The organism is Pseudomonas sp. WS 5532, from assembly GCF_012985445.1.
Lineage (GTDB): Bacteria > Pseudomonadota > Gammaproteobacteria > Pseudomonadales > Pseudomonadaceae > Aquipseudomonas > Aquipseudomonas edaphica.
Genome location: NZ_JAAQWK010000004.1, coordinates 1 through 56,584, shown reverse-complemented (window position 1 = coordinate 56,584; position 56,584 = coordinate 1). Strand labels below are relative to the sequence as shown.

Here is a 56,584-nt window from a genome sequence, read left to right as displayed (position 1 = left end):
CAAATCCTCGGGATTGACCCGCAGCAGTTGTTCCTCGACCCCTCCGACACCTTGCGCCTGTGGTTCAGCGATTACCGCCCCGCTACGCGGGTATTTCGCGGCTTTCGCATTCGCCGCGTGCAAACCGACGCCGATTGGCAGGCGGTCAACCAACTCTACCAAGGCCGTGGCATGTTGCCCGTCGACGCCAAGCGCCTGACACCACGCCATCAAGGCGGCCCGGTGTATTGGCTGGCCGAGGATGAAGACAGCGGCGCGGTGATCGGCAGCGTGATGGGCCTGAACCATCAAAAAGCCTTCCACGACCCGGAAAACGGTTGCAGCCTGTGGTGCCTGGCGGTCGACCCGCAGTGCACGCGCCCCGGTGTGGGCGAGGTGCTGGTGCGCCACCTGGTGGAGCATTTTATGAGCCGTGGCCTGAGCTATCTCGACCTGTCGGTGCTGCACGATAACCGTCAGGCCAAAAGCCTCTACGCCAAGCTCGGTTTTCGCGCGCTGACCACCTTTGCGATCAAGCGCAAGAACGGCATCAACCAGCCGCTGTTTCTCGGCCCCGGCCCGCAGGCAGGCTTTAACCCGTATGCGCGCATCATTGTCGAAGAAGCCCATCGACGTGGCATTGATGTGCAAGTGGATGACGCCGACGCCGGCTTGTTCACCCTCAGCCACGGCGGGCGCCGTGTGCGTTGCCGCGAGTCGTTGAGCGACCTGACCAGCGCCATCAGCATGACCCTGTGCCAGGACAAGAGCCTGACCCACAAGACGCTCAGCGCAGCGGGGTTGAAACTGCCGTCGCAACAATTGGCCGGCAGTGCCGACGACAACCTGGAGTTTCTCGACGAGCATCAGCGCATCGTGGTCAAGCCGCTCGATGGCGAACAAGGCCAAGGCGTGGCAGTGGATCTGCAGACCATCGAGGAGGTGCAAAAAGCCATCGAGACGGCGCGTCAATTCGACAGCCGTGTGCTGCTCGAAAGTTTCCACGAAGGCCTCGACCTGCGCATCCTGGTGATCGGCTTTGAGGTAGTTGCCGCTGCAATTCGGCGCCCGGCCGAGGTTACCGGTGATGGTCAGCACTCTATCGGTGCTTTGATCGAAGCCCAGAGCCGTCGCCGCCAGGCGGCCACCGATGGTGAGAGCAAAATCCCGCTGGACGCCGAAACCCAACGCACGTTGCACGCCGCCGGTTACGACTACAGCAGCATCTTGCCCCGTGGCCAAACCCTGGCGGTGCGCCGTACCGCCAACCTGCATACCGGCGGTTGCCTGGAAGACGTCACCGCGATCCTGCACCCGACATTGGTAGACGCCGCCGTGCGCGCCGCCCGTGCATTGGACATTCCCATGGTCGGCCTGGACCTGATGGTGCCCGCCGCCGACCAGCCCGAGTATGTGTTTATCGAAGCCAACGAACGCGCCGGGCTGGCTAATCACGAACCGCAACCGACAGCGGAGAAGTTTGTGGATTTGTTGTTTCCGCACAGTCAGCCGACGGCTTGAGTGATGTGTTGCCTGGACTGGCGCCATCGCGGGCAAGCCCGCTCCCACAGTTTGATCGCGTTCCAATGTGGGAGCCGGGCTTGCCCGCGATGAGGCCGGCACAGCCTATGAACCTCTCAGCACCTCATCGAAACCATCGATGCCCTCAACTCATCAGGAGTTTCCATGACCCGAACCATCCCCGAACCGGATCTCAACTACCTGCAGAAAGTGCTGCTGGAAATGCTTGCCATCCCCAGCCCCACGGGGTTCACCGACACCATCGTGCGCTACGTCGCCGAGCGCCTGGAAGAGCTCGGCATTCCCTTTGAAATGACCCGGCGCGGCACCATCCGCGCCACGCTAAAGGGCCAGAAAAACAGCCCCGACCGCGCTGTTTCCGCGCACTTGGACACCATCGGCGCCGCCGTGCGTGCGATCAAAGACAACGGCCGCTTGACGCTCGCACCGGTGGGCTGCTGGTCGAGCCGTTTTGCCGAAGGCAGCCGTGTCAGCCTGTTTACCGACAACGGCGTGATCCGTGGCAGCGTGCTGCCGTTGATGGCCTCCGGGCACGCGTTCAACACCGCCGTAGATGAAATGCCGGTGAGCTGGGACCACGTGGAATTGCGCCTGGACGCCTACTGCGCCACCCGCGCCGATTGCGACTCGTTAGGCATCAGCATCGGTGACTACGTGGCGTTCGACCCACTGCCGGAATTCACCGAGAGCGGGCATATCAGCGCCCGCCACCTGGACGATAAAGCCGGTGTGGCCGCCCTGCTTGCCGCACTCAAGGCGATTGTCGACAGCGGCGAACCGTTGCTGATCGACTGCCACCCGCTGTTCACCATCACCGAAGAAACCGGCAGTGGCGCCGCCGCCGCCCTGCCCTGGGACGTCAGTGAATTTGTCGGTATCGACATCGCCCCGGTCGCGCCCGGCCAGCACTCCAGCGAACACGCGGTGAGTGTGGCGATGCAGGATTCCGGCGGGCCGTATGACTATCACCTGTCCCGTCACTTGCTGCGCCTGGCATCGGAGAATGAACTGCCGGTGCGCCGCGACCTGTTTCGCTATTACTTCAGCGACGCCCACTCGGCAGTCACCGCCGGCCACGATATTCGCACCGCGCTGCTGGCGTTTGGCTGCGATGCGACCCATGGCTATGAGCGCACACACATTGACAGCCTGGCCGCACTCAGCCGCCTGTTGGGCGCGTACATCCTCAGCCCGCCGGTATTTGCCAGCGACGCACAGCCGGCCCAGGGTTCGCTGGACCGGTTCAGCCATCAGATCGAGCACGAAACGCAAATGGAGAGCGACACCCGCGTGCCGTCGGTGGACAGCCTGGTCGGACAGAAGTCCTGACACTGGCAACTACTGGTAACTGATGGTAACTGCTGGTCACAAAGGCCCCGGCGCAGTAGCATCGCCGGGGTCCTACCTCCGAGGCTTGTATGCTGATTCCCTACGACGCGCTTGAAGTCGACACCCTGACCCGCCTCATCGAAGACTTCGTCACCCGCGACGGTACCGACAATGGCGACGACACGCCCCTGGAAACCCGCGTACTGCGCGTGCGCCAAGCGCTGACCAAGGGCCAGGCCCTGATCGTGTTCGACCCGGAGAGCGAGCAATGCCAGTTGATGCTCAAGCACGACGTGCCCAAGCATCTGTTTGACTGAGCAGGGTTCAGCGGTTGGGTTCGGCATGGGTTTCTGTGGCCTGGCGTTCGAGGATCTTGCGATACACCTCGGCCCGATGGACATTCACACCCACCGGGGCGTCGATGCCGAATTTCACTTGGGTACCGTTGAGTTCGAGGATGTGCAGGGCGATGTCATCGCCGATGGAGATGACTTCGCCCACAGCGCGGCTTAAGACCAGCATGGCGGTTGTCCTTTTGGAGTGACAGGACCTTGACCATGCGCGATTGGATTTGGCGCAGCAATGGCTTGCAGTAAAATCAGGAAAGGCCTACGTAGCCCGGTAATTTTTCTGACAGACAAGCCCCAGTTTCTGATCGTTCCCACGCTCCGCGTGGTAACGCATCCGGTGACGCTCCGCGTCACGCCTTCAAAAGCGGGACGCGGAGCGTCCGGGGCGGCATTCCCACGCGGAGCGTGGGAACGATCATCATCAGCCCTTGGTTGCCTGGGCCTTGGCGCGCATCTTGTCGGCCATCAGCGTCATCTCGTCATACAGCAACTGCGGGTTCTTTTGCTTCAACGCCCACGCCATGCGCCCCTGCTCGTGGGGCAAAATCATGAACTCCCCTTCTGCCACCCGCTGATAAATGTAATCGGCAATATCCGCCGCCGAAATCGGTGAACTCTCCAGCAACTTGCCGACCTGCGCCTTCATCGCAGGCGTTGGCCCACGGAATGAATCCAGCAGGTTGGTCTGGAAAAACGACGGGCATACCACATGCACACCGATTTCCTGCTGCTTGAGTTCCACCAGCAAACTCTCCGACAACGCCACCACACCGGCCTTGGCCACGTTGTAGTTGCTCATTGCCGGCCCCTGCATCAGCGCAGCCATGGACGCGATGTTGATAATCCGCCCTTTGCTCTTTTCCAGCAGCGGCAGGAACGCCTTGCAGCCCTTGACCACGCCCATCAAGTTGATCGCAATCTGCCAGTCCCAATCTTCCAGGGACAATTCGGCAAAAAAACCACCCGAGGCCACGCCAGCGTTATTGACGATCACATCAATGCCGCCCAGCTTCACTTCGCAAGCCTGGGCAAAGGCGGTGAGCTGGCTGTAGTCACGCACGTCGCAGCGCTGGATAAAGCCATCGCCACCGGCCTCGCGCACCAGCTTCAGGGTTTCCTGCAAGCCTGGCTCGCTGACGTCCGACAAGGCCAACTGCCAACCCTCGCGTGCCCAGCGCAGCGCGATTTCGCGACCCAGGCCGGATCCGGCGCCAGTGATCATCATGCGATTTTGCATAGGTAAGTAGCCTTGTAGTTCACGGAAGAAGTGATCGGCAGTGTAGCGAAGGTTTTTCCTGCACCCACGCACCATCCAATTGATGAATGCCTCAGGCAAACCGCCAGCCAGGTAGCAGCCCGGCTTATAGCGTAAGTTCAATCTTTTTCAACTAAGTGCCCATTATTGCGAACGCATTAAAAGAAATAAGCCAGTGTGCGAAATGCTTTAAGAAACTATGGAATTTTCTCCACAACGGCACAGTCGGAGTTGTTAAGGCGTCCGTAAATAAACCCACGGGCCTGTCGTTAAACAACCGGTCTTTTCAGAAGGCCTACAAGGAAAAAAACATGAGCCTGATTCTGATCATAATTCTGATCCTGCTGCTGGTCGGCGGCCTGCCGGTGTTCCCGCACTCTCGTAACTGGGGCTATGGCCCGTCGGGTATTCTGGGTGTGGTGCTGGTGGTACTGTTGGTGCTGTTGCTGCTCGGCCGGATATAAAATCCGGACAAAAAAAAGAGGCCTTCTAGAAGGCCTCTTTTTTTATGCCCGGATTATTAGTCCGGCTTGCCGTCGATCACACCGGCGGTGTTATCCAACAGGCTCTTGGTGGCCGTCTGCAGGAACGACTCAAGTTTCTGTTTCAGCGCGGCTTCGTCCGGCGATTCAGGAATCACCTTACCGGTCGGGTTAGCGCCCAGTTCGTATTCCCACAGTTTCGGTGGCATCTCTTTAGGCAGTACCAGGATGCGGTCAGCAGTGACCAGGGCGACGGTCTGGTCGCTGCCCGACGGTTTGATCACGCCAAAGCCCTTGTCGCCTTCCGGCAGGTTCAACAAGTCGCGGCCCCAGCACTGGTGCAAGGTGTCGCCACCCAGGCGGCCCATGATGGTCGGCACGATGTCGATCTGGGTACCCACGGTGTGGTCACGCTCGCCGAACTTCTCCTGCATGCCCGGTGCAATCATCAGCATCGGTACGTTGAAGCGGCCCAGGTCCATCTCGGTGATCTGCTGTTCATTACCAAAACCGTGGTCACCCACGATCACGAACAGGGTTTCCTTGAAGTACGGCTCTTTACGCGCCTTTTCAAAGAACTGGCCCAAGGCCCAGTCGGAGTAACGCATGGCCGTCAAATGCTCGTTGAGGCTGCCACGGTCGGTGACTTTCTCGACCGGCAAGGGCGTCGGCAACGCATACGGCGTGTGGTTGGACAGGGTTTGCAGCAGGGCGTAGAACGGCTTGCCGCCTTCGCGGGCCTTCAATTCTTCCAGGCCACGGTTGAACATGTCCTGGTCGGACACGCCCCACGTCGGGTCGGAGAACACCGGGTTAACGAAGTCGTTGCGCCCGATGAAGTTGGTCATGCCCTGGTTGCTGAAGAAGCCCGACTGGTTGTCCCAGGCGAAATCGCCGTTGTAGACATACACGTCGTCAAACTTGCGCGCGCTGAGCAACTGCGGCAGGCCCGACAGCTTGTGGCTGCCTTCCGGGGTCTGCATCAGGTATTCGAAACCCGGCAGGTTCGGGAAACACGCCATGGTGGCGAACATACCCTGATGGGTGTGGGTGCCGTTGGAGAAGAAACGGTCGAACAACAGGCCTTCCTTGGAGAGTTTGTCGAAGTACGGCGTGATGTTGCCTGGGCGGCCCAGTGCGCCGACCGAGTGACCGGCGAAGCTTTCCATCAGGATCACCACGACGTTCTTGATCGGCAGGGTTTTCTCGGCCGGTGGCGTGTAGTCACGGCGCACGGCGGCGGTGTCGGTATCCACCAGTTTCTCTTGCGGCAACACCAGCATGTCACGCACGGTCTGGGTAGCCTGCGGCTGGTCCAGCGTGGCTTTCCAGATATTCGAGCGCTCTTCGGAGAAGCGCGACTTGGCTGCGGCGATCAACGACAGGGTGCCGTTCAAGCCCAACTGGTTGGCGAAGTTCGAGTCGGTGGTGTAGACATCACCCCAGCGCAGCGGCGGGCCTTGGCGCAGGGTGCCACGAATGGCGACCACGGCGATCAGCAGGCACACCACGAACACCGCAATGCGGCTGTACCACGGAGCAACCTGGCGAGTGCCGACGGTGCCGCCGCTGAACGGACCACGTGGGCGTGTCGCACGGTCGGCGCCCTTGAAGGCGATGCTCAGGATCAGCGTGCCTACGGCCCAGGCCAGCAGGTAGCGCACCACCGGGAAACCGTACCAGAGCATGCTCATCACGGTTTTCGGGTCTTCCTTCACGTATTGGAAGACCAGGCCGTTGAGGCGCTGGTGAAACTCGCGGTAGAAGTCCATCTCCATCAGGCCCAGGAACAGGGCAATGCTGGACGCGATGGTCAGCCAAAAACGGAAGAACCCGCGCGCCGCCATGGCCCGTACGCTGAACAAGGCCAGCAGCAGCGGAACCAGTGCGTACATCACAAAGCGGATGTCGAAGCGCGTGCCGTTGACGAAGGCCTCGAGGAAGGTCGAGGCCGGCGTGTCGAGGATCATCTCGCGGTTGTAGACCAGCAGCGCCAGGCGCAGCAGGGAGAACATCACCATCATGACCAGCGCGCAAAGCAGCGTGTATGCCAGATGGGATTTGACGGTCGGTTGCAGCAAGCGATTAGAAGCTCGCTGCTGACTCAGGGCGTCCGGGTTTGCCATGTCGTTCTAGGACCCATTGGAAGTTTAAGTTTCGAAATTATGCAGTGGCGTCCGTCCCTCGCCCAGGCTGGCTGGGGTAGGCGGTTAACGCGGTGGCGCAAATGGTGCCCGATCAATGGCATCAACGCTATTAATTACTGAACGTGCGCCGTGGCCCGGCCTTTAATGGCACGTGAGTTAGAGCCTTGGGAGAGCCGTAAAACCGCCGAATTGTCTTGGAAAAGATGTGAAAATTGTGTGCAGCGAATAGTTTCGACACACAAAATCCTGAGTACGTTGGAAACCACTGTGGGAGCGGGCTTGCCCGCGATTGCAGTGTGTCAGTCAAAACATCTGATACTGATACACCGCTATCGCGGGCAAGCCCGCTCCCACATTGACTGTGCCCACTCTAGATGGAGTGGGCGAACGATCAGATCCGCACGTTACCGCGCGGCCCGGCAATCGCCCAGATAATCAGGCCCAGTACCGGCAGCAACAGGATCAGCAGGATCCACAGCACTTTGGCGCCGGTGCTGGCGCCACTTTTGAACACGTTGATGATCGCCCAGATATCCAGCGCCAGGATGATCAGGCCGATAAGACCGTTGAAAGTGGAACCCATGGTGTCGCTCCTAAGTGAGGGCATGCACTTGTAGGATAGTCAGCGTTTGCCTGGGTTCCGTTTTATTTCAGACGTGCACAGCGACTTTCAAGGCTTCCAGTGACGGCTCGGCCTTGATCCCCACTTCGGCGCACAGTTGCAACACGCGCGGCAGGTCATTGCCGTACACCAGCACCGCCTGGATCTCGTCATCGAGCAATTGGCTGAAGTTAAGCAACACATAGCCGCCATCTTCGGGGCTCAACGCGCTCATCTGGATCTGGATGCGGTTCAGCGCGGTGAGGTCTTCGGTCTTGGCCAACTGCTTGGGCTTGAGGTTGAACGCCACGCCCGGGCCGAATGAGGCGACGATCTGCGCGAACAGATCGCCATAGGTGTCGGCCTGGAACAGCACCGTGTCCGGCAGGCTGCCAACCACTACCCACTCACCCAGAGGGATAGGGAACGTGTCGTCGTAGTTGATATCCGGGTTCGCCGCCAGAAACGCCACCGGGTCCGCGTAGGCTTGGGCGGCTTCTGTGGCGATGCGCGCCACCTCGTCCTCGCCCATGACGCCGGCGCTGATTTTGCTGATAAGTTCGACGAGGGCGGTTTGCATGGGAAGGTCCTGTGGCGGGCTGGTTTTTGAGGGCGGGTAGCCTACACCAGTTTCTGCAACCGTGCCGCCGTATCCGCCGCGCCCATGGTTTGCGCGGCAGCCAGCGCGGTCGCGCCCTGGGCATCGACGGCCTTGGGGTTGGCGCCCTGGCCGAGCAGGTAGTCGACCATTTCAACGCGGTTGAACATAGCGGCCAGCATCAGCGCTGTGCGCCCGTCCGGGGAGGTTGCATCCACCGGCGCGCCGCCGTCGATCAACGCCTTCACCACCGGCAGGTTGCCTTTGAACGCTGCACCGGCGATCGGCAGCTGATTTTTGTCGTTGGCAATCAGTGGGTCGGCTTTGAACTCGAGCAACACTTTTACCGCTTCGACATGGCCGTGGTAGGCAGCGAGCATCAATAAGGTGTCGCCGTTGTGATTACGAAAATTGGCCGGCAAGCCTTTGGCCAGCAGCGCAGCCAGCATCGCTGCATCGCCTTTGCGGGCCACATCAAAAACCTGCTCGGCGAATTCGGCGGCTTCATCGTCGGTCATTTGTTTGGGCTGGTCTGACATGCGGGGGCTCCTTGTCTGCGAATGTGTATAAGGCGCTCAGTGTCGCGAGGGAGTTCCCCGCTGTCATGGCTTTTTTGTCAAAAGCATTCATAGCCAGAATCAATAACGGAACTGCCCGCCCTGGATCTGCGCCAGTAATAGCCCGGTGACCGGTACATAACTGTCGGAGCCGGGCAGCCACGCGTACACCGGGTCGTTACCGGCCTTGTCCGGGTCGAAGGCTTCCTCCTTGAGCTTGACCTTCTGGTATTTGAAGGTGCCAGTGGTTTCCATCTTGACCTTGATGCGCAAAAACAACGGCACCGCATAGTGCGGCAACTGGCCGTGGGCAAACTGCAACAGCTCACGCATGTCCAGGGCCGCCAAGGACTCGCTTGGCGTGATGGCGACCATGCCTGCGCGGCCATTGGTGTTCTCGATCTCGACGCCATAGGCCACCACTTCGGCGATCTGCGGGTGCTGCAGCAACACGTTTTCCACTTCGGTGGTGGAGACGTTTTCGCCCTTCCAACGGTACGTATCGCCCAGTCGGTCGACAAATTGCGCATGGCCAAAGCCAATACTGCGTAGCAAGTCGCCAGTATTGAAGTAGCGGTCACCCTTCTCGAACACGTCCGTGAGCACCACCTTGCGGTTCTTTTCCGGGTCGGTGTAGCCGTCGAACGGCGACTTTTCATCGATCCTGGCCAGCAGCAAGCCCTGCCCGCCAGTTTGCACCTTACGCAGGAAACCATCGCTGCCACGCAGCGGCTCACCGGTTTCGTGGGAGTACTCCACCAGCGCCCAATGCTGCAGGCAAAAGCCGATGGTGTTATCGAAATTCAGCACATTGGTAAAACCGATGTTGCCGTCGCTGGCGGCATACAGCTCGCAGATGTGCTCGACGCCATAACGCTGCTTGAACTGCGCCCAGACCCCGGGACGCAAGCCATTGCCGACCATCTTGGTGACTTTATTGTCGCGATCCTGCGCACTAGGCGGTTGGTCCAGCAGGTAGCGGCACAGTTCACCGACATACCCCAGGGTGGTTGCGTTGAATTTGCGCGCATCGTCCCAGAACTGGCTGGCGCTGAATTTACGCCGGATGGCGAAACCCGATGCGCCGATAATCGCCGAACCCCAGCACACGCACAGGCCCGTGGCGTGGTACAGCGGCAAAGTGCAATACAGAACGTCGTGCGGCCCCATGTCGAGGGCGATGCTGCCGAAACTCACCGCCGTCTTGGTCCAGCGCCCGTGCTTCATGATGCCGGCCTTGGGCAAACCGGTAGTGCCGGAGGTGTAGATATAGAAGCAGGGGTCGTTGAAGAAGATTTGTCCGCTGCTGGCAGGGTTGTCCACCGGGCTGTCAGCGCTGGCGGCCATCAGGTCGGTGTAGCCCTGCGGCACCGCGTTTGAGGACTGATCCGCCACAAACCAGCTGCGTTCGGCCGCAATCGACACTTGCTCGCGCACCGCCGCATAGGCGTCTACCAATTCTGCACCTGCCACGATCGCCGCCGGGTTCACCAGGTTCAGGCTGTGCACCAGCGCCGCCTGGGTTTGCGCGGTGTTGAGCATGGCGCAGATACCGCCCAGCTTGGCCACGGCCAGTACGCTGAGGAGCAGTTCCGGGCGATTTTCAATAAACAGCGCGACCACATCACCCTTGCCGATGCCCTGCGCTTGAAGGTAATGAGCCATGCGATTGGCGCGCTGGTTGGCTTCGCGGTAGCTGAGCACGCTGTCGCCGTACAACAACGCCGCGCCGTCGGGGTTGCGCAACGCAGCCTGTTCAAAGTGCCAACCGAGGCCGCAAGGCTGCGCGGGGTCGGTGACATTCGCGGCGCGCATGCCACGCACTACGCGTGGCAAAGCTCGAACAATCGCAGGCACCTTACGTAAGAGCTTGCCCCACGTGATCATGTCGTCTTGCTGATGGCTCATGGCGGAACGTCCTTTTTCTTATTCTTCGTATGATCCAGACATAGCGGCAGCCCTGTAGGCAGATGCCGAATGCCATGCGGGAAAATACGCCTGCCATTCTTTGACTGTACATGCGGGATTTGAAAAGTTTTGTATCCCGAGTCGGCTTCCACCGAAAAGGAATTTTGCCCAACCGAGGCGGTCTTTATCTTCGAGGCTGACCTGAAACAGCTGGCGCGAATAACGCAAAATGCAGGATGCACGATGGCCATTCATGCAAATTGCACGAAACCGAAAATCTGTAAAATTTTTAACTAATTGATTTATAACGACTTTTTCAGATATCCAATACTGGCACAATCACTGCACCTATCTCTCCATGCTTGCCAACTTGAGCCAACGGAGCTGATAGACATGAGCCTGATCCAAGATAAATTCGCTTCTGTATTCTCCCAATACGACGTCACCACTCAGCCACGTCCAGACGGCGGTATCCTGCTGACCCTGCGCAACAGCGAAGGCAAACAGGTCAAGCGTTCGATCTCGTATCAACAGCTGCACACCGCTGACCAACTGACCTGGGTGATCAGCGCGATCCGCCGCGACCTGGCCGAACAAGCCAGTGAGCTCCCACAGATTTCGATGCTGCAAAGCCAGAACCGCTTTGCCCTGCCGACCTACCACTCGGCATAAACCACCGATAACCAAAAAGGGCCGCGACGCTTACAGGCGTCGCGGCCCTTTTTTGTGTGGCTTCAGCACAAGCCTTGTCGGCTGGCCTCATTCATCGCCTGTACGCGGTTGGTGACTTCCAGCTTGCCGTAGATATTGCGCAGATGGAATTTCACCGTGGCTTCAGAGGTTGCCCGGATCTGACTGATTTCCCAGACGGTCTTGCCTTCCGAGGCCCAGCGCAAAATTTCCAGCTCTGTCGGGGTGAGGGGCTTGCCGCCCAGGCTCAGACGTCTTCTAACGGTCATCGGCGCGTCCACCGGCGTGCGACACGACTGTTCTGGGCCACTCATTGTGCTCTCTCCTTATGTAGTGGATGCCCTATCACCTTTCGGATTCCTGCTATTGACAGGTGATATAAACATCGAGTCTGCAGAGAGTTACATAACGAATGGATTGAAAGCACAGGGCGCAGCAGAAACAGCTACGCCTTACAGATAATCAGGCTTATTCCCACAACAACTTCCAACTTGCCTGGGTTGAACATTTAAATATCTGTGCTTAGTCGTCCAAGCCCGGGAAGCCATCGGCAATAGCATCGCCGGTGAGTTGAGGCTCACAGCCTTTAGCTGTGTTGAACAAACGCAAGGTGACAAAGTGCGGGTTCTCGCCCATATCGAACCAATGCGGCACGCCGGCCGGAATCACCAGCAGGTCATTTTTCTCACAACGTACGGCATACACATAGTCGCCCACGTGCACGTTGAACAGGCCTTGGCCTGCGACGAAGAAACGCACTTCGTCTTCGCTGTAGCGGCGTTCACTGAGGAATTGCGCACGCAGTTCAACATTCTGTGCCGGATCGCCCGCCGCCCTAAGCACCTGCACGGCGGCGTAGCCAAGGGCATCGATCTGCGGCTGGTACGCGGCGATCATGTCTGCGTCGCTGGCGCCCTTCTCAATCGGCGCCGGATGCCAGCGCGCAAAACGCACACCGTGGTCGGCCAGCGTCGAGACGATATCGTCGAAATGGGTCAGGACCTTGTTCGGGGTATCCGGTGTGGCGGCAGCGTAAACAGCGACATAACTCATTGCTCGGTTCCTGTAGTCGGTTCTTGCAATCGAAGGCCAATGATAATGGCGGCGGCCAGGGCGGCGACGCTGGCGATGCTGAAGGTCAGGGTCGGCCCCAGCAGGTTCCAGCTGTAGCCGGCGTAAAGGGCGCCCAACGCGCCCCCGGTGCCGGCCAGCGCGGCATACAGCGCCTGGCCCTGGCCTTGTTGTCTGGCGCCGAAACTGCGTTGTACAAAGGCGATGGCGGCCGCATGAAAGCTGGCGAACGTGGCGGCGTGCAGCACTTGCGCCAGCAGCAATACCCAGAAGATTTCAGCGAATGACCCCAGCAGCAACCAGCGGATAGCCGCCAACACGAAACTGGCCAGCAGCACCCGCCGCACCGAAAAACGCGTCAGGATCCGGCTCATGGCCAGGAACATCAGCACCTCCGCGACCACACCCAGCGCCCACAGCATGCCGATCACGCCACGGCTATAACCCAAATGTTCAAGGTGCAGGGTCAGGAAGGTGTAATACGGGCCATGGCTCATTTGCATCAAGGCCACGCAGGCATAAAACGCCAGTACGCCGGGGCTGCGCAATTGCTTGAGGAAACCGTCACCGGCCAGGCGATTGCCCTGGACGGCGGGCTGCGCGTTCGGCACCCACAGGCTGGCGCCAATAATGCCGGCCATGATCACCACGACCACCACCGGGTAAATGTCCAGGCTCAGCCCGTCGAACAGGCGGCCCATGATCACCACGGTGAGGATAAAACCGATGGAGCCCCACAGGCGGATCTGGCTGTAGCGCGCGGTTTGCTTTTGCAGGTGCGCAAGCGTGATCACTTCAAACTGCGGCAACACCGCGTGCCAGAAGAACGCATGCAGTGCCATCACCAGGGCCAGCCAGGCGTAGGTTTTGCTGAAGAAGATCAGCGAGAAACTCGCCAGGGTACACACCGCGCCAAAACGCACGATGGCCAGGCGCCGGCCGGTGTAGTCGCCGAGCCAGCCCCACAGGTTGGGCGCCACGCAGCGCATCAGCATGGGGATGGCCACCAGCTCGCCGATACGCGCGCTGGAGAACCCCAAGTGGTCGAAGTACAGCGCCAGGAACGGCGCCGTCGCCCCGAGCAGGGCGAAGTAGAAGAGGTAGAAGCTGGAGAGGCGCCAGTATGGGAGGCTTTGCGTCATATTGTGAGGGGCTGCTGCGCAGCCCAGCGGGAGCAAGCTCCCTCGCCACAGCAAGCTCCCTCGCCACACGCCGTCACAGCTGGCCCAACACCGGCGTACTCACCTGCACATCGGCGTTTTGCCCACGGTTGCGCAGCAGGTGGTCCATCAACACGATGGCCATCATCGCCTCGGCAATCGGCGTGGCGCGGATGCCCACGCACGGGTCGTGGCGGCCCTTGGTGATCACATCCACCGGGTTGCCGTGCACATCGATCGAACGGCCCGGCGTGGTGATGCTCGACGTGGCCTTGAGCGCCAGGTGCGCAACAATCGGCTGGCCGGAGGAAATACCGCCGAGGATGCCGCCCGCGTTATTGCTGAGGAAACCTTGCGGCGTCATTTCATCGCGATGCTCGGTGCCGCGCTGGGCGACACAGGCAAAACCGGCGCCGATCTCCACGCCCTTGACCGCATTGATGCTCATCAGCGCGTGGGCCAGCTCGGCGTCGAGGCGGTCGAAGATCGGCTCGCCCAGGCCCGGTTTGACGCCTTCGGCGACCACGGTAATCCTGGCACCCACCGAATCCTGATCGCGGCGCAACTGGTCCATATAGGCTTCCAGTTCCGGCACCTTGTCCGGGTCGGGGCTGAAGAAGGCGTTGTCGTCGACGCTGTCCCAGGTCTTGAACGGGATCTCAATCGGGCCCAATTGGCTCATGTAGCCACGGATCACGATGCCCTGGGTGGCCAGGTATTTCTTGGCGATGGCACCGGCGGCCACGCGCATGGCGGTTTCACGCGCCGAGCTGCGGCCACCGCCACGGTAGTCGCGCTCACCGTATTTGTGGTGGTAGGTGTAGTCGGCGTGGGCCGGGCGGAACAGGTCCTTGATCGCCGAGTAGTCCTTGGACTTCTGGTCGGTGTTGCGGATCAACAGGCCAATGGCGCAGCCGGTGGTGCGACCTTCGAACACGCCGGAAAGAATCTCGACTTCGTCGGGCTCCTGGCGCTGGGTAGTATGGCGGCTGGTGCCGGGCTTGCGGCGGTCGAGGTCACGCTGCAGGTCTTCCAGAGACAACTCGAGGCCTGGCGGGCAGCCGTCGACAATGGCGACCAACGCCGGGCCATGGCTTTCGCCCGCGGTGGTGACAGTGAACAGCTTGCCGAAGGTATTGCCGGACATGCAGGGCGCTCCGTGAAATCAGTTGAATCAACTCAACCGTAATAACTTAAGGCAGCCAGTATACGCAGGCTAACCGAGTAGTTCATCCTCGAAACCTTACCGGTAGACGTTGGTCCAACCGGCACCTTCCTGATGATGGCGTGATGATGCTGCGAGTTTTGCTTTTGACCCTTACCCTGTTTTCCAGCCTTGGCTTCGCCGCCTCCCCCGTCGTGCTGCAACGGCCGATCAGCCTGGACACCGGCAGCGGCGAGCTGTTTGGTTCGCTGCTGCTGCCAAAATCCGACAAGCCGGTGCCCGTGGTGCTGATCATCGCCGGCTCCGGCCCCACCGACCGCAACGGCAACAGCGCCGATGGTACGCGCAACGACAGCCTCAAGCGCCTGGCCTGGGTGCTGGCGCGCAATAACATCGCCAGCGTGCGCTACGACAAACGCGGCGTGGCCGCGAGCCTGGCCGCCACCCCCGACGAACGCAACCTCACCCTGGACGCCTATGTGGCCGATGCGGTGGCCTGGGGCAAGCTGCTCAAGGCCGACAGCCGCATGGGCCAGTTGATCGTGCTGGGCCATAGCGAAGGTGCGCTGGTCGCCACCCTCGCCGCGCCGCAACTCGACCCGGCCGGGGTTATTTCGCTGTCCGGCAGCGCCCGGCCGGTGGACCAGGTGATCCGCCAGCAACTGGCCGATCATCTGCCCCCTGCCCTGTTGCTGCGCAGCAATGAAATTCTCGACCACCTTAAGGCCGGCCAGGTGGATGCCGATGTACCGCGCCCGCTGGAAGGCATTTTCCGCCCCAGTGTGCAGCCGTACCTGATCAGCCTGTTTCGTGCCGACCCATCGGCCGCCTTCGCCAAACTGAACATGCCGGCTCTGATCATCCAGGGCACCAACGATATCCAGGTTGGCGTGGCGGATGCCCAGCAGTTGCAAGCGGCCAAGCCCGACGCACAACTGAGCGTGATTCAAGGCATGAACCACGTGATGCGCATCGTGCCCAAGGATGTAAAGGAACAGCTTGAGTCATACAACGACCCCAAACTGCCCCTCGCCGCCGAGCTGGGCCAACGCATCGTGCGCTTTATCGACGGACTTCAACCCCGTTAAGCGATTATTTGCCTCCAGTCCTGAATAAAACGGCCGATAAGCCCAGAGTCGACAGTAAAAAGACTGTCGGCTCGCCGGGCTTGGACAGGATCGCGCCGCATGACTACCACCGAAGCAACACCCGAATCTACCGCCGACACCCCGGCCGAAAAACCCGAGGCTGTCGAGGCCGCGGCCCTGCCGTGGGCGGACGTTCAGGCCGAACACTTCAAGATGCTGCGCCTGGCGCCCCTGGCCACTGATCGTGCCACCGGCGCACGGCCGCTGCGGTTCGTACAGTTTGGCTATACCGAACGCCATGACAAGAAACACAGCCTGTTACGCATGGTGATCCAGTTGCCCGGCCAACGTGTGCGCCGCGAGCAGAACCACCTGGATATCTGGGTCGATCACGAGACGCACCGTGTGCACTTCGGCCCGGGTAACAGCCTGGAAATTGAACCGGCCAACCGTGGCCTGGGACGCTTTCTGGTGGCACAGGCCGCCGCGTGGGCGAAAAAGAAGTGGTCACATTACCGCGTAGACGGCGTGGACCTCGCCAACAAGGATGCACTCAACGAAGCCACGCGCCTGCGTCGCGATCATTTCCTGCGCATCCAGGGTTTTGATGTGGCCTACGCCGATGTGCAGCACCTCAAAGGGAACGTGCAACCCGGCAAAGTCAGCGAAGTGCTGGACAGCTGGAACACCGAGAAGGTGCAGTACGTGGAGATCCTCGAAGCTGCGCAAATGCTGCAGCAGGCCGAGCAGAACCTGGCCGAGCAGGAAGTGAAGCTGCGCAAGGAAGAAGAAAAGGTCACCAAGTTCAAGCGCGAGGACAGTGGGCTGCGCTTTACCATTACGTGCCTGGTGGCGTTTACGGTGTTTCAGGCGGGGCTGTTGATCTGGATTGCCACACACCGCTGAAAGGTTGGAATGCATTCCAAATGTGGGAGCTGGCTTGTCGGCTCCCACACTGACCGCGTTCCTATTGTGGAATGAAGTTAAACCCGCGCCGCGAACACCGCCTGATGCTCCCGGCACTGTTCAGCCGTCAGCATGAACACACCATGCCCGCCGCGCTGGAAGTCCAGCCAGGCAAAGTCGACTTCCGGGTACAGCGCTTCGACGTGCACTTGGCTGTTGCCGACTTCAACAATCAGCAAGCCCTTCTCGGTCAGGTGGTCGGCGGCCTCGGCCAGCATGCGTCGCACCAGGTTCAGACCATCGTCGCCGCAGGCCAGGCCCAGTTCCGGCTCGTGCTGGTACTCATCCGGCATGTCGGCGAAGTCTTCGGCATCCACGTACGGCGGGTTAGACACGATCAAGTCAAAACGCTGGCCCGGCAGGCCATCGAAGCCGTCGCCCTGCACGGTGTAGACGCGTTCATCGACACCATGACGCTCAATGTTCTGGTTAGCCACTTCCAAGGCTTCGAAGGACAAGTCGCCCAGCACCACTTCGGCGTCCTGGAACTCGTAGGCACAGGCGATGCCGATGCAACCGGAGCCGGTGCACAGGTCGAGAATGCGCGCCGGCGGCTGGGCCAGCCATGGCTCGAAGCGGTTTTCGATCAACTCGCCAATCGGTGAACGCGGGATCAACACGCGCTCATCGACAATAAACGACATGCCGCAGAACCAGGCTTCCTTCAACAGGTAGGCGGTAGGGACACGCTCGTGGATACGCTTGTGCAGCAAGCGCTGCACATGGGCGACTTCCTCTTCTTCGAGGTTGCAGTCCAGGTAGCTGTCGGCAATTTCCCAAGGCAGGTGCAAGGCGCCGAGCACCAATTGCCGGGCTTCGTCCCAGGCATTGTCGGTGCCATGCCCGAAAAACAGGTCTTCCCCATGGAAACGGCTGACAGCCCAACGGATGTGGTCGCGCAACGTGCGCAGGCGGGAGGTAATCACGGGGGCAAGCTCCTGGAAAAAACGACTGGCGATTCTAACAGCCTTCGCCTGTACCGACGATGTACGAAAACCCTTCACCATCTGTCGGAAATCATTCAAATTGCCATCATTGCGCTGATCAAGCCCACCTCTTGACATGGCTGCACGTCAACAACGGCGTACCTTACGATGGTAGCGATTCACAGAACCGCTCAGCCAGTGGACAATGTGACAAAAGCCCCCCTCACAGGAGCCCCAGAATGTCCGTTCCAAAGACGATGTTTCAACTCAGCGGTCGCGGTTACGCAGCAGCCAACCTGAACCATGCGACCCTCGTGATCATCGACGCCCAGAAGGAATACCTCAGCGGCCCACTCGCCCTGTCCGGCATGGACGCGGCGGTCGACAACATCAAGCAGCTTGTGACAGCCGCGCGTAATGCCGGGCGCCCGATCGTGCATGTACGTCACCTTGGCACCGTCGGTGGCCTGTTCGACCCGCAGGGCGAGCGCGGCGAGTTCATTCCTGGCCTGGAACCCCAAGGCGATGAAACCATCATCGGCAAACTGCTGCCCAGCGCGTTCCATGGCACCGGCCTGGAGAAACACCTGCAAGACCTCGGCTCCCTGGACTTGATCGTCTGCGGTTTCATGAGCCACTCCAGTGTCAGCACCAGCGTGCGCGCCGCCAAGAACCTGGGCTTTCGCTGCACCCTGGTGGAAGACGCCTGCGCCACCCGTGACCTGCCTTACAAAGGTGGCATCCTGAGCGCCGAGCACGTACAGCAAACTGAAATGGCCATCATGGCCGACAACTTCGCCACCCTCGCGTTGACCAAAGATCTGATCTGATCGCCCTTGAGATGAGCGGCGTATTTATTGCCCCGCTCATCCGCAAAGCCCTCTCATTTGGCGCATTTACCGCTGCTGTCGGAACAACCTGTGTATCTTCCGGTCGAAGGGCCGATACCCTGGAGGAAAGGTCGGAATGAAGATATCCGATGGTTTTGACGCTCGTCGCTTGCGCCCCAAAGGCCCGAGCAATTGGCGTCTGCGCCTGGTAGCCGGCTTTGCCGCGTTGCTGGCCATTGTAGGTTTGCTGTTGGCCGGCGCTGGTGGCGCCGGCCTGTTTGGTCATTCGCCGGCCCTTGGCGAGTTGAATGCCAGCCCCGGCGGTTCGGCTATCCTGTTGGTAATCGGACTGCTGGTGCTGTGGTTGGGTGTGTGGTTATGGCGTCGTAGCCGTCGGAAAATGCGTCAGCCGCTGTCACTGAACATCGCTTCGCACTTGATGAAAAAGCACGACTGATGGCGCTTGGATAGCGTTTCCTGCGCCCTGGCCGCCGCGATTTAGGTAAACTGCCCGCCCTTCGCGGAGGCTGACATGCAAGACGACGATTTTTCCCTGTTCAAAAACGAGCTGCGCGGCGTCAAGCCGATCAAGCATGATCGTGCCGACACCGGTAAACCCAAGGCCGACCGGGCACAGATCGCCAAGTTGCGCCAGGCCGCGACCGTGCGCACCGACGCCACCACGGTGGATGGCCTGTCGGACCAGTTCGTGATCGATGTAGGCCCCGAAGACGAGCTGATGTGGGCTCGCGACGGCGTGCAGGAAAGCCAGATGCGCAAGCTCAAGATCGGCCAGATCCCGTTCGAAGGCAGCCTCGACCTGCACGGCATGAACGTGGAAAAAGCCCGCGAAACCCTTTGGGCCTTCCTGGCCGAAGCGACCAAATTCGAAATCCGCTGCGTGCGCGTCACCCACGGCAAGGCCGTGCGCCTGGACGGCAAGCGTCCCATGATCAAGAGCCACGTCAATACCTGGCTGCGCCAGCATGCCCAGGTACTCGGTTTTACCTCCTGCCAGGCCCGCCACGGCGGCGCCGGTGCGGTGTATGTGATGCTCAAGCGCACCATGATGGAAGGGCGCGACGAGTAACAAGTGCCATCGTCAGGCTTGCAGCGATGTGCCCGCCACCGTAACCTTGCGCTTTGCGAAAATCCCACAGGTAGTTTCATGTCCCTGGAACAGAATTACACCGCGATCCTCGGCCAGCTCGGCGAGGACGTTTCCCGCGAGGGCCTGCTCGACACGCCAAAGCGTGCCGCCAAGGCGATGCAGTACCTTTGCCGCGGCTATGAACAGACGCTGGAAGAAGTCACCAACGGTGCCTTGTTCAGCTCCGACAACAGCGAAATGGTGCTGGTCAAGGACATCGAGTTGTACTCGCTGTGCGAACACCACCTGCTGCCGTTTATCGGCAAGGCGCATGTGGCGTATATCCCAAGCGGCAAAGTGCTGGGCCTGTCGAAGGTTGCGCGGATTGTCGACATGTATGCGCGCCGCCTGCAGATCCAGGAAAACCTCAGCCGCCAGATCGCCGATGCCGTGATGCAAGTGACTGGCGCCCTGGGCGTGGCGGTGGTGATCGAAGCCAAGCACATGTGCATGATGATGCGCGGTGTGGAGAAACAGAATTCGTCGATGATCACTTCGGTGATGCTGGGTGAGTTCCGCGAAAACGCGGCCACCCGCAGCGAATTCCTCAGCCTGATCAAGTAACAGGCTGCGTAAGGAAAAGCCGGCGTTCATCGCCGGTTTTTTTTCGCCCGCGAAATTCAGGTAAGCTGCGGCCCCTTCTTCATGGGCAAGAGGTTTTCAGCCATGTTCGTCAAAGCACTTCGAGTGGGTCTCGGCCAAATCATCATCGCGGGCGACTTCCTGACCCGCCCGCGCAAAAAGCAGCGTTCTGCCGAGCAGCAGGCACAGGTCAACGCGGCGGCCAAGGAACTGACGCTGTATCAGTTTCACGCCTGCCCGTTTTGCGTGAAGACTCGCCGCACCCTGCACCGCCTGAATGTGCCGGTGGCGCTCAAGGACGCGAAAAACAACGAACAGGACCGCCAGACCCTGCTGGAGCAAGGCGGCAAGATCAAAGTGCCGTGCCTGCGTATCGAAGAGAATGGCCAGACCACCTGGATGTATGACTCCAAGGTGATCATTGATTACCTCGACAAGCGGTTTGCCGCCGTCTGACAGCCGCTGAAGAACCCAAGTGGGAGCTGGCTTGTGTGGGAGCTGGCTTGTGTGGGAGCTGGCTTGTGTGGGAGCTGGCTTGCCTGCGATGCAGGCACCTCGGTGATTCAGGTAGACTGAGTTGATGCTATCGCAGGCAAGCCAGCTCCCACATTTGTTTGGCTGTGTAATTAAGTCAGTATTACCAGATCCAATAAGGCCGAGCCCAGGCACTTGCCATGGGCGTCCAGCGCCAGCGAGCGGGTCACGCCGCCGCGCAGGATCCCCGGCAGCACGAAGTTCAGCGCCTGCACGTTGGGCAATTCATAACGCCGCACCGGCGCTGCGCCCGGCTCACGCAAGCCGGCAAAAAACGTGGCGACGCGCTCGGGCGTGAGCTGTTCGCACAGCAACGGATAATCCTCGGCGCGGTAGGCGATGATCGATATGTTCGAAGTGTCGCCCTTATCGCCGGTACGGGAATGGGCCAGTGTGTGCAGTTTCATGCTTCGATCCTCGGGTTGACCGCGCTGCGGGGCAGCAATAACGACGCTACTGCCACCACCTGGCGCACACTTTTACTCGCGCCGCCGCCGCCCGACGGACCATTGGTGTAGAGGGTCTCCACTTCATTGCCAACCCGCACCGCTTCGCTGCGATCTTCACAACGGGCGGCCACGCGCAGACGCACTTCCCAGGGCTCGACGCTGCTGCGTGGGCCGTGCAATGAATCCATGCCAATCAGCTCGGCGCGTAGCTCTTGCATCTTTACGCCCATCAGTTCCAGGCGCTTGAGTACGATATCCCGCGCCAACTCAGCCCGTGCGACCGCGCCTGGGCCGCCGTAGGACATCTGCCCTTCACCGATCCATCCGTCCAGGTAACCCACGCTGACCTTTAACTGTTCAGGCCGAGCGCGACCACTGGCGTTTTGGACACGGACGCGATCCACGCCCTCCTCCACAAAGCTCACTTGAGAAAAGTCTGCCGTCACGTCCGGCGTGAGATAAGCCGCCGGGTCGTGTACTTCGTAGATCATCTGCTCGGTGCACGTCGCACGGCTGACCTGCCCGCCTGAGCCCGCCACCTTGGTGATCACAGCTTCGCCATCGGCATCGATTTCAGCCAACGGGAAACCCAGGCGTGCCAGCTCATCCACATCCTTGAAACCGGGATCGGCAAAATAACCGCCGCTGACCTGGCCCGCGCATTCCAGCAAATGCCCGACCAACGTGCCGCGCCCCAGCCGCTGCCAGTCGTCCGCAGCCCAGCCGAACTCAAACATCTGCGGTGCCAAAAACAGCGACGGGTCGGCCACGCGCCCGGTGATCACCACATCGGCATCGGCGCGCAAGGCTTCGAGGATGCCGTCGACGCCCAGGTAGGCGTTAGCGGATATCAGCCGCTCGCCCAAAGAGCCAACGGTCTGGCCGTTATCCAGCCAAAAACCGGGCTGTAAAACCTCCAACACGTCATCGCCCACCACCGCCACGACCTTGAGGTTCAGGCGCAGTTCGTTGGCAACCCGCCGCACTTCAACGGCCGCCGCCACGGGGTTGGCCGCGCCCATATTGGTAATTACCCGCAGGCGACGGTGGCCCTTCAAGCCAACAAATGGCAACACCCGGCGCATACGCTCGCTCAGCAGTGGGTCGTAACCGCCCTGCGGGTCGCTGATACGCGCCTGTTGCGCCAGGGCAATGGTGCGTTCGGCCAGGCATTCGAACACCAGGTAATCCAGGTCGCCCTGTTCGGCCAGTTCCACGGCAGGCTCGATACGGTCGCCGGAGTAGCCGGCGCCGGAACCGATGCGCAAGGTTTTCATCTCAAATCACTCCCAGGAGCAATGCGGTCAGGGTCATCAACACCGACGCAGCAAACAGAAACGGAATAGTGAAGCGCTGGTGATCGGCCAGTTCGATCTTGCACAGGCCCACCAGCAGGAAGGTCGCAGGCGTCAGCGGGCTGACCGGGAAACCGGTGGTGTGTACGCCCAGCAACGAGGCCTGGGCCACTTGCAGCGGGTCGACGCCCAGGGCTTTGCCGACCTCGGCGATCACCGGCATCACGCCGAAATAGTAGGAATCGGGGTCAAACAACATGCTCAACGGCATGGAAATAAAGCCCACCACCGCCGGGATCAACTTGCCGTGGCCGGCGGGAATCTGTGCGACCGCCACCTCGGCAATCGCCTTGAGCATGCCAGTGCCTTGCATGATGCCGGTGAACACGCCAGCGGCGAGCAGGATACTGGCCATGGTCAGGGCGGTTTTCGCATGGGCATCAATGCGCGCCCGTTGGGCATCCACATTCGGGTAGTTGATGCACAGCGCCACCACGGTGCCGAGCATAAACATCACCACCGGGTCGACCCAGCCGGCAATCATCACCACCATTACCAGCACGGTCAGCAACAGGTTGACCCAGAACAGCCGTGGGCGCCGTAGCTTGATGTCCTCGTCGCTGAGCACCCGTTGCGGTACCGCCTCCACCGAGGAACCGGCGCCCAGGCCCAGACGTTTTTCTTCACGACGGCCCAGCCACCAGGCGCAGGCAAACACGAAGACCAGGCCGACGATCTGCACCGGGATCAGCGGCTGGAACAGGTCGGCCACCGGCACATGCAAGGCCGCCGACGAGCGCAGCACCGGGCCGGTCCACGGCAGGAAATTGACCCCGGCGGCCATGGCACAGACACACGCAAGGATGCGCTTGTCGATGCCCAACCGCGTATACAGCGGCAGCATCGCCGGCACCGTCACCAGAAACGTCACCGCCCCGGAGCCGTCCAGGTGCACCAGCAGCGCGAGGGTCGCGGTGCCGACCACAATCCGTGTAGGACGCGTGCCGACCGTGCGCAGGATGCGATCAATGATCGGGTCGAGCATACCGGCGTCGGTCATGATCCCGAAAAACAGAATCGCGAACACAAACATGCCCACCACTGGGGCGACGTTCTTGATTCCGGTAATGATAAAGGCGCTGGTTTGCAGGCCGAAACCGCCGAGCAGTGCGGCGATGATCGGCAAGGCGATCAGCGCCACCAGTGGCGACAGGCGTTTGCTCATGACGGCAGCGAGCAGGCACAGGATGGTGATGACACCCAGGGTTGCGAGCATGGGTTACTCCAGAGCGGCCTTGGTGGCCGGTTATTGTTTTCCCTGGAGTATTGGAAGCGGGTTAGTCTTTGTAAATTGGAATATTCGGCCTGGCACGTTCGGAAAAACAAAATGAAGAACAGCATCCAACATATACAAGCCTTTCTCGCCGTAGCCCGCACCGGCAGTTTCACCAAGGCCGCCAATGAGTTGCACTTGTCGCCCTCAGCCCTGACGGTACAGGTGCAACAACTCGAAGACTGGCTCGGCGTCGCGCTGCTCGATCGCAGCCCGCGCCACGTAAGCATCACCGCCGCAGGCGAAGACGCGCGCGGCCCCATGGAAAAACTGTTGCTGGACCTGGACAACATCGTCACTGGCTCGCGCGACCTCGCCGCCCTGCGCCGCGGCGTGGTCACCATCGCCGCACTGCCCTCGGTGTGCGCCGGCGCCCTGCCGCCGGCCTTGCGCCTGTTTCGCGAACGCTTTGCCGGCATCGAAGTACGTTTGCATGACCTGGTAGCTCATCGCATTCATGCACAGGTGCGCGAAGGCGTGGTGGACTTTGGCATCGGCGTGCGTGCCCGGCTGAGCCACGGCCTGGAATTTTTGCCGGTGCTCAATGATCGGTTGTGTGCGTTTGTGCCACTGGGCCATCCCCTCGCCCACCATCGCCAACTGACCTTGGAGCAATTGGCGGACCAGCCGATCATCCTCACCGGGCGCGACAGCAGTGTGCGTGAGCAGGTGGACGCGTTGTTTGATCAGACACGGCTGACAATGAATGCCGGCATGGAAGCCAACTACATGTCGACGGTACTGGCGTTGGTGCGCCAGGGGCTGGGCATCAGCGTGTTGCCGGAGTCGGCGGCGGACAGCCTGGAGGGGTTGAAGCGCATCAATATTGACCATCCCGGCGTGAACCGCGAGATCGGGTTGATCAGTCGCAGCGGGATGGGCCTCAGCCCGGCGGCGCAGCGTTGCTTTGAGCTGCTGAGTGATGAGCTGTCTGGCACAACATCGAACTGAAACTGGACACTATCAATGTGGGATATGGCTTGTGTGGGAGCTGGCTTGCCTGCGATGCAGACACCTGGGTTTATCTATTACCCCGAGTTGATGCTATCGCAGGCAAGCCAGCTCCCACACAAGCCAGCTCCCACATTTTTGACCGCGTGAACTCAATCAAGCATCGCTACATGTTTTGGATGGCTCGCCACCCGCGCCAGCCACGCCTGCACACCCGGATAAGCGTCCAGCTCAAACCCACCCTCCTCGGCCACATGGGTATAGGCATACAACGCCACATCGGCGATGGAGAATTGATCGCCCACCAGATACGGGGTCAGTTGCAGTTGGCGCTCCATGACCTTGAGGGCCTTGTAGCCACCTTTGTGCAGCTTCTTGTATTCCTCAAGACGGTCTGCGGGCAAGCCCAGGTAAAACTGGATAAACCGCGCCACCGCAATATACGGTTCGTGGCTGTACTGCTCGAAAAACTGCCACTGCAACACTTGCGTGCGCAGGCGTGGCTCGGACGGCAAAAATTCGCTGCCATCGGCCAGGAAGTTGAGAATCGCGTTGGACTCCCACAGGCAAGTGCCGTCTTCAAGTTCCAGCACCGGGATCTTGCCATTGGGGTTCTTGGCCAGGAACTCGGCAGTCTGGGTGTCGCCCTTGAGGATGTCGATATCGATCCATTGGTACGGGATGCCCAGCAGGTTGAGCATCAATTTGACCTTGTAGCAGTTGCCCGACTTGTAATCGCCATAAACCTTGTACATGGGGCTCCCCTTATGCCGCTTGCGCGTGCTGTGCTTGACGGACCACCGCGGCCAGGCGCTTGAGACCTTCGTCCAGACGGGCCGGGTCGATATGGCTGAAATTGAGGCGCAACGAGCCCAAGTGTTGATCGGGCTCGGAAAAGAACGGTTCACCGGGCATGAACGCCACGTCCTGATCCAATGCTTGCGCCAACAAGGTGCGGGTGTCGAGGGGTTGTTTCAAGGTCAGCCAGAAGAATAATCCACCTTGAGGCACTTGCCAGTCGGCCAGGTCGCCAAAGTGGCGCTCCAGAGCCGACTGAAAGGCATCGCGACGCTCGCGGTAAAAGTCGCGTAACTGCGCCAGGTGTTGCTGGTATTTTTGCGTGCCGATCCACTGCATCGCTTGCCACTGGCCGATGCGGTTGGTGTGCAGGTCGGCCGATTGCTTGAGCTTGAGCAGGTGCGGGAACAAATCCTCGCTGGCGATCAGGTAACCGACGCGCAACCCCGGCAACAGGGTCTTGGATACAGTGCCGGTGTAGATCCAGCTGGCTTTTTTCAACCGCCCGGCGATGGGCTGCGCACTGGCGCCGTCGAATGTCAGCTCGCGGTAGGGCTCGTCTTCGATCAGGGTTACGCCGAATTCATCGAGCAAGGCGGCCACGGCTGCGCGCTTGGCCTCGCTGTAGCGCACGGCCGAGGGGTTCTGGAAGGTCGGGATGAGGTAGATGAACGCCGGGTGATGGCGTTCGAGGCTGGCGCGCAGGGCAGCCAGGTTCGGGCCGTCGGCCTCCAGTTGCACGGTGAGGCAATCGGCGCCGAACAGTTGGAAAATCTGCAAGGCGGCCAGGTAGGTCGGGCCTTCCAGCAAGACTTCAGTGCCCTTGTCGATGTACAGCTTGGCCGCCAGGTCGAGGGTTTGCTGGGAGCCGCTGACCACCAGCACCTGACTGGCCTGGCACGGTAAGCCCAAGGCGCGGGCCTCGGCGGCGAGCAGTTCACGCAATTGCGGCTCGCCTTCGCTCATACCGTATTGGCCGATGTTCAGTGGCAGTTCATCCCAATTCAGTACCGGCAACATGGCTTCGGCGGGCAGGCCACCGGCGAACGACATCACTTGCGGGCGCTGGGCCGCCGCAAGAATTTCACGGATCAAGGAGCTTTTGAGGCGCGTAACACGTTCAGAGAAGGCCATAGGGTCACCGGTAGCGAAGTCGGGGGCAAATACGTCAAACTGGTTGACCGAAATTACGACGACTCGCGTGGATACGTCAATATGCTTGACCTTAAAAACCAGGGCAGCCAACAACAAGCCATGGAAGCCTTTTTCTTCGGCTACCAGGCTTTTACCGCCAAGGCCGACGAAATGCTCGAGCGCCGCGGCCTGAGCCGCGTGCATCAGCGCATCGTATTTTTTATCGCGCGTTACCCCGCCTTGAGCGTGAAGCAGCTGCTGGAGTTGCTTGGGGTGAGCAAGCAGGCGCTGAACATGCCATTGCGCCAATTGCAGGAAATGCACTTGGTCGACAGCGTTGCCTCCGAGGCCGACAAGCGCAAACGCCTGTTGGAACTGACTGAAGAAGGCCAACGTTTTGAGCAGTCACTACGCCGCGAGCAGGTGAAGCTGTTGCAGCGTGCGTTCAGTGAAGCCGGTGAAGACGCCGTGGCAGGCTGGCTAGCCGTGAACCAGGCCCTCGCCGGCCAACTTTAACCCTATGCCGAGCGAGCTTGTTGTGGCGAGCAGGCTTGCCCTGCGTTGGGACGCGAAGCGGCCCTGAGACAGTCATCGCGGGGCTTCAGCGAGAATCCATTGGCAGGTTTGGGGGCCGCTACGCAGCCCAACGCAGGGCAAGCCTGCTCGCCACAACAACTTTGCCCTGCGCAACCCGATAAATCGCGCCGGCATCAGCCTTTCATCCCCTTTCGCAAACAAAATAGAAAACATTATTTGCTTTATTTGTATACAAAAGCATAATTCGCTTCGTGCGAGTTCCTGACCTATTGGTCAACAAAACCCGCCAGTACCTCAAAGCGCTGCTGCCCACCTCTGTGACCGGCGCTGGAAATAACAATAAAACTCTTGAGGAGTACTTGCTGTGGATAGCCAAAAAACCGAAGCCCCTACGCTGGACCTCGCCCCACCGCAAGGCGGCTGGCTGGAACGCCTGTTCAAACTGCGCTTGCATGGCACCACAGTGAGAACCGAACTGATTGCCGGCCTCACCACCTTTATCACCATGGCCTATATCATCTTCGTCAACCCCAACATCATGGCCGACGCCGGTATCGATCACGGTGCGGCGTTCGTCGCCACCTGCATCGCCGCCGCGCTGGGCTGCCTGCTGATGGGGCTGTACGCCAACTGGCCGGTAGGTTTGGCACCGGGTATGGGCCTGAATGCGTTTTTCACCTACACCGTGGTCGGCACCATGGGCTACCACTGGGAAACCGCGCTGGGCGCAGTGTTTATTTCCGGCGTGCTGTTCATGGGCCTGACACTGTCGCGCGTGCGTGAATGGCTGCTCAACAGCATCCCTGTGAGCTTGCGTCATGCCATGGGCGCAGGCGTCGGTTTGTTCCTTGGGGTGATCGGCCTGAAGACCGCCGGCATTATCGTCGACAGCCCGGCCACCTTGATCAAGCTCGGTTCGCTGCACGAGCCTGCGCCATTGCTGGCGGCCGTGTGCTTCCTGTTGATTGCGATCCTCAGCTATCACCGGGTATTCGGCGCGATCCTGATCAGCATCATCGCCGTGACCCTCGCCGGTTGGGGCCTGGGCCTGGTGCACTACAACGGCATTCTCTCAACCCCACCGAGCCTGGCGCCGACATGGATGGCCATGGACATAAAAGGTGTATTCAATGTAAGCATGATAAGTGTGGTATTTGCTTTTCTTTTTGTACACATGTTCGACACCGCAGGTACACTGATGGGCGTCGCGCAACGGGCCGGACTGGTCAACGCCGACGGCAAGATCGATAACCTGTCCCGCGCGCTTAAAGCCGACAGTGCCTCCAGCGTGTTTGGCGCCATGGTCGGTGTGCCGCCGGTGACCAGCTATGTGGAAAGCGCTGCCGGTGTGGCCGCAGGTGGTCGCACCGGGCTGACCGCCGTGACCGTGGGCATCCTGTTTGTGGCCGCGATGTTTTTTGCGCCACTGGCGGGAATGATTCCGGCGTATGCCACCGCCGGCGCGCTGATTTACGTGGCGATGCTGATGATGGCGAGCATGGCCCATATCAACTGGGATGAGGCCACCGACAGCATTCCGGCGATTGTCACCGCGATCATGATGCCGTTGACCTTCTCGGTCGCCGACGGGATTGCCTTGGGCTTTATCACTTACGTGGCGCTCAAGGCAGGCACCGGCAAGTACCGTGAGATTTCTGTCAGCCTGTGGGTGCTGTGCGCGATCTTTATCGCCAAGTTCATCTTCCTGTAGTTCGGGGACGGCTGAAAAACCGCCTCACCTTCGGGTGGGGCTTTTGCATAGAGGGAGAAATGTAGATGAACCTGGATACCTGGCTGTTGTTCAGTGGTGCGGCACTGGTGGTGATCCTGATCCCCGGGCCGTTGTCGCTGTTGATGATCAGCAACAGCCTCAACTACGGCCTGCGCCGTTCGTACCCGGCGTTCCTGGGCGGGGTGTTTGCCTCGATCTGTCTGTTGAGCGCCTCGGCCCTCGGCCTGGGTGCGTTGTTGCTGGCGTCCGAGCAGTTGTTCAGCGCCTTGAAAATCATCGGCGCGCTGTACCTGTTCTATCTGGCCTGGCAGAGCTGGCAGCAATCTCGCCTGCCAACCCATGGCGCCGAGGTACCGCAGGCGCCGGCGGTGCCGCGTTTTCGCGCACTGTTCGGCCGGGCCTTTGTGCTCGGCGCCAGCAACCCCAAGGACATCCTGTTCTTCGCCGCCTTCCTGCCGCAGTTCCTCAGTAGCGAGCAGCCGTTTCTGCCGCAACTGCTGATCATGATCGCGACCTGGACCGTACTCGACTTGCTCTGCAAGCTGGCTTACGGCCTCGGCGCCCACGGTGCCGCGCGTTACCTGCGCAGCGGCGCGGGCCAGAGCTGGTTCAATCGCGTCAGTGCCACGCTATTTGGCGGGGCGGCAACCGCAGCGCTGCTCAAGGGTTAAACGGCGCGACTTTGGCAAAATACACACTGGCGGGCTCTCCATAACGAACTTGCCACTGAATGCCTGCAACGATCCGAACCAGACGGTTTTGTGTCATGGCTTGATCAATGGCGGCAAACTCCGCCGAGAATGGCGACTGCGAACCGATACGCTCGCGAAACCAAGCCTCGGAGAGCTGCGGGGCCACCCTGGAACGCAGGCTGACGTTGCGATTATCGACCCAATTATTCAGCACAAAGTAAACCGAACTCGAATGCGGATGGGTGCAGTAAAAGTCCCTCGTACTGGCCCCGCCATGCCGCCTTGGAATGCTCCTGACGGTGAATCCATATCTTTCGAGTATCTGCCTGACGGCTGTGTGAACAGCTCGCGAACGAAGTACGCCGTTGCCGCGGCTGCGCCTGAGCAACGAGGGATCAAGGTGTAAGGGCGGCGTGAAATCCAGCCGCGTGCCTCCCGGCGCTACCCCATCGATCCCTATGTTAATGGTGAGGGCACCCGGCTCGCCCGCAGGCCGTAGCATTCTCAGCAGATCGGGCAGGCGGTCCGGGTTTCCCGGGGCCGTCCAACGGTCGAGTGTCGCCCTGATATTGAGTAAGTGCGTGGCCGTCACCCTGGGGCCGGTGTCCGCCAACTCAGTGAGCCGGTCGGCGACAAACCGCCTGCTGCCCGGGGTCATAGCAGGAAACGCCCGCCCCACCGTGACGTCCAGACGTTCATTAAACAGCACTTGATGGGGCGTCCACAGCCCATTGGCACCCAGGCTCGCCGGTATCGGCTGCTCAGCAGCAGCCACGCCCAGCCAGCGCTCTATATCCACGGATGCCCTGAACGAAACATCCTGGTTTCTCATTATAAAGACGATGCTCGAAGACGACGCGCTTGTACCCTGGGGCAACAACCGATAGTAATCAGGCCCTAGTCGCAAGAGATCAAAGGCCGCCGCACCCGGCGTTGCAGCCACCCGGTATATATTGCGGCCCAGGGGCGGTACTTCGATCAGTGCGTCACTGCGCCGAAAACCCCACGCCTGCCAGGAACTGGTGGGCACAGGCAACGCGCGCAAGTTCGCTTCCAGGCCCGTACGCGAAGGCGGTGACCAATCCGCTGCGCTTCTGGTGGGTGCCCAAGGTTGCCATACGCCTGAACTCGGCCCGGGCACCGGTGCATCGGCCCCTAACTGCCATTCGTGGGGCTGCTCGATGTGTAAAATCAGTTCATCTTGCCCTTCTCCCTGGCTCTTTTTCAGTCGCAGTCCCCATTCGTTCTCACGCTGATATACCGGGTAAATATCTTTACCCTCACGAATAAACTGCCGGCCATCTTTCGCGTACCGCCCTTTAGCGCCCGGCCCCGCCAACTCAATGGCCCCATCCAGTCCATCAGGGGACTGGAAGTGTTCCAGCAGGTGACGTGGCTTGATCGGTGACGGTTTCAGGCCTGCGCGGGTACCGAGCGTGACCCCTTGATGGCGATGCAAGCGGCCTAAAGCGACACGCGACACGCGCGCGCCTTTCGCGGAAGGGCCAAAGGATGTCAGCACGTCGAAGAACGCAAGCATCGTCAAGAACGCCACATCCACAGCATCATGGGCAGACCCGCTGTAATGATAGCGCCGCGCTGCAAGCAGCATTTCATACAGGCTGATGCCAACACCCAGTACCGGGACAAAGCCCAGCAGCCCGCGAATCGTCGCGTCGTGCTGCTCCCCCAAACGCTGCTCGCGGTATTGCTCCAGCGCCTGGGAAGACTGGGATTGGGCTTGGGTACGCCGTTGCAGATCGAACACCTTAGCGTGGGCCAACAACGCCATGGCATTGCCACAGGTGGTGGGCGCAGCCGCTAACCAATGTTCAGGCTGCGACTCGATTTGCTCCTTGATCAATGCCTCGATGCTTTCATTGTCCACCGCCGGTTTTTTGTGCGGGGCCAAAAAAAACTCCACAAGCATGGCAACAAAACGATATAGACCGGGTTGACCCGGCTCAAGCGAATGAGGCCTGCGGGGTTGCACCCCTGGGTCTTTATCGGGGTAGCCGGCCAGCGCCTGCGCCTCCCAGCCTGGCGCCACCTGGCGCGCCAACGCCTTCTGGTTTTCGGGGAGTGCGCCGATAAGATTCAACGCCTTTTCTGCTTCGTCCAGGCTGGCATACGCAACAATCACCCGGCTTGCCGCAGCCATGGGCCAATACACCACACAGAGCTTTGATAACCTGTCATGAATGAACAATAAGCCAGCAATGTGCCGATCATGTTCTGGGGTTGCGTCCATCAGGCGCAGAACCGCCAACTCTACGTCGAACCCATCTTTTTTCAGGTCACTTGCCGACCCAGCGGCCATCGCCAGGGTAAACAGACGCTGCGCTTTATCACTCAAACCTTGCTGGACCGCAGAATACAGCTGCATCTGAGCGCGTTGTCGCAAAGCCCTATAGACCAAAGCCTGTGAGAGCCCAGGAGACGTGGCCGGAGTAGACGTCGGCGGATAAAATGCCTTGAGGATCCGCTTGTCGTACTCGCCCCCAAGATCGAGCGATGACAGGGTGTTGATCAGGTAACGCACGCTCAAGCGCTCTTTCCAGGCGGGGTCCAGCCAGCGTGCGCGATTTAATCGCCAGCGGGTCCAGGGTGCCTTGGGGTCAAGGTTATGCAACGCTAATTGCAGCAGGCTGAAAGTGGTGCGCTGCGAGCTGACGACCTTTTTTGTATCGCGATCGCCCACTGCGCACTGACTCGACCAGCCACACAATTGGGAGCTGACATCATCGGGCAAATCTATCAGGGGTTTGTCGATATCCAGTCGCGGGTAAAACCCGTCCCGAGTCAATCGCGCAATCAAGCCATTACGGGCGAATGACTCCAAGTCCGGTAAATCCCGCCACAGTTTGTTCTCCACCGCAAAGGCATTCATCAGGTAACGGCGTAACAATCGTTTGTAGTGTCTTCGACTACCGGTTGAGGCAATGCCCAACCACGAGGGGAGTTTTTTCGCCTGAGTGGCTGCCATCTGCAACAGGTTGATATTGGCCAAGGCCAGTGTGCGAGCATCATTGGCGGGTACTTGCAGGCACTCGAACAACTCCTGGGCCAGTAACATTCGGCTCAACTGCGGATCGCTCACCTCACTGAACAACCGAACACCCCTGCCCACACGTTTGTTCAACGCCGCGTAACGTTGCATTAGCTTAATGAACAAGTCTTTGAGCATCGTGCGCTTGATGGCCTCATAACTCACTACCAATGGCGCATCCTTGGGCAACGCCTGGATCCAGCCCCGCGCAGCCACACGGTGATCACGCTCGATGCAGCGCCACAACACGGAGCCATCGCGGCTTTTCAGGCTGGCTTGAAGCCCCTTGGCGAACGCGTTCACGTTGTCAAAGGGCACAAGCCCGCCATACAGACCCGTCACGTATAACAATACTGAGTGTGGGCCACTCGGGTGAGCCAGGGCCTGGTGGGTGGTCACGAGCAGAGCCCCCAGCAGCGGGTACAACTGGCCGGACTCACTGCCGACCGTTACTTGCAATACACAGGTATCAGCAGCACTGTCGCCAGGCACCCAAGACTCACTCAATACCGTATTCAATCGCTCCAGATGCACGGAAGGCATCAGGTTCAACTGTTGCTGCATCTGGGCTTCCAGAAGCAAAGCCCGGCGCAGGGCAGTCCCCACCAATGAGCCGCGATTAGACGTGCCCAAAGGCTGTTCAAGCCAGAACGCCTTTTCAAACATGCGCTCGTGCGGGGCATGGGCCAATTGACTCACGGTGCTCACTTGTTCCTGCCATCGCTGATCGAGGTTCAAAAAGTCTTGATAGGGTGCTGTGCTTTTGCCCACATCCGTCGGATCCAGCAGGGCCATCAAGCCTTTTTCGTAACGTTTGAGTTGCGCTTCACGGGTCTTGAGGGCGAGGTCCGGCGTCAAACTTGCACACACAATCTCACCGCTGCGGCGCTGATGATCCCACTCCGGCAAGGCGTCCAGGCTGTTTCCCAGCAGGAGGCTGCATGCCAGCCGGCGACGGCCTTTTTCGATGAATTTGAGGAAGCGTTTCATCTCAGGAGCGTTGAATTGCCCCACACCTTGAACGCCCACAGCCGCAGGGTTGATTGACAATGCACAGGCCACCTCGTTATCCCACTGCGCCTCCAGCAGCTCGGTCGCACTGGCAAGCAACACGTCTTCCTGGTGTACACCAATAAGCTGAAGGGTAAACGCCTGAGGCGTAACACTGGGTGTGTTACACAGCTCATGCCAACGGCGCAGTGGCAAACACTGCCATAGCACCTGGCTCAAAGGGCCGTTGACCAGCGCAGGCAAATCACATTGCATTCGATACCAGGAACTGAACTCGTAAAACTCCCGAATCAGACCCGGCAGATAAATCACATGGGGCGTGTCCCCCGCGATGCCTTCACGATAAATATGCAAAGCGCCCGGCACAGGAACCAGTGCCCGATTTGTGCCAGGCCACGCCACCCTGCTCACTTGAATATTCGCCCACTCACCTGCGGCGCGACGGCGCGCATCGGCGCCGGGGATCTCCATGACTTTACGGACCATGGCATAGCCGCGGTCCGAGAGCTGGTAAACGCGATGGGCCAGCAGTGCATGCTCGGCGAACAAGGATTTTCGTAACTGGACCCAACGCTGCTTGCGCGTCAGCCAGGAGCCATAGGCCAGTTGCTGCCAATAGTCTCGTTCAGCCTTCTCAACCTGACCGAGCAGCGCCAACCCCTTCACACGTACCAACGCATCCCAAGCGGTAAACGGCAACGTCCGTGCCGGTTCGTCCTTGATACGCAATGTAGTGAACTGGTTAATGTCCAGCGGCACATCCGGATCAATGAGAAGTGCCAAGCCTTTTTCGGTCAGGCTGTAGACCTTCTGGGGCAAAGGCGGCGGCCGGAACTCGGTGAACAACAGCGTATCGGGGTCCAGCGCAAAGGCCTTGCGTAATGCGCCCCGGATAATGCCCAAGACTCTCGGCGCACGCCCAATCAAGTCTTTTAAGAGTTTTACCGCCTCTCTGGCCCTGGCTTGGGCTTCGTACAGGCGATTGATTTCAAGACTGGGCTGCGTGACCGCGTTTAGCCGTCGGGTCAGGAGTGTGCGAATCGCCGCATCACGCTGCGCGTCCGAGGTTTGCGGGTCATCAAAATTAAGCGTTTGCGCCGCAGCAGCCTCAGCGGCCAACCAGGCGGTGGTGTCGGTACTCATGGCGGACTGTTCCATACAGAAAAGCCGAGCCTAGGTACCTCGACCGCCCCAGGTGCGTTACATACTTGGGCGGCCCGTGAGCCATTCAGAATAAAAAAAGCCCGCAGTGTGGGCGGGCAAAAAACCAACGAAGAGCTTTGGGGGTGTGAAGCGAGGTGACGACTCAGCTACCGCGATAGGTGGAGTAGCTGTAAGGCGAAATCAGTAAAGGCACATGGTAGTGATCCTGTTCGGCGCTGATGCCAAAACGCAGCACGACGACGTCGAGAAACGCCGGTTCCGGCAATTGCACACCACGGGCGCGGTAGTAGTCGCCGGCGCTGAATTGCAGTTGGTAAACACCACTGCGGTAGTCGTCACCTTGCAGCAGCGGCGCATCGCAACGGCCGTCGCTGTTGGTGGTGGCAGTGGCAACCCGTTCCAGCTGCGCGCCGTCGACGCGGTACAGCTCGACCTTGATATTGCTGCCGGGGCAGCCGTGTGCGGCGTCCAAAACGTGTGTGGTCAAACGTCCCATGGCGTCTTCGCGCCTCCTGAAGTCAGTAAAAGAGAAACCTGCACTTTTTCAGGGCATCGAAAAAGCCGGCGATGGCTGATTAAGACACTTTTTAAAAAAATTGTACACAATAAAAATCACAAAGCTTTGGATCTTCCCGTCGGTGTTGCTCGATGAGTCAATTCGTAAGTAAACCTTGCTTTTAAACGACCTTTTGTCCATTAACTGACCAGTCAGGCAAGTTTCTTGCTACAGCATCTGAACCCGGCGATACAGAAAAAATGCAGAAATGTAGGCTTACAAAGTGACAGATAAGTTGTATACAATCACTCATCGCTGTGACGCCACCCAGTCTTTTCACTGCCCGGCCGCCACACACACTTGCTATCACGAACAAGAAGGAAGACTGCAGTGAGCGCTGACTACCCACGCGACCTGATCGGTTACGGCAGTAACCCTCCTCACCCCCACTGGCCGGGCAAGGCACGCATTGCGCTGTCGTTCGTACTCAACTACGAAGAAGGCGGTGAGCGCAACATTTTGCACGGTGATAAAGAGTCCGAAGCCTTCCTCTCGGAAATGGTCTCGGCCCAGCCGCTGCAAGGCGCCCGCAACATGAGCATGGAGTCGCTGTACGAGTACGGCAGCCGTGCGGGTGTGTGGCGCATCCTCAAGCTGTTTAAAGAATTCGATATCCCGCTGACCATCTTCGCCGTCGCCATGGCCGCCCAGCGCCACCCGGATGTGATCCGCGCAATGGTCGACGCCGGCCACGAGATCTGCAGCCACGGCTACCGCTGGATCGACTACCAGTACATGGACGAGGCCCAGGAGCGCGAGCACATGCTCGAAGCCATCCGCATCCTCACCGAACTCACCGGCGAGCGCCCACTGGGCTGGTACACCGGCCGCACTGGCCCCAATACGCGTCGGCTGGTGATGGAGGAAGGCGGTTTCCTGTACGACTGCGACACCTATGACGACGACCTGCCCTACTGGGAGCCGAACAACCCGACCGGCAAGCCGCATTTGGTGATCCCTTATACCCTGGACACCAACGACATGCGCTTCACCCAGGTGCAGGGTTTCAACAAGGGCGATGACTTTTTCGAGTACCTCAAGGACGCGTTCGACGTGTTGTATGCCGAAGGGGCCGAGGCGCCGAAGATGCTTTCCATCGGCCTGCACTGCCGCCTGATCGGCCGCCCTGCACGCCTGGCTTCGTTAAAACGGTTTATCGAATACGCCAAAGGCCATGAACAGGTGTGGTTCACCCGTCGCGTTGACATCGCCCGTCACTGGCACGAAACCCACCCGCACACGGGAGCGGCGAAATGACTGCGTTCCAGACCCTGAAGCCATCGACCCTGAGCCGCGATGAATTTGTCGCCGCTTTCGCCGATATCTACGAACACTCGCCATGGGTGGCCGAAAAGGCCTTCGACCTGGGCCAGGACAGCTCGGTCGACCAGATCGAAACCCTGCACCAGCGCATGAGCGATATCCTGTTAAGCGCCGATCATGCCAGCCAGCTGGCGCTGATCAACGCTCACCCGGACCTGGCCGGCAAAGCTGCCGTCCAGGGCCAACTGACCCAAGCCAGCACCGATGAGCAAGCTGGCGCGGGGATTCACCAATGCACGGCCGAAGAGTTCTCGCGCTTCACCGAGCTGAACGATGCCTACAAGGCCAAGTTCAAGTTTCCCTTCATCATGGCGGTAAAAGGCAGCAACCGGCATCAGATCCTCGCTGCGTTCGAAACGCGCATTCACAATTCGGCAGACGCCGAGTTCAAATGCGCGCTGGCCGAGATCAACAAGATCGCGTTGTTCCGTTTACTGACCCTCTAACAGACCATCCCCAGCCACTCTATCTAAGGCAGACAAGAAGAATGAAAGCTTACGCCGTACCTTTCGAAAAGTTCGTCAACCTGGCCGATGCCCGCCTGGGCACCAAGATCATCTCGGTGACCGATGACTGGTTCGCTGACGCCAACCGCCTGTTCCAGCCGACCCCGGCCGTGTGGAAGGAGGGCGTTTTCGATGACAACGGCAAGTGGATGGACGGCTGGGAGTCACGCCGCAAGCGCTTCGAAGGCTACGACAGCGCGGTGATCCGCCTCGGCGTACCCGGCTCGATCAAGGGCGTGGACATCGACACTTCATTCTTCACCGGCAACTTCCCGCCATCGGCCTCCCTGGAAGCCTGCTTCCTGGCCTCGGGCGAGCCGGACGCCAACACCCAGTGGGTGGAAGTGCTGTCGGCCGTGGAGCTGCAAGGCAACAGCCACCACTACCACGAGATCAACAACGACCAGGCGTTCAGCCACCTGCGTTTCAACATCTACCCGGACGGCGGTGTGGCCCGTCTGCGTGTGTACGGCGTGCCGTTCCGCGACTGGTCCTCGGTGGGCGACAACGAACAGGTCGACCTGGCAGCGGCCCTCAACGGCGGTCGCGCCCTGGCGTGCTCCGACGAACACTTCGGCCGCATGAGCAACATCCTCAACCCGGGCCGTGGCATCAACATGGGCGACGGCTGGGAAACCGCCCGTCGTCGCACGCCAGGCAACGACTGGGTGATCGTCGCCCTGGGCCACCCGGGCGAGATCGAGAAAATCGTGGTCGACACCCTGCACTTCAAGGGCAACTACCCGGACACTTGCTCGATCCAGGGCGCGTTCGTGAAGGGCGGCACCGACAGCCAGATCGAAACCCAATCGCTGTTCTGGCGCGAGCTGCTGCCGGCGCAGAAACTGGAAATGCACGCTGAACACACGTTTGCCGAGCAGATCAAGGCACTGGGGCCGATTACCCACATCCGCCTGAACGTGTTCCCGGATGGTGGTGTGAGCCGCCTGCGGGTCCTCGGTAAAGTCGCTAAATAAGCGGTGAGCCCATCGCAGGCAAGCCAGCTCCCACATTTGAATGTATTCACAGATCAAAATGTGGGAGCCGGGCTTGCCCGCGATAGCAATAGAACAAACAACACAGAATCCGGATAAGAAGACAGCCATGCGCACACTAGTGATCGAACCCCTGACCAAAGAAGCCTTCGCCCCTTTCGGAGACGTTATCGAAACCGATGGCAGCGATCACTTCATGATCAATAACGGGTCGACCATGCGCTTTCACAAGCTGGCCACGGTAGAAACCGCCCAGCCTGAAGACAACGCAATCATCAGCATCTTCCGCGCCGATGCGCAGGACATGCCGCTGACCGTGTGTATGCTGGAAAGACACCCGCTGGGCAGCCAGGCCTTCATCCCGCTGCTCGGCAACCCCTTTCTGATCGTGGTCGCGCCACTTGGCGATGAACCTGTATCGGGCTTGGTCCGCGCCTTCGTCACCAACGGCAGGCAGGGCATTAATTACCATCGCGGCGTCTGGCACCACCCGGTGCTGACGATCGAAAAGCGGGATGACTTCCTGGTGGTTGATCGCAGTGGCACAGGCAATAACTGCGATGAGCATTTTTTCAAAGAGGATGAGCGGTTGATCCTCGCCCCCCACCAATAAGAGAAGGTCTGATCACCCGACAACAAGGGTGACAGGCGAGAGGTAAAGACTGTGGAAGCACATTTGATGGAATGGCTGAACCTTAGCGTGCGCTGGGTTCACATGATCACTGGCGTCGCGTGGATCGGCGCTTCCTTCTATTTTGTCTGGCTGGAAAACAACCTTAATCGCGTCAACCCCAAAGACGGCCTGGCCGGTGACTTATGGGCGATTCACGGTGGCGGTATCTACCACCTGGAAAAATACAAACTGGCCCCGCCGACCATGCCGGACAACCTGCATTGGTTCAAATGGGAAGCCTATTTCACCTGGATGTCGGGCATCGCGCTGCTGTGCGTAGTGTTCTACGCCAACCCGACCTTGTACCTGCTGGCCCCGGGCAGCAGCCTCAGTGGTCCCGAAGGCGTACTGCTGGGCATTGGCTCACTGTTCGTCGGCTGGTTCATCTACTCCTTCCTGTGCGATTCGGCGCTGGGCAAACGCCCTGCCCTGCTCGGCTTTATCCTGTTTGTACTGTTGATTGCAGCCGCTTACGGCTTCAGCAAGGTCTTCAGCGGTCGCGGTGCTTACCTGCACGTAGGTGCGGTGATCGGCACCATCATGGTCGGTAACGTATTCCGCATCATCATGCCCGCCCAGCGCGCGCTGGTAGCGGCCATCGCCGAGAACCGCACACCTGACCCGGCGCTGCCGGCCAAGGGTCTGCTGCGTTCGCGTCACAACAACTACTTCACCTTGCCGGTGCTGTTCATCATGATCAGCAACCACTTCCCGAGCACCTACGGCAGCCAATACAACTGGCTGATCCTGGCGGGTATCGCGGTGGCAGCGGTGTTGGTGCGTCACTACTTCAACACACGGCATAACAGCCAGAAGTATGCGTGGACGTTGCCGGTGGGCGCATTGGCGATGATTTGCCTGGCGTATGTGACCGGTCCTAAACCTGTTTCGACTGCACCTGACGTGGCCAAGGCACCCGCGGCCATCGAGTACCAGCCATTGCCGGAAACCGCATTGGGCGGTGGCTTGAAACCTGCTGCGCCAGCCGCACCCGCTGCAGAACCTGCTGCGGCACCGGCCCAGGCGACGATTGATTTCGACAAGGTGCATGGCGTGATCCAGGAACGCTGCGCCGTGTGCCATTCGGCCAAGCCCACCAGCCCGCTGTTCAGCACCGCCCCAGCCGGCGTGATGTTCGATACCCCGGCGCAGATCCAGCAGCAGGCGGCGCGTATTCAAGCGCAGGCCGTGGCCAGCCAGATCATGCCGCTGGGCAACATCACCCAGATGACCCAGCAGGAACGGGATTTGATCGGCACCTGGATCAACCAGGGGGCACGCACTAACTGACAGCCCGAGTAACACAAATCCAAAATGTGGGAGCTGGCTTGCCTGCGATAGCGGTGCATCAGCCACCAGATGAGTTGCTGAGCCACCGCCATCGCAGGCAAGCCAGCTCCCACAGGGATTTTTGGTGATTTACAGAGTGCGTTCCAAACAACACAACAATAAAAAAGATCCGAGGTGTTGCATGACCGAGTTAGTCGAACCGCAGATTCCCGCCGCACCCGCCATGGTGCGGCTGCCCCTCTTGCAACTGATTCTGGTAGGCCTGCAACACGTCTTGCTGATGTACGGCGGCGCCGTCGCCGTACCCCTGATCATTGGCCAGGCCGCAGGCTTGAGCCGTGAAGAAATCGCCTTTCTGATCAACGCCGATCTGCTCGTGGCGGGCATTGCCACCATGGTGCAGTCATTCGGCATCGGCCCGGTGGGCATTCGCATGCCGGTGATGATGGGCGCCAGTTTCGCCGCCGTCGGCAGCATGGTGGCCATGGCTGGCATGCCTGGCATCGGCCTGCAGGGCATCTTCGGCGCGACCATCGCTGCCGGTTTTTTTGGCATGCTGATCGCGCCGTTCATGTCCAAGGTCGTGCGGTTTTTCCCGCCCTTGGTGACCGGCACCGTGATCACTGCCATCGGCCTGTCGCTGTTCCCCGTGGCCGTGAACTGGGCCGGTGGCGGCAGTGCCGCCGCCACCTTCGGCTCGCCGGTTTACCTGGCGATTGCCGCGCTGGTACTGGCCACCATCTTGCTGATCAACCGTTTCATGCGCGGCTTCTGGGTAAATATCTCGGTGCTGATCGGCATGGCGCTCGGCTATGGCTTGTGCGGCCTGCTCGGCATGGTCGACCTCGGCGGCCTGTCCCAGGCACCGTGGGTGCAAGTGGTGACGCCACTGCATTTCGGCATGCCCAAGTTCGAGTTGGCACCGATCCTGTCGATGTGCCTGGTGGTGGTGATCATCTTCGTCGAGTCCACCGGGATGTTTCTTGCGCTGGGCAAAATCACCGGCCAGGAGGTCACGCCAAGGATGCTGCGCCGTGGCCTGTTGTGTGACGCTGGCGCCTCATTTTTCGCCGGTTTCTTCAATACGTTTACTCACTCCTCATTCGCCCAGAATATCGGCCTGGTGCAGATGACCGGCGTGCGTTGCCGCTCGGTGACGATCATGGCCGGGGCGTTCCTGATTGTGCTGAGCCTGCTGCCCAAAGCCGCCTTTTTGGTGGCATCGATTCCACCGGCAGTATTGGGCGGCGCCGCCATTGCCATGTTCGGCATGGTCGCGGCGACCGGCATCAAGATCCTGCAGGAGGCCGACATTGCCGACCGCCGCAACCAGTTGCTGGTGGCAGTCAGCATCGGCATGGGCCTGATCCCGGTGGTGCGCCCGGAATTCTTCGCGCAGTTGCCCCTGTGGATGAGCCCGATTACCCACAGTGGAATCGCCATGGCCACCCTCAGCGCCTTGTCGCTGAACATCCTGTTCAACATCCTCGGCGGTTCGGAACGCCCCGCGGTCGCCCACACGCATTGATTTGGCCTGTTAGCAAAAAACAACAAAAATAATAACCAACAGGAAATACCCACATGCACCCTATTCACCTGGGGCCGGCCACAAGCCGCGCCCCATTCTCGCCCCCTGCGCTCTCTAACAGCGCACTTGAGCCAAGGCCTGGGAGCCAGTATTCTCCGCGCCCGCTCGAATCGACTCAAAAAAAAACAGCGAATGTAAAAGCTGACTGCAGGGCCAACTTATCCTGGCCCAATGTCTGCGGCCAACGTGCAGAAAAAAACCTCCGGATTCGACTGCATCAAGTGCAGCCGAAGGCCTTTTATTGGCTTTTTAAACACCTTGGCGCAGCTCTTGCTAAAAGCATTAAAGCTGACCAAACAGACGATTTTTGCAGCGAACCAAAAGGCGCCACACCAGAGCGCCTGCGTAGAAAAACAACCATAAAACTTTGACTCGGGAGCAACCGAATGAAACCTATGTTCAAAGGCCTGATGCTGGCAGGATCCCTGCTGGCCGGCGGCCAAGCCGTGGCAGGCGATTTGTTGCAGTGGCAGAACAACAGCCTGACGTACCTGTGGGGCAAGAACTTCACCGTTAACCCGCAGATCCAGCAAACCGTCACCTTCGAGCACGCCGATGCGTGGAAGTACGGCGACAACTTCCTGTTCGTCGACCGCATCTTTTACAACGGCAAGGAAGACGGCAACGTCGGCCCAAGCACTTACTACGGCGAGTTCAGCCCACGGTTGTCGTTCGGCAAGATCTTCGACAAAGACCTCTCGTTCGGCCCGATCAAAGATGTGCTGCTGGCCTTCACTTACGAGTTCGGCGAAGGCGATAACGAGTCGTACCTGCTGGGCCCGGGCTTTGACCTGAATATCCCTGGCTTCGACTACTTCCAGTTGAACTTCTACCAGCGCCAGACCGAAGGCAACCGCCCGGGCGATGGCGTGTGGCAGATCACGCCGGTGTGGTCGTACACCATTCCCGTGGGCAACTCCAACGTGCTGATCGACGGCTTCATGGACTGGGTGGTGGACAACGACAGGAACGCCCGTGGCACTTACCACGCCAACCTGCACTTCAACCCACAGGTCAAGTACGACTTGGGCAAGGCGCTGCATTGGGGCGAGAAGCAGCTGTATGTCGGCTTCGAATATGACTACTGGAAGAACAAGTACGGGATCGAAGATTCCGGCGCGTTCAAGACTAACCAGGACACGGCGAGCTTCCTGGTCAAGTATCACTTCTGATTGAGCAACACCAATCCCCTGTGGGAGCTGGCTTGCCTGCGATAGCGATCTGTCAGCCAACATAGTTGGCACAGGAATACCGCTATCGCAGGCAAGCCAGCTCCCACATTTAGTTCACTGTCAGCCCAAGGAATTTGGACAATTCCTCGCGCTTGGCAAGTGCGTCCTTGCGCCCCAGCTCAATCAACTCGCTGCAATACCCCGCCTCGAACAACAAGTAACTCAACACCCCCGCCCCACTGGTCTTGGTCGCCCCCGGACCGCGCAAGAACAGACGCAACGCCGCCGGCAATTCCTGCCGATGCCGCGCCGCGATTTCATCGATCGGCTGGCTGGGCGCAATCACCAGCACCTCTACCGGCGCCAGCCCCGGCGCAACATGGCTGAATTGGTTCAGACGCTCCAACAGCTCAATATCGCTTTCCAGGCTGTCAATAAACGTGCTGTTAAGCATATGCCCACCAATCTGCGCCAAGGTCGGCTCCTGGCCAGTGTAAGTACGTTGCACCGAAGGTTCATTGCCACGCGGGTTGCCGCTCACGCCCACCACCAGCACCCGGCTGGCACCCAGGTGCAAGGCCGGGCTGATGGGCGCGGATTGGCGCACGGCACCGTCACCAAAATATTCCTGGTCGAGTTTGACCGGCGCAAACAGCAAGGGGATCGCGGAGCTGGCCAGCAAGTGCTCAACCGTCAGTTGGGTCGGCACACCGATGCGCCGATGGCGCAGCCAGGCATCGATCTTGCCGCCGCCCTGATAGAAGGTCACCGCTTGCCCGGACTCATAACCAAAGGCCGTGACCGCGACTGCATGCAGATGCTTGTTGCGGATCGCCTCATCAATGCCGTGCAGGTGCAGTTTGTCGTTGAGCAAGTCGCGCAACGGCGCACTGTTGAGCAACGCCACCGGCACCTGGGCACCCAGGCCCAACAGGCTATGGATAAAGAAACGGCTGGCCTGGTGCACCACGCCCGGCCAATCGCTGCGCAGCACCAGATGGCTGCGAAAGCCCTGCCAGAAGGCGGTAAGGCGTTGGATGGCCGCAGTGAAATCCGTGGCGCCACTGGCCAGGCTCACCGCATTGATCGCGCCGGCGGAGGTGCCGACAATCACCGGAAAAGGATTCGGCGCCCCCGGCGGCAGCAACTCGGCAATCGCCGCCAGTACGCCCACCTGATACGCCGCTCGCGCCCCGCCACCGGAAAGAATCAAGCCTGTGACCGGTTCAGTTGGGCGCATTGCGTCACTCCCTAGTAGAAAAGTAGCGGTTACCGGCGGCGCGGTTCGTACAGCTTAGCCTCGCCGGGCGGGCGGCTCTTGAAGCGCCGGTGCGTCCACAGGTACTGCTCGGGGCATTCGCGCACCGAGGCCTCGACCCACTGATTGATGCGCAGGCAGTCAACCTCGTCGCTCTCACCGGGGAAGTCGGTCAGCGGCGGGTGGATCACCAGGCGATAACCGCTGCCATCGGCCAGGCGCTCCTGGGTGAAGGGCATCACCAGCGCCTTGCCCAGCCGCGCAAACTTGCTGGTGGCGGTCACGGTAGCGGCCTGGATGCCGAACAGCGGAACAAAAATGCTTTGCTTGGCGCCGTAGTCCTGATCCGGCGCATACCAGATGGCGCGGCCCGAGCGCAGCAGCTTGAGCATGCCGCGCACGTCGTCGCGCTCTACCGCCAGGGAATCGAGGTTGTGCCGCTCACGGCCACGGCGCTGAATGAAGTCGAACAGCGGGTTGCCGTGCTCGCGGTACATGCCATCAATGGTGTGCTTCTGCCCGAGCAGGGCCGCGCCAATTTCCAGGGTGGTGAAGTGCAACGCCATCAGGATCACACCCTTGCCATCCAGATGCGCCTGCTTCAAATGCTCAAGCCCTTCGACATGGGCCAGGCGTGCCAGGCGCGATTTGGGCCACCACCAGCTCATGGCCATCTCGAAGAAGGCGATGCCGGTGGTCGCGAAGTTTTCCTTGAGCAGCCGTTTACGCTCCTTGGCGGATTTTTCCGGGAAGCACAGCTCGAGGTTGCGCGCGGCGATGCGGCGGCGATCAGCAGCCACGCGGTACATGCCGGCGCCAAGTAATCGACCAATGGTCAGCAAGGCACGGTAGGGCAACTGGGTAATCAGCCACAGCAGGCCGAGTCCCAGCCATAACAGCCAAAAGCGCGGGTGAAAAAATACAGCTCGAAAACGCGGGCGATCCATTACAGATTCCGGTAAAGACAAGGGCCGCGCATTCTACAACGTTCGACTCGGCTTGCGGCCCGTGGTTGTTATCGTTATAAGTCTCGACACTTTTCGTGACAAGCCGCTTTTGCCGACCATGAGCCAAACCGAACCGCTAGACCAAGATCCCGTGTTCCAGCTGAAAGGCAGCATGCTCGCCATCACCGTGCTGGAACTGGCCCGCAACGACCTCGACGCCCTGGACCGCCAGCTCGCCGCCAAGGTCGCGCTGGCGCCGAACTTCTTCAACAATGCCCCGCTGGTACTGGCCCTGGACAAACTCCCGGCCGGCCAAGGCGCGATTGATTTGCCCGGCTTGATGCGCGTCTGCCGCTCCCACGGCTTGCGCACCCTGGCCATACGCGCCAGCCGTATCGAAGACATTGCCGCGGCCATCGCAATTGAACTGCCCGTATTGCCACCCTCCGGTGCCCGCGAGCGCCCGCTCGAACCGCTGGAAGGTGAAGTGAAGAAAAAACCGGAAAAACCGCCGGAACCTGCGGTCAAGCCTACAAAGATCATCACCTCCCCCGTACGCGGCGGGCAGCAGATTTACGCCCAGGGTGGCGATCTGGTGGTGATCTCCTCGGTTAGCCCCGGGGCGGAACTTCTGGCCGATGGCAACATCCATGTATACGGCCCCATGCGCGGACGTGCCCTCGCCGGCATCAAGGGCGATACCAAGGCGCGGATTTTTTGCCAGCAGTTGAGCGCTGAGCTAGTGTCCATCGCAGGCCAGTACAAGGTTTCAGAAGATTTGCGCCGTGATCCGCTGTGGGGGGCCGGGGTGCAGGTCAGCCTGTCGGGCGATGTGTTGAACATCATCCGTCTTTAACGGATACTGCCGCATTTTCCAAGCATCTCTAGACTCTGATAGCAAAGCGAAACCGGCAAGACTTGTGTAGGAATAATTGGAAGTTGGCGTTTCCCTGCGGAAATCACATCTTTTTCCTACAAAGGCTGTCCGCCTGCAGCGAGTTCCAAGAGATGTTTTTCAGGGGCTGAAAAGTCCTTTTTCCTTAGGGGTGAAACACCTTGGCCAAGATTCTCGTGGTTACATCCGGCAAGGGTGGTGTGGGTAAGACCACCACCAGCGCCGCTATCGGTACCGGCCTCGCTCTGCGCGGCCACAAAACAGTCATCGTCGACTTCGACGTCGGTTTGCGTAACCTCGACCTGATCATGGGCTGCGAACGCCGCGTGGTGTACGACTTCGTCAACGTGGTGAACGGCGAAGCCAACCTGCAACAGGCCCTGATCAAGGACAAGCGCCTTGAGAACCTGTACGTACTGGCTGCCAGCCAGACCCGCGACAAAGACGCGCTGACCAAAGAAGGCGTAGGCAAAGTCCTGGCCGAGCTTAAAGAAACCTTCGAATACGTGGTGTGCGACTCCCCGGCCGGTATCGAAACCGGTGCTCACCTGGCGATGTACTTCGCCGATGAAGCCATCGTCGTCACCAACCCGGAAGTCTCCTCGGTACGTGACTCGGACCGCATGCTCGGCCTGCTGGCCAGCAAGTCCCAGCGCGCCGAGAAAGGTGAAGACCCGATCAAGGAGCACTTGCTGCTCACCCGTTACAACCCTGAGCGCGTCAGCAACGGCGAAATGCTCGGCGTTGAAGACGTGAAGGAAATCCTCGCAGTGACCCTGCTGGGCGTGATCCCCGAATCCCAGGCGGTCCTCAAGGCTTCCAACCAAGGTGTTCCGGTGATTCTTGACGACCAGAGCGACGCCGGCCAGGCGTACAGCGATGCAGTTGATCGCTTGCTGGGCAAGACCGTGGAACATCGCTTCCTCGATGTTAAGAAGAAGGGATTCTTCGAGCGTATCTTTGGAGGCAACTAAATAATGAAATTTCTCGACTTCTTTCGCGCCAACAAAAAGCCAAGTACCGCGTCGGTAGCGAAAGAGCGTCTACAGATCATCGTGGCGCACGAACGCGGCCAACGCAGTACCCCGGACTACCTGCCAGCCTTGCAGAAGGAACTGGTCGAGGTGATCCGCAAGTACGTCAATATCGGCAACGATGACGTGCATGTCGCCCTGGAAAACGACGGCAGCTGCTCGATTCTGGAACTCAATATCACCCTGCCTGATCGTTAATCGAAAAGGCGGCCGCCACGGCGGCTCGATCACCTTGATCCCGTTTGGGAACCGGGTGGCCGAGCCGCCGTTGGCGTTTGTTACGAGGCTGTTTAATGCCGCTGTCCACTATTCATATCCTGCATCAGGACGCCGCCGTCCTGGTGGTGAACAAGCCGACCCTGTTGCTCTCGGTGCCTGGCCGCGCCGATGACAACAAAGACTGCCTGATCACCCGCCTGCAGGAAAACGGCTACCCCGAAGCCCGCATCGTGCATCGCCTGGACTGGGAAACCTCGGGGATCATCCTGCTCGCGCGGGACGCCGACAGTCACCGCGAACTGTCGCGGCAGTTTCACGACCGCGAAACCGAAAAAGCCTACACCGCCTTGGCCTGGGGCCAGCCGGCGCTGGACAGCGGCAGCATTGACCTGCCTTTGCGCTACGACCCGCCGACCAAGCCGCGCCACGTAGTCGACTATGAGTTTGGCAAAAACGCACTGACCTTCTGGAAAGTGCTGGAGCGTTGTGGCGATTGGTGCCGCGTGGAACTCACGCCGATCACCGGGCGTTCGCACCAGTTGCGGGTGCATATGCTGTCGATCGGCCATCCGCTGCTCGGTGATGGCTTGTACGCCCATGAACAAGCCCTGGCCGCCTGGCCACGCCTGTGCCTGCATGCGAGCATGTTGAGCTTTACGCACCCGCAAAGCGGCGAGCGGCTGCGCTTTGAGTGCCCTGCACCTTTTTAAGCTGAAAATACAGTCAAATGTGGGAGCTGGCTTGCCTGCGATAGCGATCTGTCTGTGCCAAATATATTGGCTTACACACCGCTATCGCAGGCAAGCCAGCTCCCACATTGGCCTTGCAGGGTTTTCAAGCGAGTAGCTTCACTTCAAATGTGGAGCCAATACGGTAAACTCCGCGCATTGCTGTCTGGAGCTATTTATGCGCGAAGCGTTGAATCAAGGCCTGATCGACTTCCTCAAGGCCTCCCCTACTCCTTTTCATGCCACTGCCGCCCTCGCCCAGCGCCTGGAAGCGGCCGGTTACCAGCGTCTCGACGAGCGCGAAACCTGGGCCACCGAGGCCAACGGGCGCTATTACGTCACCCGTAACGATTCCTCGATCATCGCCTTCAAGCTCGGTAAGCACTCGCCGTTGCAAGACGGCATCCGCATGGTCGGCGCCCACACCGACAGCCCGTGCCTGCGGGTCAAGCCCCAGCCGGAGCTGCAACGCCAGGGCTTCTGGCAGTTGGGCGTGGAAGTCTACGGCGGCGCGCTGCTGGCGCCGTGGTTCGACCGCGACCTGTCGCTGGCCGGCCGCGTGACCTTCCGCCGCGACGGCAAGGTCGAGAGCCAACTGATCGACTTCAAGTTGCCGATTGCCATCATCCCCAACCTGGCTATTCACCTGAACCGTGAAGCCAACCAGGGCTGGGCGATCAATGCACAGACCGAGCTGCCGCCGATCCTTGCGCAGTTTGCCGGTGACGAGCGGGTGGACTTCCGCGCCGTGCTCACTGAGCAACTCGCCCGCGAACACGGCCTGAACGCCGATGTGGTGCTCGACTACGAGCTGAGTTTCTACGACACGCAAAGCGCTGCGGTGATCGGCCTCAATGGCGATTTCATCGCCGGTGCGCGCCTGGACAACCTGCTGTCGTGCTACGCCGGCCTGCAAGCCTTGCTCACCAGCGAAAACGACGAAACCTGCGTGCTGGTGTGCAACGACCACGAAGAAGTCGGCTCCTGTTCGGCCTGCGGCGCGGATGGCCCGATGCTGGAACAGACCCTGCGCCGTCTTCTACCGGAAGGTGAGGAATTCGTACGCACCATTCAGAAATCACTGTTGGTCTCGGCAGACAATGCCCACGGCGTGCACCCTAACTACGCCGAGAAACACGACGCCAACCACGGCCCCAAACTCAACGCCGGCCCGGTGATCAAGGTCAACAGCAACCAGCGCTACGCCACCAACAGCGAAACCGCCGGGTTCTTCCGCCACCTGTGCATGGCCCAGGAAGTGCCGGTGCAGAGCTTCGTGGTACGCAGCGACATGGGCTGCGGCTCGACCATCGGCCCGATCACCGCCAGCCACCTGGGCGTGCGCACCGTGGATATCGGCTTGCCGACGTTTGCCATGCACTCGATCCGTGAGCTGTGTGGCAGCCATGATCTGGCGCACCTGGTGAAGGTGTTGGGCGCGTTTTATGCGAGTCGCGATTTGCCCTGACCTCAGGGGCTGAATGCGGTCAAAACTGTGGGAGCGGGCTTGCTCGCGAAAGCGGAGTGTCAGTCAATTCATCTGTAACTGGCACACCGCATTCGCGAGCAAGCCCGCTCCCACAGTTGGTTTTGCATAAACCTGACCCATATCACTCCAACTTCCCACAATCCGACCTAGACTTGTCAGTATTCCCACTCCGACAAGGCCGTCGCCCCATGATCTCCATGTCTTCGTTCCACGCCATGCTCATTCCCATCATCATCGGCATGATCCTGCTCGCGACCGGCTTCAACTTTCGCGACAAGCCGGTGGGTGTGTTTGGTATGTGGGTCGGTATGCTGTTGATCCTCGGCACTGTGGTTTACAAGATCCTTGCCAAACTGGCGGAATAACAAATGCACTCGCATTGGGCATAGCGGCCTCGTACACTCGGTCAATTCGTCGTTTTCAAGGTTGACCGCCTCGTGCTTTCCCGTCTCTTTGCCCTGCCCTGCTATTTTCTGATCGCCCTGCTCACGCTGCTGCCCCTTGCGCCAGCGCAAGCCGTGAGCCTGCCCGGCCTGCTGGGCAGCACCAACAAGACCCAGCCTCAGGCCGATGTGCCGCTGGGCCAGTCGCTGGACGAGGTGATCAAGACCCTGGAAAACGACCAGCAGCGCACCCAACTGCTGAGCGACCTGAAGAAGCTGCGCGAAGCCACGCAAAAAGCCCAGCCCGCTGCCGAACAAGGCGTGCTCGGCTTGATCGGTAGCACCCTGGCCGAGCTTGAAGCCCAGTTTTCCGGGGCCGACAGCCCGTTGGGGCGCTGGTCCAACGAGATCGACCTGGCCCAGGAAGAACTCACGGCACTGATGCTGCCGGCCACAGAATGGCTGCCGATCATTTTCGGTTTTGCCGTGATCCTGGCAGTGTGGAGCCTGCTGGCCGCCGCGCTGATCTGGCTCAGCCACCGTGTGCGAGAACGTTTCGGCCTGCCCGAAGAACTGCCGCAACACCCGCGTACCTGGGACATGGTGCGCTTCGCCCTGCGTAAACTGGGGCCGTGGCTGATTGCGTTGATCATCACGGTTTACCTCAGCTATGCACTGCCTTCGTCCCTGGGCAAATCCCTGGCGATGGTGCTGGCCTATGCGCTGGTGATCGGCACCTGTTTCTCGGCAATCTGCGTGATTGCCTTCTCGGTTCTCGACGGCCCACACCGTCACCGGGCCTTGTATATCCTGCGCCACCAGGCCTTCCGTCCGCTGTGGTGGATCGGCAGTTTTGCCGCCTTCGGTGAAGCCTTGAGCGACCCAAGGCTGGTTGCGGCGCTTGGCCAGCATCTGGCCCACACCGCCGCGACCGTCGCTAATGTGATGGCCGCGCTGTCCACCGGCGTGTTTATCCTGCGCTTCCGCCGCCCGATCGCGCACCTGATCCGCAACCAACCGCTGTCGCGCCGCCTTACACGCCGTGCCCTCACCGACACGCTCTCGATCATCGGCTCCTTCTGGTACATCCCGGCGTTGTTGCTGGTGGGCATCTCGCTGTTCGCCACCTTCCTGTCGGCCGGCGACACCAGCACCGCGCTGCGCCAGTCGCTGCTGTGCACGGTATTGCTGGTGTTGTGCATGGTGATCAACGGGCTGGTGCGCCGCCATGCGCTCAAGCCGCAACGTGGGCACAAGCGCCACGCGCTGTACTCCGAGCGCCTGAAAAGCTTCGTCTACACCCTGGCCCATCTGGTGGTGTGGCTGGTATTCATCGAGCTGGGCCTGCGCGTGTGGGGCTTGTCGATGATTCGCTTTACCGAAGGTGACGGCCATGAAGTCAGCGTCAAGCTGTTCGGCCTGGGCGGCACGCTGCTGTTTGCCTGGCTGATCTGGATCCTCAGCGACACCGCGATCCACCATGCCCTCACCCGCTCGCGCAAAGGCCTGGCCAATGCGCGTGCGCAGACCATGATGCCGCTGATCCGCAACGTGCTGTTCGTGACCATTTTTATCATCGCCGCCATCGTCGCCCTGGCGAACATGGGCATGAACGTCACGCCGCTGCTGGCCGGTGCCGGTGTGATCGGTATCGCCATCGGTTTTGGCGCACAGTCGCTGGTCGCGGACTTGATCACCGGCCTGTTCATCATCATCGAAGACTCCCTGGCGATTGATGACTACGTGGATGTCGGCGGCCACCTCGGCACTGTCGAAGGCCTGACCATCCGCACCGTGCGCCTGCGCGACATCGACGGCATTGTGCACACCATCCCGTTCAGTGAAATCAAGAGCATCAAGAACTACTCGCGGGAGTTCGGCTACGCGATCTTCCGGGTGGCGATCCCCTTCAACATGGAGATCGACGACGCCATCAAGCTGATGCGCGATGTCGGCCAGAAAATGCGCAACGACCCGCTGCAACGCCGCAATATCTGGTCGCCGCTGGAGATTCAAGGTGTGGAAAGCTTTGAGTCCGGCAGCGCGATCCTGCGGGCGCGCTTCAAGACCGCGCCGATCAAGCAGTGGGAAGTGTCGCGGGCGTTCAACCTGTCACTCAAGCGTCATCTGGATGAAGCCGGGCTGGACCTGGCAACACCGCGCTTGAGCGTGCAGGTGGTGACCGCCGGTACGGTGCAGGAGAAAGATCAACAACAATAAACAAGGAGAGGTCTGTATGCGTTTAAACGGTCTGACACACCAATGGGTTTTCGGCATGCTGTGCGGGCTCGCCAGCAGCGCGGTGATTGCCGCCAGCAGCGGCCAGGATGCTGCCCGGGAAGAAATCGCCGCCCAGGCCAAAATCCTCGAACCGGCGTTGCTGGAAACCCGCCGCGATATTCACGCCCACCCCGAGTTGGGCAATACCGAAACCCGCACCGCCGAACTGGTCGCCAAACAACTGCGCGACCTGGGCCTTGACGTCAAAACCGGCGTGGCCCGCACCGGCGTGGTCGCCATTTTGAAAGGCGGTCTACCCGGCCCGACCGTGGCCCTGCGTGCCGACATGGATGCGCTGCCGGTCAAGGAAGTCGCCGACCTGCCCTTCGCCTCCAAAGCCAAAGGCACTTACCTGGGCAAGGAAGTCGACGTGATGCACGCCTGCGGCCACGATGCTCACACGGCAATCCTACTGAGCACCGCGAAAATCCTCAGCGGCATGCGTGAGCGCCTGCCCGGCACCGTGGTGTTTTATTTCCAGCCGGCCGAAGAAGGCCCGAGCGACTTTATCCCCGACGGCAAAAACACCTGGGGCGCGAAAATGATGGTGCAGGAAGGTGTGATGAAAACGCCCAAGCCGGACGCGGTGTTCGGCCTGCATGTCTGGGCCGGTGTGCCTGCCGGGCAGATCGCCTATCGGCCTGGCCCGACCCTGGCCAGCTCCGATGACCTGCGCATCAAGATCCTCGGCAAACAGACCCACGCCGGCCGCCCGTGGGACGGCATCGACCCGATCACCGTCGGCGCGCAGACCATTGTCGGTTTGCAGACCGTGGTGAGTCGGCGCACCGACATCTCGTCGTTTCCGTCGGTGGTGAGCATCGGCACCATCAACGGCGGCACCCGCTACAACATCATCCCCGAGTCGGTGGACATGAGCGGCACCATCCGTTCCTACGACTACGGTATTCGCCAGAAACTGCACGCGGACGTGCGCCAGACGGTGGAGAAAATCGCCGAAAGCGGTGGCGCCAAGGCCGAAGTCACGATCATCGAAAAATACGACCCGACCATCAACAACCCGGCACTCACCGAAAAAATGCTGCCAAGCCTGCGTTGGGCAGCCAAGGATGATGTGGTGCAAGGCCCACTGGTGGGCGGCGCCGAGGACTTCTCGTTTTACGCCAAGGAAGCGCCGGGGTTGTTTGTGTTTCTGGGGGTGACGCCGAGGGATCAGGACATGAGCAAAGCGGCGCCGAACCATAATCCGGGGTTCTTTGTGGATGAGTCGGCGTTGGTGGTGGGGGTGCGGACGCTGGCGTCGTTGGCGACGGATTATCTGTATACCAACACAAAGCAGTAGCGAAGCGCTTACTGTGGCGAGCGAGCTTGCTCGCGCTGGACCGGGCTGGCGCTCCAGTGCGAAGCGCTCGCGTTTTTTGGGGCTGCTCCGCAGCCCAGCGGGAGCAAGCTCCCTCGCCACAGAAAGCCCGCTCACAGTGCTCCGACGTGTCAGCCAGCCAGCGCAGCGCCATCCATCTTCTGGCGCAGGCTCAACGGGCGCATGTCAGTCCAGACTTCCTCAATGTAAGCCAGGCATTCTTTCTTCAGGCCGCTCTTGCCCACGGTGCGCCAGCCTTCGGGCACCACTTTGTAGTCGGGCCAGATGGAATACTGTTCTTCGTGGTTGACCACTACCTGAAACAGGATGTCGTCGCGGTCAAATACTGAGGTCATTGCTGTTCTCCATCGCTAAAAAACTGGCTGCGCACCACGCGCAGCACTGATATCTGTAGAAACGTACCAGGCCCGCTAAAAATTAGAGGCTGGCGACGGCTGCCACCAGCGCGCGCCCGAAGATCTCGGCCACGCGGTCGACTTCGGCGGCGGTGATCACCAGCGGCGGCAGGAAGCGCACCACGCTGCCGTGCCGGCCGCCCAGCTCCAGGATCAGGCCACGCTTGAGGCATTCGCGCTGCACCAGCGGTGCCAGTTGGCGATGCACCGGCGGGTGGCCCTGGATATCGGGCGTGCCGTTGGGGTCTACCAGCTCAACGCCCAGCATCAGCCCACGCCCACGAATATCGCCCAGGTGCGGGAAGTCGCGCTGCAGGATGCGCAGGTGCTCAGCCAGGCGCTCGCCCATGGCCGCCGCGTGGCCGGCCAGGTCGTGTTCCTTGAGGTAGCGCATCACCGCCGAGCCCGCCGCCATCGCCATTTGATTACCCCGGAACGTTCCGGCATGCGCGCCCGGCAACCAGGTGTCGAGCCAGTCGCGATACACCACCACCGCCAGCGGCAAGCTGCCGCCAATGGCCTTGGACATCACCACAACATCCGGGATGATGCCGGCGTGTTCAAAGGCAAACATCTTGCCGGTACGACCGAAACCGCTCTGGATTTCATCCACGATCAAGGCCACTCCGGCCTGCTCGGTGATGCGTCGCAGGCCGCGCAACCAGTCGAGATCGGCCGGGATCACACCGCCCTCGCCCTGCACCACCTCGACAATCACCGCCGCCGGCAACAGCACGCCGGCTTCCGGGTCGTTGAGCAGGTTTTCCAGGTAATGCAGGTTGACCCGCACGCCTTCTGCGCCGCCCAGCCCGAATGGGCAGCGGTAGTCATAGGGGTACGGCAAGAATTGCACGCCATTACCCAGCAGAGCGCCCAAGGGCTTTTTCGGCCCCAGGCTGCCCATCAGGCTCAGCGCGCCCTGGCTCATGCCGTGGTAACCGCCCTGGAACGACAGCACCGTGCTGCGACCCGTGGCAGTGCGCACCAGCTTCAGCGCGGCTTCCACCGCGTCAGTGCCGGTGGGGCCGCAAAACTGAATTTTCGCTTCTTGCGCAAGCTTTGCCGGCAGCAGGCCGAACAGGTCTTGGACGAACTGGTCCTTGACCGGCGTAGTGAGGTCGAGCGTATGCAGTGGCAGCTCGTCACTCAGCACCTGCTGGATGGCTGCGATCACCACCGGATGGTTGTGACCCAATGCCAAGGTGCCAGCACCGGCCAGGCAGTCGATAAAGCTACGGCCTTCGACGTCTTCCACGTAGATGCCCTTGGCCCGCTTGAGCGCCAGCGGGATACGCCGAGGGTAGCTGCGGGCATTGGATTCCTGCTGACGCTGGCGGGCCAGCAGTGGGGTTTCTTCGAAGTGGTAGAGCGTTTCCACCGGTGCTGCGCCTGCATGCACCGGTGCGTCTTCGATACGGCTGGTAGCGACTGACATCTCTCGATCCCTCAATACGCGGGTAGGGGTGACCAAACGGGCGATCCGCGTATGTGCGGATTTCATGTTCTGGAGACGCACCAGCGCTGGGGGGATTTAGGGGGGTTGTGGTTTTTTGATGGGGGGCATATCCGTTTTTTAGGTAACGGCGGCCTAGGGTTCCGCCCTTACGGCGGGTCACTTTTGCAAGGACCGGAATGCCGGCCCAGTCAAAAGTAACCAAAAGGTCCTCGCCCCAACACTCGGTGCCTCGCTATGGCTCGGCATGCCCGCAATCCGACAGGGATTTGGGGGGCCGCCGCGATGGGCCATCCTTGGCCCAGCGCGGCTAAACCGGCATCCCTGCCGGTTTACCCCCCAAATCCCTGTCAGATTCCGGCCATCGTGTTTGACGGGGCGATTTCAGATCAAGATCAAAAGCGCAGATCAAAAGACCGCTGACTTCGTCATCGAAAAGGATGTAAGGGCCAGAGCAACAGCAACAGCAAAGCCATGCTCGGTCTAATGTGGGAGCTGGCTTGCCTGCGATGGCATCAACTCGGTGTGCCTGATGTACCGAGGTGTCTGAATCGCAGGCAAGCCAGCTCCCACAGAAAAGCAGCTCTTCAGTGTATGCGGACCCGCTTTTGCTTTTGATTCAACCACTCAGGTCGGCTTTCAGGCCGCCGTGCTGTAGATCTTGATCTTGATCTGAGACGCCCCGTTAACCACGATGGCCGAACGCAGGCTTGAATCCGTGGGTAACCCGGCAGGACGCCGGGTTACCCACGGATTCAAGCCGGAGTGAGGGCACACCGAGCCCAAGCGAGGTGCCGAGTGGTGGGGCACAGACCTTTTGGTTACTTTTGGCTGGGCCGGCATTCCGGGCGTTTGCCAAAAGTGACCCGCTGTAAGAGCCATGCCTTTCAAGGTCTATGTTTAAGAGTCCGTTTAACGTCATGTTTAGGCCTGTTTATCCGCCTTGGCAGCCTTAAGCACCCGAGCTGTTGAGACATGCGCCCGTGCCGCCTTACCTTCCAGC

The 56,584-nt window shown here is 60.2% G+C and carries 55 protein-coding genes (1 of these 55 cut by a window edge); 32 read left to right on the top strand and 23 right to left on the bottom strand.

Features of this window, described 5'->3' with window-relative positions; translation table 11 throughout:
• The 3 genes from ngg to HBO23_RS09075 form a co-directional block, all read left to right on the top strand.
• Window positions 1-1,500, top strand: the 3' portion of a protein-coding gene (gene ngg, locus HBO23_RS09085) for an N-acetylglutaminylglutamine synthetase (RefSeq protein ID WP_170037796.1). Its footprint begins 246 nt before the window's first position; 1,500 of the gene's 1,746 nt are visible here — the last part of the coding sequence; the start codon falls outside the window, past its left edge; its stop codon occupies window positions 1,498-1,500.
• A 165-nt stretch (window positions 1,501-1,665) separates the two neighbouring features.
• Window positions 1,666-2,850 (top strand): osmoprotectant NAGGN system M42 family peptidase, encoded by a 1,185-nt coding sequence (locus HBO23_RS09080; RefSeq protein ID WP_017137817.1) that lies wholly within the window; start codon window positions 1,666-1,668, stop codon window positions 2,848-2,850.
• Between the two features lie 89 nt (window positions 2,851-2,939).
• Window positions 2,940-3,167, top strand: a complete 228-nt coding sequence (locus tag HBO23_RS09075; RefSeq protein WP_003192759.1) for a YheU family protein — start codon at window positions 2,940-2,942, stop codon at window positions 3,165-3,167.
• A gap of 7 nt (window positions 3,168-3,174) precedes the next feature.
• On the opposite strand, the gene csrA is transcribed toward HBO23_RS09075, so the two are convergent.
• Together csrA and HBO23_RS09065 are read right to left on the bottom strand one after the other, a co-directional pair.
• Window positions 3,175-3,372, bottom strand: a complete 198-nt coding sequence (csrA, locus tag HBO23_RS09070; protein ID WP_017137818.1) for a carbon storage regulator CsrA — start codon at window positions 3,370-3,372, stop codon at window positions 3,175-3,177.
• Window positions 3,373-3,621: 249 nt separating this feature from the next.
• On the bottom strand, window positions 3,622-4,437 hold the full coding sequence (locus tag HBO23_RS09065) for an SDR family oxidoreductase (RefSeq protein WP_170037794.1): 816 nt from the start codon (window positions 4,435-4,437) through the stop codon (window positions 3,622-3,624).
• A 329-nt stretch (window positions 4,438-4,766) separates the two neighbouring features.
• On the opposite strand from HBO23_RS09065, the gene HBO23_RS09060 reads away from it, so the two are divergent.
• Window positions 4,767-4,919 carry a DUF3309 family protein gene (locus tag HBO23_RS09060; protein ID WP_015885095.1) on the top strand — a complete coding sequence of 51 codons (153 nt, stop codon included), beginning with the start codon at window positions 4,767-4,769 and terminating at the stop codon, window positions 4,917-4,919.
• 56 nt (window positions 4,920-4,975) lie between these two features.
• On the opposite strand, the gene HBO23_RS09055 is transcribed toward HBO23_RS09060, so the two are convergent.
• From HBO23_RS09055 to HBO23_RS09035, 5 genes are all read right to left on the bottom strand, one after another.
• On the bottom strand, window positions 4,976-7,063 hold the full coding sequence (locus tag HBO23_RS09055) for an LTA synthase family protein (protein ID WP_017137820.1): 2,088 nt from the start codon (window positions 7,061-7,063) through the stop codon (window positions 4,976-4,978).
• Between the two features lie 412 nt (window positions 7,064-7,475).
• Window positions 7,476-7,667 carry a PLDc N-terminal domain-containing protein gene (locus HBO23_RS09050; protein ID WP_003172956.1) on the bottom strand — a complete coding sequence of 64 codons (192 nt, stop codon included), beginning with the start codon at window positions 7,665-7,667 and terminating at the stop codon, window positions 7,476-7,478.
• 67 nt (window positions 7,668-7,734) lie between these two features.
• The gene (locus HBO23_RS09045) at window positions 7,735-8,265 is read right to left on the bottom strand and encodes a hypothetical protein (protein WP_017137821.1); all 531 of its coding nucleotides are present in this window, start codon (window positions 8,263-8,265) and stop codon (window positions 7,735-7,737) included.
• Window positions 8,266-8,306: 41 nt separating this feature from the next.
• Window positions 8,307-8,822 carry an ankyrin repeat domain-containing protein gene (locus tag HBO23_RS09040; protein ID WP_017137822.1) on the bottom strand — a complete coding sequence of 172 codons (516 nt, stop codon included), beginning with the start codon at window positions 8,820-8,822 and terminating at the stop codon, window positions 8,307-8,309.
• A gap of 99 nt (window positions 8,823-8,921) precedes the next feature.
• The gene (locus HBO23_RS09035) at window positions 8,922-10,748 is read right to left on the bottom strand and encodes a long-chain-acyl-CoA synthetase (RefSeq protein ID WP_099548924.1); all 1,827 of its coding nucleotides are present in this window, start codon (window positions 10,746-10,748) and stop codon (window positions 8,922-8,924) included.
• A 393-nt stretch (window positions 10,749-11,141) separates the two neighbouring features.
• Here HBO23_RS09035 and HBO23_RS09030 point away from each other — a divergent pair, with 393 nt between their 5' ends.
• On the top strand, window positions 11,142-11,420 hold the full coding sequence (locus HBO23_RS09030; RefSeq protein WP_016970113.1) for a DUF3509 domain-containing protein: 279 nt from the start codon (window positions 11,142-11,144) through the stop codon (window positions 11,418-11,420).
• Between the two features lie 62 nt (window positions 11,421-11,482).
• Here HBO23_RS09030 and HBO23_RS09025 read toward each other — a convergent pair whose 3' ends face one another.
• The 4 genes from HBO23_RS09025 to aroC form a co-directional block, all read right to left on the bottom strand.
• Window positions 11,483-11,752, bottom strand: coding sequence for a helix-turn-helix transcriptional regulator (locus tag HBO23_RS09025; protein WP_017137824.1), 270 nt, complete (start codon window positions 11,750-11,752; stop codon window positions 11,483-11,485).
• Between the two features lie 208 nt (window positions 11,753-11,960).
• On the bottom strand, window positions 11,961-12,491 hold the full coding sequence (locus tag HBO23_RS09020; RefSeq protein WP_170037792.1) for an acireductone dioxygenase: 531 nt from the start codon (window positions 12,489-12,491) through the stop codon (window positions 11,961-11,963).
• A complete protein-coding gene (locus tag HBO23_RS09015) occupies window positions 12,488-13,651 on the bottom strand; it encodes an MFS transporter (protein WP_017137826.1) in 1,164 nt (387 codons plus the stop codon). The genes HBO23_RS09020 and HBO23_RS09015 overlap by 4 nt, the downstream gene beginning before the upstream one ends.
• A 73-nt stretch (window positions 13,652-13,724) precedes the next feature.
• Entirely contained in the window at window positions 13,725-14,816 is a 1,092-nt protein-coding gene (aroC, locus tag HBO23_RS09010; RefSeq protein ID WP_099548922.1) for a chorismate synthase, read from the bottom strand.
• A gap of 143 nt (window positions 14,817-14,959) precedes the next feature.
• Between aroC and HBO23_RS09005 the strand changes: the two genes are divergently transcribed.
• Together HBO23_RS09005 and HBO23_RS09000 are read left to right on the top strand one after the other, a co-directional pair.
• Window positions 14,960-15,922: an alpha/beta fold hydrolase gene (locus HBO23_RS09005; RefSeq protein WP_170037790.1), complete on the top strand. Its 963-nt coding sequence runs from the start codon at window positions 14,960-14,962 to the stop codon at window positions 15,920-15,922.
• Window positions 15,923-16,021: 99 nt separating this feature from the next.
• The gene (locus HBO23_RS09000; RefSeq protein WP_138452752.1) at window positions 16,022-16,828 is read left to right on the top strand and encodes a hypothetical protein; all 807 of its coding nucleotides are present in this window, start codon (window positions 16,022-16,024) and stop codon (window positions 16,826-16,828) included.
• A gap of 77 nt (window positions 16,829-16,905) precedes the next feature.
• On the opposite strand, the gene prmB is transcribed toward HBO23_RS09000, so the two are convergent.
• Window positions 16,906-17,814: a 50S ribosomal protein L3 N(5)-glutamine methyltransferase gene (prmB, locus tag HBO23_RS08995; protein WP_017137830.1), complete on the bottom strand. Its 909-nt coding sequence runs from the start codon at window positions 17,812-17,814 to the stop codon at window positions 16,906-16,908.
• A 239-nt stretch (window positions 17,815-18,053) separates the two neighbouring features.
• Here prmB and HBO23_RS08990 point away from each other — a divergent pair, with 239 nt between their 5' ends.
• From HBO23_RS08990 to HBO23_RS08970, 5 genes are all read left to right on the top strand, one after another.
• A complete protein-coding gene (locus HBO23_RS08990; protein WP_017137831.1) occupies window positions 18,054-18,644 on the top strand; it encodes a cysteine hydrolase family protein in 591 nt (196 codons plus the stop codon).
• Between the two features lie 136 nt (window positions 18,645-18,780).
• The gene (locus HBO23_RS08985; protein WP_056861118.1) at window positions 18,781-19,101 is read left to right on the top strand and encodes a hypothetical protein; all 321 of its coding nucleotides are present in this window, start codon (window positions 18,781-18,783) and stop codon (window positions 19,099-19,101) included.
• Between the two features lie 75 nt (window positions 19,102-19,176).
• The gene (locus HBO23_RS08980) at window positions 19,177-19,734 is read left to right on the top strand and encodes a Smr/MutS family protein (protein WP_017137833.1); all 558 of its coding nucleotides are present in this window, start codon (window positions 19,177-19,179) and stop codon (window positions 19,732-19,734) included.
• A gap of 78 nt (window positions 19,735-19,812) precedes the next feature.
• On the top strand, window positions 19,813-20,358 hold the full coding sequence (gene folE, locus HBO23_RS08975) for a GTP cyclohydrolase I FolE (protein WP_003442011.1): 546 nt from the start codon (window positions 19,813-19,815) through the stop codon (window positions 20,356-20,358).
• Between the two features lie 102 nt (window positions 20,359-20,460).
• Complete coding sequence (locus tag HBO23_RS08970; protein ID WP_017137834.1) at window positions 20,461-20,832, top strand: glutathione S-transferase N-terminal domain-containing protein; 372 nt, start codon at window positions 20,461-20,463, stop codon at window positions 20,830-20,832.
• A 170-nt stretch (window positions 20,833-21,002) separates the two neighbouring features.
• On the opposite strand, the gene HBO23_RS08965 is transcribed toward HBO23_RS08970, so the two are convergent.
• Genes HBO23_RS08965 through HBO23_RS08955 form a run of 3 tightly spaced genes read right to left on the bottom strand, consistent with a single transcriptional unit; the run spans window position 21,003 to window position 23,930 of the window.
• A complete protein-coding gene (locus tag HBO23_RS08965) occupies window positions 21,003-21,317 on the bottom strand; it encodes a hypothetical protein (protein ID WP_017137835.1) in 315 nt (104 codons plus the stop codon).
• Window positions 21,314-22,636 (bottom strand): acyclic terpene utilization AtuA family protein, encoded by a 1,323-nt coding sequence (locus HBO23_RS08960; RefSeq protein WP_170037788.1) that lies wholly within the window; start codon window positions 22,634-22,636, stop codon window positions 21,314-21,316. Before HBO23_RS08960 ends, HBO23_RS08965 begins: the two co-directional genes overlap by 4 nt.
• A 1-nt stretch (window position 22,637) precedes the next feature.
• Window positions 22,638-23,930 carry a citrate:proton symporter gene (locus tag HBO23_RS08955; RefSeq protein WP_099548917.1) on the bottom strand — a complete coding sequence of 431 codons (1,293 nt, stop codon included), beginning with the start codon at window positions 23,928-23,930 and terminating at the stop codon, window positions 22,638-22,640.
• Between the two features lie 111 nt (window positions 23,931-24,041).
• On the opposite strand from HBO23_RS08955, the gene HBO23_RS08950 reads away from it, so the two are divergent.
• Entirely contained in the window at window positions 24,042-24,938 is an 897-nt protein-coding gene (locus tag HBO23_RS08950) for a LysR family transcriptional regulator (RefSeq protein ID WP_099548916.1), read from the top strand.
• Window positions 24,939-25,090: 152 nt separating this feature from the next.
• Here HBO23_RS08950 and HBO23_RS08945 read toward each other — a convergent pair whose 3' ends face one another.
• On the bottom strand, window positions 25,091-25,693 hold the full coding sequence (locus HBO23_RS08945) for a glutathione S-transferase family protein (RefSeq protein WP_170037786.1): 603 nt from the start codon (window positions 25,691-25,693) through the stop codon (window positions 25,091-25,093).
• Between the two features lie 10 nt (window positions 25,694-25,703).
• Complete coding sequence (locus HBO23_RS08940; RefSeq protein ID WP_099548915.1) at window positions 25,704-26,870, bottom strand: PLP-dependent aminotransferase family protein; 1,167 nt, start codon at window positions 26,868-26,870, stop codon at window positions 25,704-25,706.
• Window positions 26,871-26,951: 81 nt separating this feature from the next.
• Here HBO23_RS08940 and HBO23_RS08935 point away from each other — a divergent pair, with 81 nt between their 5' ends.
• The 3 genes from HBO23_RS08935 (at window position 26,952) to HBO23_RS08925 (ending at window position 29,810) form a co-directional block, all read left to right on the top strand.
• Window positions 26,952-27,386, top strand: a complete 435-nt coding sequence (locus HBO23_RS08935) for a MarR family transcriptional regulator (protein ID WP_170037784.1) — start codon at window positions 26,952-26,954, stop codon at window positions 27,384-27,386.
• Between the two features lie 385 nt (window positions 27,387-27,771).
• Window positions 27,772-29,118, top strand: a complete 1,347-nt coding sequence (locus HBO23_RS08930; protein ID WP_017137842.1) for an NCS2 family permease — start codon at window positions 27,772-27,774, stop codon at window positions 29,116-29,118.
• Window positions 29,119-29,183: 65 nt separating this feature from the next.
• Window positions 29,184-29,810: a LysE family translocator gene (locus tag HBO23_RS08925; RefSeq protein ID WP_170037782.1), complete on the top strand. Its 627-nt coding sequence runs from the start codon at window positions 29,184-29,186 to the stop codon at window positions 29,808-29,810.
• Here the strand turns inward: HBO23_RS08925 and HBO23_RS08920 are convergent.
• Both HBO23_RS08920 and uraH read right to left on the bottom strand, forming a co-directional pair.
• Window positions 29,800-35,034 (bottom strand): DUF6543 domain-containing protein, encoded by a 5,235-nt coding sequence (locus tag HBO23_RS08920; protein ID WP_170037780.1) that lies wholly within the window; start codon window positions 35,032-35,034, stop codon window positions 29,800-29,802. The genes HBO23_RS08925 and HBO23_RS08920 overlap by 11 nt on opposite strands.
• 163 nt (window positions 35,035-35,197) lie before the next feature.
• Window positions 35,198-35,551, bottom strand: a complete 354-nt coding sequence (gene uraH / locus HBO23_RS08915) for a hydroxyisourate hydrolase (protein WP_017137845.1) — start codon at window positions 35,549-35,551, stop codon at window positions 35,198-35,200.
• Window positions 35,552-35,941: 390 nt separating this feature from the next.
• Between uraH and puuE the strand changes: the two genes are divergently transcribed.
• The 8 genes from puuE (at window position 35,942) to HBO23_RS08875 (ending at window position 43,158) form a co-directional block, all read left to right on the top strand.
• Complete coding sequence (gene puuE, locus HBO23_RS08910) at window positions 35,942-36,868, top strand: allantoinase PuuE (RefSeq protein ID WP_099548911.1); 927 nt, start codon at window positions 35,942-35,944, stop codon at window positions 36,866-36,868.
• Window positions 36,865-37,380, top strand: a complete 516-nt coding sequence (uraD, locus tag HBO23_RS08905) for a 2-oxo-4-hydroxy-4-carboxy-5-ureidoimidazoline decarboxylase (protein ID WP_017137847.1) — start codon at window positions 36,865-36,867, stop codon at window positions 37,378-37,380. The genes puuE and uraD overlap by 4 nt, the downstream gene beginning before the upstream one ends.
• Before the next feature lie 41 nt (window positions 37,381-37,421).
• Window positions 37,422-38,417, top strand: a complete 996-nt coding sequence (gene alc / locus HBO23_RS08900; protein ID WP_017137848.1) for an allantoicase — start codon at window positions 37,422-37,424, stop codon at window positions 38,415-38,417.
• A gap of 127 nt (window positions 38,418-38,544) precedes the next feature.
• Window positions 38,545-39,048, top strand: coding sequence for an ureidoglycolate lyase (locus HBO23_RS08895; protein WP_056861103.1), 504 nt, complete (start codon window positions 38,545-38,547; stop codon window positions 39,046-39,048).
• Window positions 39,049-39,099: 51 nt separating this feature from the next.
• Window positions 39,100-40,398: a urate hydroxylase PuuD gene (locus tag HBO23_RS08890; RefSeq protein WP_017137850.1), complete on the top strand. Its 1,299-nt coding sequence runs from the start codon at window positions 39,100-39,102 to the stop codon at window positions 40,396-40,398.
• A gap of 181 nt (window positions 40,399-40,579) precedes the next feature.
• Window positions 40,580-41,926, top strand: a complete 1,347-nt coding sequence (locus tag HBO23_RS08885; RefSeq protein ID WP_099548910.1) for a nucleobase:cation symporter-2 family protein — start codon at window positions 40,580-40,582, stop codon at window positions 41,924-41,926.
• Between the two features lie 53 nt (window positions 41,927-41,979).
• Window positions 41,980-42,357: a hypothetical protein gene (locus tag HBO23_RS08880; protein ID WP_157786505.1), complete on the top strand. Its 378-nt coding sequence runs from the start codon at window positions 41,980-41,982 to the stop codon at window positions 42,355-42,357.
• Window positions 42,358-42,372: 15 nt separating this feature from the next.
• A complete protein-coding gene (locus tag HBO23_RS08875) occupies window positions 42,373-43,158 on the top strand; it encodes an outer membrane protein OmpK (RefSeq protein WP_017137852.1) in 786 nt (261 codons plus the stop codon).
• Window positions 43,159-43,267: 109 nt separating this feature from the next.
• On the opposite strand, the gene HBO23_RS08870 is transcribed toward HBO23_RS08875, so the two are convergent.
• Window positions 43,268-44,398: a patatin-like phospholipase family protein gene (locus HBO23_RS08870; protein ID WP_170037778.1), complete on the bottom strand. Its 1,131-nt coding sequence runs from the start codon at window positions 44,396-44,398 to the stop codon at window positions 43,268-43,270.
• 29 nt (window positions 44,399-44,427) lie between these two features.
• On the bottom strand, window positions 44,428-45,363 hold the full coding sequence (locus HBO23_RS08865) for a lipid A biosynthesis lauroyl acyltransferase (RefSeq protein ID WP_170037776.1): 936 nt from the start codon (window positions 45,361-45,363) through the stop codon (window positions 44,428-44,430).
• 118 nt (window positions 45,364-45,481) lie between these two features.
• Between HBO23_RS08865 and minC the strand changes: the two genes are divergently transcribed.
• From minC to HBO23_RS08825, 8 genes are all read left to right on the top strand, one after another.
• Window positions 45,482-46,219 carry a septum site-determining protein MinC gene (gene minC / locus HBO23_RS08860; RefSeq protein ID WP_017137855.1) on the top strand — a complete coding sequence of 246 codons (738 nt, stop codon included), beginning with the start codon at window positions 45,482-45,484 and terminating at the stop codon, window positions 46,217-46,219.
• 200 nt (window positions 46,220-46,419) lie between these two features.
• Window positions 46,420-47,232 (top strand): septum site-determining protein MinD, encoded by an 813-nt coding sequence (gene minD / locus HBO23_RS08855; protein ID WP_003209098.1) that lies wholly within the window; start codon window positions 46,420-46,422, stop codon window positions 47,230-47,232.
• Window positions 47,233-47,235: 3 nt separating this feature from the next.
• Entirely contained in the window at window positions 47,236-47,490 is a 255-nt protein-coding gene (minE, locus tag HBO23_RS08850) for a cell division topological specificity factor MinE (RefSeq protein ID WP_003175252.1), read from the top strand.
• A gap of 95 nt (window positions 47,491-47,585) precedes the next feature.
• Window positions 47,586-48,221, top strand: a complete 636-nt coding sequence (locus HBO23_RS08845) for a pseudouridine synthase (RefSeq protein WP_017137856.1) — start codon at window positions 47,586-47,588, stop codon at window positions 48,219-48,221.
• A 196-nt stretch (window positions 48,222-48,417) separates the two neighbouring features.
• Window positions 48,418-49,707, top strand: coding sequence for a M18 family aminopeptidase (locus HBO23_RS08840; protein ID WP_017137857.1), 1,290 nt, complete (start codon window positions 48,418-48,420; stop codon window positions 49,705-49,707).
• Window positions 49,708-49,916: 209 nt separating this feature from the next.
• A complete protein-coding gene (locus tag HBO23_RS08835; protein WP_017137858.1) occupies window positions 49,917-50,093 on the top strand; it encodes a hypothetical protein in 177 nt (58 codons plus the stop codon).
• Window positions 50,094-50,165: 72 nt separating this feature from the next.
• Entirely contained in the window at window positions 50,166-52,331 is a 2,166-nt protein-coding gene (locus HBO23_RS08830; RefSeq protein WP_017137859.1) for a mechanosensitive ion channel domain-containing protein, read from the top strand.
• Window positions 52,332-52,347: 16 nt separating this feature from the next.
• Window positions 52,348-53,694 (top strand): amidohydrolase, encoded by a 1,347-nt coding sequence (locus HBO23_RS08825; RefSeq protein ID WP_170037774.1) that lies wholly within the window; start codon window positions 52,348-52,350, stop codon window positions 53,692-53,694.
• A gap of 149 nt (window positions 53,695-53,843) precedes the next feature.
• On the opposite strand, the gene HBO23_RS08820 is transcribed toward HBO23_RS08825, so the two are convergent.
• The gene (locus HBO23_RS08820) at window positions 53,844-54,068 is read right to left on the bottom strand and encodes an MbtH family protein (RefSeq protein WP_017137860.1); all 225 of its coding nucleotides are present in this window, start codon (window positions 54,066-54,068) and stop codon (window positions 53,844-53,846) included.
• Window positions 54,069-54,150: 82 nt separating this feature from the next.
• The gene (locus tag HBO23_RS08815) at window positions 54,151-55,563 is read right to left on the bottom strand and encodes an aspartate aminotransferase family protein (protein ID WP_170037772.1); all 1,413 of its coding nucleotides are present in this window, start codon (window positions 55,561-55,563) and stop codon (window positions 54,151-54,153) included.
• Window positions 55,564-56,584: the final 1,021 nt, after the last annotated feature.

Bases quoted from the DNA above. Each gene is read 5' to 3' on its own strand.
- HBO23_RS09035 (WP_099548924.1), bottom strand. From the start codon at position 10,748: ATGAGCCATCAGCAAGACGACATGATCACGTGGGGCAAGCTCTTACGT.
- HBO23_RS09025 (WP_017137824.1), bottom strand. From the start codon at position 11,752: ATGAGTGGCCCAGAACAGTCGTGTCGCACGCCGGTGGACGCGCCGATG.
- minC (WP_017137855.1), top strand. From the start codon at position 45,482: ATGAGCCAAACCGAACCGCTAGACCAAGATCCCGTGTTCCAGCTGAAA.
- HBO23_RS08835 (WP_017137858.1), top strand. From the start codon at position 49,917: ATGATCTCCATGTCTTCGTTCCACGCCATGCTCATTCCCATCATCATC.
- HBO23_RS09065 (WP_170037794.1), bottom strand. From the start codon at position 4,437: ATGCAAAATCGCATGATGATCACTGGCGCCGGATCCGGCCTGGGTCGC.
- HBO23_RS09055 (WP_017137820.1), bottom strand. From the start codon at position 7,063: ATGGCAAACCCGGACGCCCTGAGTCAGCAGCGAGCTTCTAATCGCTTG.
- folE (WP_003442011.1), top strand. From the start codon at position 19,813: ATGTCCCTGGAACAGAATTACACCGCGATCCTCGGCCAGCTCGGCGAG.
- HBO23_RS09050 (WP_003172956.1), bottom strand. From the start codon at position 7,667: ATGGGTTCCACTTTCAACGGTCTTATCGGCCTGATCATCCTGGCGCTG.
- HBO23_RS08920 (WP_170037780.1), bottom strand. From the start codon at position 35,034: ATGAGTACCGACACCACCGCCTGGTTGGCCGCTGAGGCTGCTGCGGCG.
- HBO23_RS09005 (WP_170037790.1), top strand. From the start codon at position 14,960: ATGATGCTGCGAGTTTTGCTTTTGACCCTTACCCTGTTTTCCAGCCTT.
- HBO23_RS09040 (WP_017137822.1), bottom strand. From the start codon at position 8,822: ATGTCAGACCAGCCCAAACAAATGACCGACGATGAAGCCGCCGAATTC.
- uraH (WP_017137845.1), bottom strand. From the start codon at position 35,551: ATGGGACGTTTGACCACACACGTTTTGGACGCCGCACACGGCTGCCCC.
- HBO23_RS09045 (WP_017137821.1), bottom strand. From the start codon at position 8,265: ATGCAAACCGCCCTCGTCGAACTTATCAGCAAAATCAGCGCCGGCGTC.
- HBO23_RS09015 (WP_017137826.1), bottom strand. From the start codon at position 13,651: ATGACGCAAAGCCTCCCATACTGGCGCCTCTCCAGCTTCTACCTCTTC.
- HBO23_RS08840 (WP_017137857.1), top strand. From the start codon at position 48,418: ATGCGCGAAGCGTTGAATCAAGGCCTGATCGACTTCCTCAAGGCCTCC.
- uraD (WP_017137847.1), top strand. From the start codon at position 36,865: ATGACTGCGTTCCAGACCCTGAAGCCATCGACCCTGAGCCGCGATGAA.
- minE (WP_003175252.1), top strand. From the start codon at position 47,236: ATGAAATTTCTCGACTTCTTTCGCGCCAACAAAAAGCCAAGTACCGCG.
- HBO23_RS09060 (WP_015885095.1), top strand. From the start codon at position 4,767: ATGAGCCTGATTCTGATCATAATTCTGATCCTGCTGCTGGTCGGCGGC.
- HBO23_RS08925 (WP_170037782.1), top strand. From the start codon at position 29,184: ATGAACCTGGATACCTGGCTGTTGTTCAGTGGTGCGGCACTGGTGGTG.
- HBO23_RS08965 (WP_017137835.1), bottom strand. From the start codon at position 21,317: ATGAAACTGCACACACTGGCCCATTCCCGTACCGGCGATAAGGGCGAC.
- HBO23_RS08935 (WP_170037784.1), top strand. From the start codon at position 26,952: ATGCTTGACCTTAAAAACCAGGGCAGCCAACAACAAGCCATGGAAGCC.
- csrA (WP_017137818.1), bottom strand. From the start codon at position 3,372: ATGCTGGTCTTAAGCCGCGCTGTGGGCGAAGTCATCTCCATCGGCGAT.
- HBO23_RS09000 (WP_138452752.1), top strand. From the start codon at position 16,022: ATGACTACCACCGAAGCAACACCCGAATCTACCGCCGACACCCCGGCC.
- HBO23_RS09075 (WP_003192759.1), top strand. From the start codon at position 2,940: ATGCTGATTCCCTACGACGCGCTTGAAGTCGACACCCTGACCCGCCTC.
- HBO23_RS08870 (WP_170037778.1), bottom strand. From the start codon at position 44,398: ATGCGCCCAACTGAACCGGTCACAGGCTTGATTCTTTCCGGTGGCGGG.
- HBO23_RS08865 (WP_170037776.1), bottom strand. From the start codon at position 45,363: ATGGATCGCCCGCGTTTTCGAGCTGTATTTTTTCACCCGCGCTTTTGG.
- HBO23_RS08845 (WP_017137856.1), top strand. From the start codon at position 47,586: ATGCCGCTGTCCACTATTCATATCCTGCATCAGGACGCCGCCGTCCTG.
- HBO23_RS09080 (WP_017137817.1), top strand. From the start codon at position 1,666: ATGACCCGAACCATCCCCGAACCGGATCTCAACTACCTGCAGAAAGTG.
- HBO23_RS08945 (WP_170037786.1), bottom strand. From the start codon at position 25,693: ATGTACAAGGTTTATGGCGATTACAAGTCGGGCAACTGCTACAAGGTC.
- alc (WP_017137848.1), top strand. From the start codon at position 37,422: ATGAAAGCTTACGCCGTACCTTTCGAAAAGTTCGTCAACCTGGCCGAT.
- HBO23_RS08950 (WP_099548916.1), top strand. From the start codon at position 24,042: ATGAAGAACAGCATCCAACATATACAAGCCTTTCTCGCCGTAGCCCGC.
- HBO23_RS08815 (WP_170037772.1), bottom strand. From the start codon at position 55,563: ATGTCAGTCGCTACCAGCCGTATCGAAGACGCACCGGTGCATGCAGGC.
- HBO23_RS08970 (WP_017137834.1), top strand. From the start codon at position 20,461: ATGTTCGTCAAAGCACTTCGAGTGGGTCTCGGCCAAATCATCATCGCG.
- HBO23_RS08885 (WP_099548910.1), top strand. From the start codon at position 40,580: ATGACCGAGTTAGTCGAACCGCAGATTCCCGCCGCACCCGCCATGGTG.
- aroC (WP_099548922.1), bottom strand. From the start codon at position 14,816: ATGTCCGGCAATACCTTCGGCAAGCTGTTCACTGTCACCACCGCGGGC.
- HBO23_RS09020 (WP_170037792.1), bottom strand. From the start codon at position 12,491: ATGAGTTATGTCGCTGTTTACGCTGCCGCCACACCGGATACCCCGAAC.
- HBO23_RS08940 (WP_099548915.1), bottom strand. From the start codon at position 26,870: ATGGCCTTCTCTGAACGTGTTACGCGCCTCAAAAGCTCCTTGATCCGT.
- HBO23_RS08985 (WP_056861118.1), top strand. From the start codon at position 18,781: ATGAAGATATCCGATGGTTTTGACGCTCGTCGCTTGCGCCCCAAAGGC.
- HBO23_RS08980 (WP_017137833.1), top strand. From the start codon at position 19,177: ATGCAAGACGACGATTTTTCCCTGTTCAAAAACGAGCTGCGCGGCGTC.
- HBO23_RS08820 (WP_017137860.1), bottom strand. From the start codon at position 54,068: ATGACCTCAGTATTTGACCGCGACGACATCCTGTTTCAGGTAGTGGTC.
- HBO23_RS08955 (WP_099548917.1), bottom strand. From the start codon at position 23,930: ATGCTCGCAACCCTGGGTGTCATCACCATCCTGTGCCTGCTCGCTGCC.
- HBO23_RS08875 (WP_017137852.1), top strand. From the start codon at position 42,373: ATGAAACCTATGTTCAAAGGCCTGATGCTGGCAGGATCCCTGCTGGCC.
- HBO23_RS08825 (WP_170037774.1), top strand. From the start codon at position 52,348: ATGCGTTTAAACGGTCTGACACACCAATGGGTTTTCGGCATGCTGTGC.
- HBO23_RS08895 (WP_056861103.1), top strand. From the start codon at position 38,545: ATGCGCACACTAGTGATCGAACCCCTGACCAAAGAAGCCTTCGCCCCT.
- HBO23_RS08880 (WP_157786505.1), top strand. From the start codon at position 41,980: ATGCACCCTATTCACCTGGGGCCGGCCACAAGCCGCGCCCCATTCTCG.
- HBO23_RS08990 (WP_017137831.1), top strand. From the start codon at position 18,054: ATGTCCGTTCCAAAGACGATGTTTCAACTCAGCGGTCGCGGTTACGCA.
- HBO23_RS09030 (WP_016970113.1), top strand. From the start codon at position 11,142: ATGAGCCTGATCCAAGATAAATTCGCTTCTGTATTCTCCCAATACGAC.
- HBO23_RS08960 (WP_170037788.1), bottom strand. From the start codon at position 22,636: ATGAAAACCTTGCGCATCGGTTCCGGCGCCGGCTACTCCGGCGACCGT.